This window comes from Mesorhizobium sp. GbtcB19 (assembly GCF_019091085.1).
Classification (GTDB): Bacteria; Pseudomonadota; Alphaproteobacteria; order Rhizobiales; family Rhizobiaceae; genus Mesorhizobium.
Window position 1 is genome coordinate 1 of sequence record NZ_JAGXJY010000026.1, and the last position, 55,458, is coordinate 55,458.

At 64.6% G+C, this 55,458-nt stretch carries 55 protein-coding genes (1 of these 55 only partly in view); 28 read left to right on the forward strand and 27 right to left on the reverse strand.

All coding sequences use genetic code 11. From position 1 onward, the window contains the following. Positions 1 to 184: 184 nt before the first annotated feature. The 5 genes from KVT37_RS28415 to KVT37_RS28435 form a co-directional block, all read right to left on the reverse strand. Positions 185 to 1,885: a phospholipase D-like domain-containing protein gene (locus tag KVT37_RS28415; protein ID WP_217578336.1), complete on the reverse strand. Its 1,701-nt coding sequence runs from the start codon at positions 1,883 to 1,885 to the stop codon at positions 185 to 187. Positions 1,886 to 2,174: 289 nt separating this feature from the next. Continuing rightward, positions 2,175 to 2,912: a peptide-methionine (S)-S-oxide reductase MsrA gene (msrA, locus tag KVT37_RS28420; protein WP_217578337.1), complete on the reverse strand. Its 738-nt coding sequence runs from the start codon at positions 2,910 to 2,912 to the stop codon at positions 2,175 to 2,177. Between the two features lie 338 nt (positions 2,913 to 3,250). Continuing rightward, a complete protein-coding gene (locus KVT37_RS28425) occupies positions 3,251 to 3,535 on the reverse strand; it encodes a hypothetical protein (protein ID WP_217578338.1) in 285 nt (94 codons plus the stop codon). Between the two features lie 89 nt (positions 3,536 to 3,624). After that, positions 3,625 to 4,311, reverse strand: a complete 687-nt coding sequence (locus KVT37_RS28430) for a thioredoxin family protein (RefSeq protein WP_217578339.1) — start codon at positions 4,309 to 4,311, stop codon at positions 3,625 to 3,627. Positions 4,312 to 4,706: 395 nt separating this feature from the next. Next, positions 4,707 to 5,804, reverse strand: a complete 1,098-nt coding sequence (locus tag KVT37_RS28435; protein WP_254634318.1) for a TadE/TadG family type IV pilus assembly protein — start codon at positions 5,802 to 5,804, stop codon at positions 4,707 to 4,709. A gap of 465 nt (positions 5,805 to 6,269) precedes the next feature. On the opposite strand from KVT37_RS28435, the gene lepA reads away from it, so the two are divergent. Together lepA and KVT37_RS28445 are read left to right on the forward strand one after the other, a co-directional pair. After that, on the forward strand, positions 6,270 to 8,075 hold the full coding sequence (gene lepA / locus KVT37_RS28440; RefSeq protein ID WP_217578340.1) for a translation elongation factor 4: 1,806 nt from the start codon (positions 6,270 to 6,272) through the stop codon (positions 8,073 to 8,075). Positions 8,076 to 8,146: 71 nt separating this feature from the next. After that, positions 8,147 to 8,392 carry a hypothetical protein gene (locus KVT37_RS28445; protein ID WP_217578341.1) on the forward strand — a complete coding sequence of 82 codons (246 nt, stop codon included), beginning with the start codon at positions 8,147 to 8,149 and terminating at the stop codon, positions 8,390 to 8,392. 244 nt (positions 8,393 to 8,636) lie between these two features. Here the strand turns inward: KVT37_RS28445 and KVT37_RS28450 are convergent, their stop codons facing one another. After that, the gene (locus tag KVT37_RS28450) at positions 8,637 to 9,647 is read right to left on the reverse strand and encodes a hypothetical protein (protein ID WP_217578342.1); all 1,011 of its coding nucleotides are present in this window, start codon (positions 9,645 to 9,647) and stop codon (positions 8,637 to 8,639) included. A gap of 404 nt (positions 9,648 to 10,051) precedes the next feature. On the opposite strand from KVT37_RS28450, the gene KVT37_RS28455 reads away from it, so the two are divergent. From KVT37_RS28455 to KVT37_RS28505, 11 genes are all read left to right on the forward strand, one after another. Then, positions 10,052 to 10,261: a hypothetical protein gene (locus KVT37_RS28455; protein ID WP_217578343.1), complete on the forward strand. Its 210-nt coding sequence runs from the start codon at positions 10,052 to 10,054 to the stop codon at positions 10,259 to 10,261. 112 nt (positions 10,262 to 10,373) lie between these two features. Next, positions 10,374 to 10,886: a hypothetical protein gene (locus KVT37_RS28460; RefSeq protein ID WP_217578344.1), complete on the forward strand. Its 513-nt coding sequence runs from the start codon at positions 10,374 to 10,376 to the stop codon at positions 10,884 to 10,886. A 35-nt stretch (positions 10,887 to 10,921) separates the two neighbouring features. Then, complete coding sequence (locus KVT37_RS28465) at positions 10,922 to 11,623, forward strand: hypothetical protein (RefSeq protein WP_217578345.1); 702 nt, start codon at positions 10,922 to 10,924, stop codon at positions 11,621 to 11,623. Between the two features lie 40 nt (positions 11,624 to 11,663). Then, entirely contained in the window at positions 11,664 to 12,173 is a 510-nt protein-coding gene (locus tag KVT37_RS28470; protein ID WP_217578346.1) for a hypothetical protein, read from the forward strand. A 404-nt stretch (positions 12,174 to 12,577) separates the two neighbouring features. Further along, positions 12,578 to 12,925, forward strand: coding sequence for a hypothetical protein (locus KVT37_RS28475; protein WP_217578347.1), 348 nt, complete (start codon positions 12,578 to 12,580; stop codon positions 12,923 to 12,925). Between the two features lie 117 nt (positions 12,926 to 13,042). Then, on the forward strand, positions 13,043 to 13,432 hold the full coding sequence (locus KVT37_RS28480) for an endonuclease domain-containing protein (protein WP_306797026.1): 390 nt from the start codon (positions 13,043 to 13,045) through the stop codon (positions 13,430 to 13,432). Positions 13,433 to 13,644: 212 nt separating this feature from the next. Beyond that, positions 13,645 to 14,016, forward strand: coding sequence for a hypothetical protein (locus tag KVT37_RS28485; protein WP_217578348.1), 372 nt, complete (start codon positions 13,645 to 13,647; stop codon positions 14,014 to 14,016). 129 nt (positions 14,017 to 14,145) lie between these two features. Beyond that, positions 14,146 to 14,517 (forward strand): endonuclease domain-containing protein, encoded by a 372-nt coding sequence (locus KVT37_RS28490; protein ID WP_217578349.1) that lies wholly within the window; start codon positions 14,146 to 14,148, stop codon positions 14,515 to 14,517. 161 nt (positions 14,518 to 14,678) lie between these two features. Beyond that, on the forward strand, positions 14,679 to 15,305 hold the full coding sequence (locus tag KVT37_RS28495; RefSeq protein WP_135890305.1) for a CDGSH iron-sulfur domain-containing protein: 627 nt from the start codon (positions 14,679 to 14,681) through the stop codon (positions 15,303 to 15,305). Positions 15,306 to 15,602: 297 nt separating this feature from the next. Beyond that, complete coding sequence (locus KVT37_RS28500) at positions 15,603 to 17,624, forward strand: hydantoinase/oxoprolinase family protein (RefSeq protein ID WP_217578350.1); 2,022 nt, start codon at positions 15,603 to 15,605, stop codon at positions 17,622 to 17,624. A gap of 243 nt (positions 17,625 to 17,867) precedes the next feature. Beyond that, positions 17,868 to 20,033, forward strand: a complete 2,166-nt coding sequence (locus KVT37_RS28505) for a malate synthase G (RefSeq protein WP_217578351.1) — start codon at positions 17,868 to 17,870, stop codon at positions 20,031 to 20,033. Positions 20,034 to 20,163: 130 nt separating this feature from the next. On the opposite strand, the gene KVT37_RS28510 is transcribed toward KVT37_RS28505, so the two are convergent. Then, on the reverse strand, positions 20,164 to 20,679 hold the full coding sequence (locus tag KVT37_RS28510; protein ID WP_217578352.1) for a GNAT family N-acetyltransferase: 516 nt from the start codon (positions 20,677 to 20,679) through the stop codon (positions 20,164 to 20,166). Between the two features lie 174 nt (positions 20,680 to 20,853). Between KVT37_RS28510 and KVT37_RS28515 the strand changes: the two genes are divergently transcribed. Continuing rightward, positions 20,854 to 21,444 (forward strand): DUF308 domain-containing protein, encoded by a 591-nt coding sequence (locus KVT37_RS28515; protein ID WP_217578353.1) that lies wholly within the window; start codon positions 20,854 to 20,856, stop codon positions 21,442 to 21,444. A 30-nt stretch (positions 21,445 to 21,474) separates the two neighbouring features. Continuing rightward, positions 21,475 to 22,062 (forward strand): TetR/AcrR family transcriptional regulator, encoded by a 588-nt coding sequence (locus KVT37_RS28520; protein ID WP_217578398.1) that lies wholly within the window; start codon positions 21,475 to 21,477, stop codon positions 22,060 to 22,062. A gap of 57 nt (positions 22,063 to 22,119) precedes the next feature. On the opposite strand, the gene KVT37_RS28525 is transcribed toward KVT37_RS28520, so the two are convergent. After that, entirely contained in the window at positions 22,120 to 23,649 is a 1,530-nt protein-coding gene (locus KVT37_RS28525) for a YifB family Mg chelatase-like AAA ATPase (RefSeq protein ID WP_217578354.1), read from the reverse strand. A gap of 270 nt (positions 23,650 to 23,919) precedes the next feature. On the opposite strand from KVT37_RS28525, the gene KVT37_RS28530 reads away from it, so the two are divergent. Then, positions 23,920 to 24,129: a hypothetical protein gene (locus KVT37_RS28530; protein ID WP_217578355.1), complete on the forward strand. Its 210-nt coding sequence runs from the start codon at positions 23,920 to 23,922 to the stop codon at positions 24,127 to 24,129. A 287-nt stretch (positions 24,130 to 24,416) separates the two neighbouring features. On the opposite strand, the gene KVT37_RS28535 is transcribed toward KVT37_RS28530, so the two are convergent. Continuing rightward, on the reverse strand, positions 24,417 to 26,066 hold the full coding sequence (locus KVT37_RS28535; RefSeq protein ID WP_217578356.1) for an ABC transporter substrate-binding protein: 1,650 nt from the start codon (positions 26,064 to 26,066) through the stop codon (positions 24,417 to 24,419). Continuing rightward, complete coding sequence (locus KVT37_RS28540) at positions 26,067 to 26,999, reverse strand: nucleoside hydrolase (protein ID WP_217578357.1); 933 nt, start codon at positions 26,997 to 26,999, stop codon at positions 26,067 to 26,069. It abuts the gene before it with no gap. A 228-nt stretch (positions 27,000 to 27,227) separates the two neighbouring features. Between KVT37_RS28540 and KVT37_RS28545 the strand changes: the two genes are divergently transcribed. The 4 genes from KVT37_RS28545 (at position 27,228) to KVT37_RS28560 (ending at position 30,232) form a co-directional block, all read left to right on the forward strand. Continuing rightward, entirely contained in the window at positions 27,228 to 28,235 is a 1,008-nt protein-coding gene (locus KVT37_RS28545; protein ID WP_217578358.1) for a LacI family DNA-binding transcriptional regulator, read from the forward strand. Between the two features lie 324 nt (positions 28,236 to 28,559). Beyond that, positions 28,560 to 29,120, forward strand: coding sequence for a hypothetical protein (locus KVT37_RS28550; RefSeq protein ID WP_217578359.1), 561 nt, complete (start codon positions 28,560 to 28,562; stop codon positions 29,118 to 29,120). 74 nt (positions 29,121 to 29,194) lie between these two features. Beyond that, the gene (locus KVT37_RS28555; protein ID WP_217578360.1) at positions 29,195 to 29,614 is read left to right on the forward strand and encodes an ester cyclase; all 420 of its coding nucleotides are present in this window, start codon (positions 29,195 to 29,197) and stop codon (positions 29,612 to 29,614) included. Positions 29,615 to 29,617: 3 nt separating this feature from the next. Further along, a complete protein-coding gene (locus KVT37_RS28560; RefSeq protein ID WP_217578361.1) occupies positions 29,618 to 30,232 on the forward strand; it encodes a TetR/AcrR family transcriptional regulator in 615 nt (204 codons plus the stop codon). A 177-nt stretch (positions 30,233 to 30,409) separates the two neighbouring features. Here KVT37_RS28560 and gshB read toward each other — a convergent pair whose 3' ends face one another. The 3 genes from gshB to KVT37_RS28575 all read right to left on the reverse strand — a co-directional run bounded on the left by gshB (position 30,410) and on the right by KVT37_RS28575 (position 32,859). Beyond that, positions 30,410 to 31,354, reverse strand: coding sequence for a glutathione synthase (gene gshB, locus KVT37_RS28565; RefSeq protein ID WP_217578362.1), 945 nt, complete (start codon positions 31,352 to 31,354; stop codon positions 30,410 to 30,412). 126 nt (positions 31,355 to 31,480) lie between these two features. After that, complete coding sequence (locus tag KVT37_RS28570) at positions 31,481 to 31,855, reverse strand: GtrA family protein (RefSeq protein ID WP_217578363.1); 375 nt, start codon at positions 31,853 to 31,855, stop codon at positions 31,481 to 31,483. Further along, positions 31,855 to 32,859, reverse strand: coding sequence for a glycosyltransferase (locus KVT37_RS28575; protein ID WP_217578364.1), 1,005 nt, complete (start codon positions 32,857 to 32,859; stop codon positions 31,855 to 31,857). The genes KVT37_RS28570 and KVT37_RS28575 overlap by 1 nt, the downstream gene beginning before the upstream one ends. A 123-nt stretch (positions 32,860 to 32,982) precedes the next feature. Between KVT37_RS28575 and KVT37_RS28580 the strand changes: the two genes are divergently transcribed. Continuing rightward, entirely contained in the window at positions 32,983 to 34,782 is a 1,800-nt protein-coding gene (locus tag KVT37_RS28580) for a GtrA family protein (RefSeq protein WP_217578365.1), read from the forward strand. A gap of 196 nt (positions 34,783 to 34,978) precedes the next feature. Here KVT37_RS28580 and KVT37_RS28585 read toward each other — a convergent pair whose 3' ends face one another. Continuing rightward, positions 34,979 to 35,233 (reverse strand): hypothetical protein, encoded by a 255-nt coding sequence (locus tag KVT37_RS28585; RefSeq protein WP_217578403.1) that lies wholly within the window; start codon positions 35,231 to 35,233, stop codon positions 34,979 to 34,981. Between KVT37_RS28585 and KVT37_RS28590 the strand changes: the two genes are divergently transcribed. From KVT37_RS28590 to KVT37_RS28615, 6 genes are all read left to right on the forward strand, one after another. Continuing rightward, a complete protein-coding gene (locus KVT37_RS28590) occupies positions 35,147 to 36,496 on the forward strand; it encodes a bifunctional diguanylate cyclase/phosphodiesterase (protein ID WP_217578399.1) in 1,350 nt (449 codons plus the stop codon). The genes KVT37_RS28585 and KVT37_RS28590 overlap by 87 nt on opposite strands. A gap of 274 nt (positions 36,497 to 36,770) precedes the next feature. Continuing rightward, positions 36,771 to 37,538, forward strand: coding sequence for an SDR family NAD(P)-dependent oxidoreductase (locus tag KVT37_RS28595; RefSeq protein WP_217578366.1), 768 nt, complete (start codon positions 36,771 to 36,773; stop codon positions 37,536 to 37,538). Then, positions 37,535 to 38,470 (forward strand): 2-dehydro-3-deoxygalactonokinase, encoded by a 936-nt coding sequence (locus KVT37_RS28600; protein WP_217578367.1) that lies wholly within the window; start codon positions 37,535 to 37,537, stop codon positions 38,468 to 38,470. The genes KVT37_RS28595 and KVT37_RS28600 overlap by 4 nt, the downstream gene beginning before the upstream one ends. After that, on the forward strand, positions 38,467 to 39,102 hold the full coding sequence (locus KVT37_RS28605) for a 2-dehydro-3-deoxy-6-phosphogalactonate aldolase (RefSeq protein WP_217578368.1): 636 nt from the start codon (positions 38,467 to 38,469) through the stop codon (positions 39,100 to 39,102). Before KVT37_RS28600 ends, KVT37_RS28605 begins: the two co-directional genes overlap by 4 nt. Next, positions 39,099 to 39,977, forward strand: coding sequence for an SMP-30/gluconolactonase/LRE family protein (locus KVT37_RS28610; protein WP_217578369.1), 879 nt, complete (start codon positions 39,099 to 39,101; stop codon positions 39,975 to 39,977). Before KVT37_RS28605 ends, KVT37_RS28610 begins: the two co-directional genes overlap by 4 nt. Before the next feature lie 93 nt (positions 39,978 to 40,070). Further along, positions 40,071 to 41,123, forward strand: a complete 1,053-nt coding sequence (locus KVT37_RS28615; protein ID WP_217578370.1) for a D-alanine:D-lactate ligase-like protein — start codon at positions 40,071 to 40,073, stop codon at positions 41,121 to 41,123. On the opposite strand, the gene KVT37_RS28620 is transcribed toward KVT37_RS28615, so the two are convergent. The 9 genes from KVT37_RS28620 to KVT37_RS28660 form a co-directional block, all read right to left on the reverse strand. Beyond that, on the reverse strand, positions 41,120 to 41,407 hold the full coding sequence (locus KVT37_RS28620; protein WP_217578371.1) for a DUF1330 domain-containing protein: 288 nt from the start codon (positions 41,405 to 41,407) through the stop codon (positions 41,120 to 41,122). The two genes, KVT37_RS28615 and KVT37_RS28620, sit on opposite strands and share 4 nt — an antisense overlap. Positions 41,408 to 41,447: 40 nt before the next feature. Continuing rightward, positions 41,448 to 42,155 (reverse strand): orotidine-5'-phosphate decarboxylase, encoded by a 708-nt coding sequence (gene pyrF, locus KVT37_RS28625; RefSeq protein ID WP_217578400.1) that lies wholly within the window; start codon positions 42,153 to 42,155, stop codon positions 41,448 to 41,450. Beyond that, positions 42,155 to 42,751: an NADPH-dependent FMN reductase gene (locus tag KVT37_RS28630; protein WP_217578372.1), complete on the reverse strand. Its 597-nt coding sequence runs from the start codon at positions 42,749 to 42,751 to the stop codon at positions 42,155 to 42,157. The genes pyrF and KVT37_RS28630 overlap by 1 nt, the downstream gene beginning before the upstream one ends. A 331-nt stretch (positions 42,752 to 43,082) precedes the next feature. Continuing rightward, positions 43,083 to 43,688, reverse strand: coding sequence for a phospholipid N-methyltransferase PmtA (gene pmtA / locus KVT37_RS28635; RefSeq protein ID WP_217578373.1), 606 nt, complete (start codon positions 43,686 to 43,688; stop codon positions 43,083 to 43,085). Between the two features lie 144 nt (positions 43,689 to 43,832). Next, on the reverse strand, positions 43,833 to 44,963 hold the full coding sequence (dnaJ, locus tag KVT37_RS28640) for a molecular chaperone DnaJ (protein WP_217578374.1): 1,131 nt from the start codon (positions 44,961 to 44,963) through the stop codon (positions 43,833 to 43,835). Positions 44,964 to 45,165: 202 nt separating this feature from the next. After that, on the reverse strand, positions 45,166 to 47,082 hold the full coding sequence (dnaK, locus tag KVT37_RS28645) for a molecular chaperone DnaK (protein WP_217578375.1): 1,917 nt from the start codon (positions 47,080 to 47,082) through the stop codon (positions 45,166 to 45,168). Between the two features lie 465 nt (positions 47,083 to 47,547). After that, positions 47,548 to 48,516 (reverse strand): substrate-binding domain-containing protein, encoded by a 969-nt coding sequence (locus KVT37_RS28650; protein ID WP_217578376.1) that lies wholly within the window; start codon positions 48,514 to 48,516, stop codon positions 47,548 to 47,550. 18 nt (positions 48,517 to 48,534) lie between these two features. Continuing rightward, positions 48,535 to 49,827 carry an ABC transporter permease gene (locus KVT37_RS28655; protein WP_217578377.1) on the reverse strand — a complete coding sequence of 431 codons (1,293 nt, stop codon included), beginning with the start codon at positions 49,825 to 49,827 and terminating at the stop codon, positions 48,535 to 48,537. After that, positions 49,824 to 51,404: a sugar ABC transporter ATP-binding protein gene (locus KVT37_RS28660; RefSeq protein WP_217578378.1), complete on the reverse strand. Its 1,581-nt coding sequence runs from the start codon at positions 51,402 to 51,404 to the stop codon at positions 49,824 to 49,826. Before KVT37_RS28660 ends, KVT37_RS28655 begins: the two co-directional genes overlap by 4 nt. Positions 51,405 to 51,623: 219 nt before the next feature. On the opposite strand from KVT37_RS28660, the gene KVT37_RS28665 reads away from it, so the two are divergent. Beyond that, positions 51,624 to 52,643 carry a LacI family DNA-binding transcriptional regulator gene (locus KVT37_RS28665; protein ID WP_217578379.1) on the forward strand — a complete coding sequence of 340 codons (1,020 nt, stop codon included), beginning with the start codon at positions 51,624 to 51,626 and terminating at the stop codon, positions 52,641 to 52,643. On the opposite strand, the gene KVT37_RS28670 is transcribed toward KVT37_RS28665, so the two are convergent. From KVT37_RS28670 to KVT37_RS28685, 4 genes are all read right to left on the reverse strand, one after another. Then, positions 52,633 to 53,433, reverse strand: coding sequence for an inositol monophosphatase family protein (locus tag KVT37_RS28670; protein WP_217578380.1), 801 nt, complete (start codon positions 53,431 to 53,433; stop codon positions 52,633 to 52,635). The genes KVT37_RS28665 and KVT37_RS28670 overlap by 11 nt on opposite strands. Positions 53,434 to 53,506: 73 nt before the next feature. Next, a complete protein-coding gene (locus tag KVT37_RS28675) occupies positions 53,507 to 54,505 on the reverse strand; it encodes an LLM class flavin-dependent oxidoreductase (RefSeq protein WP_217578381.1) in 999 nt (332 codons plus the stop codon). Positions 54,506 to 54,508: 3 nt separating this feature from the next. Continuing rightward, a complete protein-coding gene (locus tag KVT37_RS28680) occupies positions 54,509 to 55,390 on the reverse strand; it encodes an arylamine N-acetyltransferase (RefSeq protein ID WP_254634319.1) in 882 nt (293 codons plus the stop codon). A 43-nt stretch (positions 55,391 to 55,433) separates the two neighbouring features. Continuing rightward, positions 55,434 to 55,458 carry the final stretch of an AI-2E family transporter gene (locus KVT37_RS28685; RefSeq protein WP_217578382.1) on the reverse strand. 1,139 nt of this gene lie beyond the right edge of the window, so only the last 25 of its 1,164 coding nucleotides appear in the window; the start codon falls outside the window, past its right edge — the gene reads right to left on this strand; the stop codon is at positions 55,434 to 55,436.

Here is a 55,458-nt window from a genome sequence, read left to right on the forward strand (position 1 = left end):
CCTCGGAAAACTTGGGTTCCTCGCCCCCGCCAAAGGCGGGGGAGAGGTGGCTCGGCGAAGCCGAGACGGAGAGGGGGGGCGCCCTATGCGAATATCCATCCCCTAGGCGCGCCAACTCCAAACGCCGGCGCTGCCCCTCATCCGCCCTTCGGGCACCTTCTCCCCGTTCACGGGGAGAAGGGAACTAGGTCGCCGTCCAGAACGCGATCTCCTGCGCCTTGGTCCTGAGCTCCGTATTCAGCCATTGATCGTCGTCGTCGAGATAGCTCCACGGCGTCTTGCCCTGCGCCTGCATCTCGCGGATGTAGGAGCGGTAGCGGTAGTGGCTGTAGACCGACATCGCATAGGTGGCATAGGCGGCGGCGAGCTTCCTGTGACCGCGGATGATCACCAGGTTCTCGTCGTTCTGCTTGCTCGCCGGCGCCGAGAAATTATGGCTGCCGGTAACCACCACGCAGTCGTCTGAATGCGGATCGGTCACCAGGATCTTCGAGTGCACGATGGCGTGGCCGATCTGCGACAGGAACTCCCGCCGGTTGACCTCGGCGATCCACGGCCCGAGCGGCGCGTCGAGGCCTTGCGGCTGCGCCACCGCGTAGCGGTCCGGCGTGAATGTCCGGTCGCTGCTCACCAGGTCGATGTCGAGGAAATTCTGCTCGGTGCCGCCCTCGTCCGCGCTCAGCGTCGAGACCACGCCGCGCACATACATGCCCTTCTCCTTGGCGCGCTGGCCGGCCAGCGTATGCAGCCCCTGCTTGCCGGGCGTGAACATCAGGAACAGCACCGCCTGCCTGGCCGAGCTGATGACGTCGCGCAGCGCGTCCATGTCGGCCCCGTTCGAGGTACGGGTGAACCAGACGGTCGTGCTGGCGCCGCCGACCGTGAAGGTCTTGGGGGCATTGTTGTCGGCCATCAGCGCCGGCGTGAAATTGGCCGGGTCGGTGACCGGCGGCGAAGCGTCCTTCAACAGGTCCCAGTGCTTGCGGTAGTGCTCGGCGACCGCCGCGTCCTCGATCAGAAGACCGTTGTTGACCTGCGTGCATAGGCCCGTGGTGCTCCAGTTGGTGCTGCCGGTCCACACCATCTTCGGCTCGCCACCCTCCGACACGACGACGAACTTGTTGTGGCCGAGGCCCTTGGATTTCAGCATCCGGTCGATGGTCGCGATGCCGTGGTCGTTGAGGTTCTTGCGCGCCGCGGCGTTGCCGTCGCCGCTCTTGTCGGAGCCGTTGGCGAGGATGAGATGCAGCCGCGGCCCGAGCCCGATCAGCGCCGTCTCCAGCGTCGCGTCGGCGAGCTCGTAGAGCGCGGCATGCAATTCGTCGCCGGCAAGCTGTGTCAGCCCGACCATGCGCAGGCCGAGATCGCCTTCCAGGAAGGCGCGGAACTTTGCGTCGCCATTGGTCTCCAGGCTCTTCTTGAAGGCCGCAGGCGTGAGCTTGTTCTTCGCCATGTAGCGGGCGACGAATTGCGACAGCACCAGCCCGCGGTTGAAGTAGCAGGAAAAGCCGCCGCCGGCGTCGGTGGCAAGCGTCGCCCAGTCGGTCCAGTCGCTGGAAACGCCCTTGGTCAGCGGCTTGCCGGGGCCGGCGCTCATCATCGCGGTCACCCGGTAGCGCACGACATTGCCGACGTCCGCCGCATGGTCGGTCCAGTTGAAGCGCTGGAACGGCCAGACGTCGGACGGCCTGTGGTCGCCCGATTTCGGCTTGTCCTTGGTGAAGCCGACGCGGTTCTCCACCGGTTCGATCTTCTCGGTCGCGCCGACCTTGCGGCCGCGCTCCAGAAGGAAGCCCCGACATCCCGCGATGAAGTCGCTCGGTGCCCAGGCGACGAAGGCGTCGTCGCCGTTGGTGTAGACGGAAACCTTTATGCTGACGGCCATCTCTACCTCCTATGCGGCGCCGGCATGTCCGGCCCGCGAATGCAGCCAACAACAATGCAGCCAACAAAATCCGCGCCGGAAGCAAGCTCCCCGGATCAGCCCAAACAGAATTTGTCGAAAGGTGACGGCGATGATTATGTGGCGGCAGAAGATCGGATGTCAATGTTTTGCAGTGTCAAGTATAATTCTATGAACTGCTTCACATTGCAGTCTGTTTGCCAGCAAAACAAAGGGGCGGATGGCCTTACGAACCATCCGCCCCACCTTTGTCCGGCCCGACCGGCGCTCGTCAGCTCTTGCTGGAGGCGAGCACCAGCACCGGCTTCTCGCTGTAGAGCTGCGGGAACAGCGACTTCAAATTCTCGATCTTCGGCAGGTCGTTGTAGACGATATAGGGATAGGTCGGGTTCAGCGTCAGGAAGTCCTGATGATAATCCTCGGCCGGATAGAAGGTCTTGCCGGTTTCGAGCGTCGTGACGATCGGCTTCGAAAACACCTTGGCCTTGTCGAGCTGGGCGATGTAGCTCTCGGCCACCTTCTTCTGCTCGTCATTCTCGGCGAAGATCGTCGAGCGGTACTGCGTGCCGGAATCCGGCCCCTGGTAATTGAGCTGCGTCGGATTGTGCGCGACCGAGAAATAGACCTGCAGCAGCTGGCCGTAGGTCACTTTCGACGGGTCGTAGGTGATCTCGACGGATTCGGCATGGCCGGTGCGGCCGGTGCCGACCACTTCGTAGACGGCGTTCTCGGCGCTGCCGCCGGTATAGCCGGAAACCGCCTTGCTGACGCCCTTGACGTGCTGGAACACGCCCTGCACGCCCCAGAAGCAGCCGCCGGCGAAGATCGCCTTCTCGGTGCCGCTCGCCGCCTTTTCATCCATCGCCGGCGGTGGGATCACCACCGCGTCCTCGGCCGAGCGGGCCGGGCTCTGCCAGAACACGGCCGCGGCCGCGCTGAGCACCAGCGCCGCCAGCGCCCCTTTGGCAAGGAATGGCCGCCGCGCGGCTTTCTTTTCAATGCCGGTCATGTTGGGTCTCCTTGTTTTTGTTCCACTATATACGAACGAAGCCGCCACGGGGTTCTCACTTTGCCGTGCGGCGGTGTGTAACCGCCAACGGCGCTCCCCTCTCCGTCTCGGCTTCGCCGAGCCACCTCTCCCCGCCTCTGGCGGGGCGAGGAACCCAGGCTTGCAAAGGCCATGCCCTTGGCGATTGGCATTTCCTCGCGCCCGCCGGCTGGCATTTCCTCGCCCCCGCAAAGCGGGGGAGAGGTGGCTCGGCGCGCAGCGCCGAGACGGAGCGGGGGCTGCGCCGCCCTATGCGATTGCCTCGCCGGCCGGCGACGAGAGCGGATTGCAAGCTCACCTTACTGAGCGGTGGTGTCCGCCGGCTTCATGGCATCTGTGGCAGGCTTCATCGCATCCGCCGGCTTCATCGCATCCGTTGCAGGCTTCATCGCCTGGGTGCTCATCGCATCGGGCTTCATGGCGTCCGCCGGCTTCATCGCGTCCGTCGCGGGCTTCATGGCGTCCGTCGCCATCGCATTGGCCGGCTTCATGGCGTTGGTCGTGTCGTCGGCGCGGGCGCCGGCAACGAGGACCGAAGCCGAAAGCGCGAAGGCGAGCGCCGGCAGGGTGAGGTACTTGGTCATGGTAGTCTCCTTGGGTTTTGGCGCGCGCATGCGGGCCTTGGTGAAGCGTTGCCGCGTTCGTGCGGCCCCGCGCGAAGAGGGACAAAAAATCAGTTGGTGGCGGCGGCCAGGATCGGCCCGCCGTTTGGACCTTGCACCAGCACGGCGGTGCTCAAGCCGCCGCCGGCCGCCGGCAGCGGCAGCGTCGTCGCCTGGCCGTTCCAGCTGCCGAGTTTTGTCAGCGCATGCACGACATTGGCATGCGGCAGCGTGCGTCCGGTGTTTTCGCCGCGCGCCACCGGCACCTCGACGACACCCCGGTTGTAGCGCACCAGCCAGATGTCGGCGCCGCCGCCCGGCGCCTTGCCGGCGCCGATGCTGACCTTGCTTTGCCCGAGCGAAAGCTCCGGCCCCTGCGGGTGGCCGCCTTTGGCGATCAGGCCCTGGATCTCGCCCGCCGCGGCGCCGACGCCATCGGCGCGGCCATTCACCACCACCTGTGGCGTGAACGGCCCGTCACGGCCGAGCGACGGCTCGTAGGTCACCTGACGGTCGGTGAATTCCTTGCGCCCGAACGTGTCCTTCCAGCCGAGATAATCCCAGTAGGTGACGTTGAACGACAGCGCCAGCACGCCCGGCTGGTCCTTGACCTTGATCAGGTTGGCATTGGCCGGCGGGCAGGACGAGCAGCCCTGGCTGGTGAACAATTCGACCACGGTCAGCGGCTGCGCGGCTGCCGCGCCGACAGTGGCGGCGAGCATCGCGCCGGCGATCAGGCTTGTCTTCAATCCGGTCATGGGAAGCAGTCTCCGTAGCGGGGTCATGCTCTCATTTCGCCGGGCCGCAGCGCTTCGTTACAGGCTCACCGGTTTGTGATGTGGGAGATTGGCGAAGGCCGGCGCGACGTCCAATCTCCTCCCTTGCGGGGGAGATGTCCGGCAGGACAGACGGGGCAGTGAAGGATCGCGGCGCTGCAAGATAAAGGTTCCTCGCCCCACCAAGTGGGGAGAGGTGGCTCGGCGAAGCCGAGACGGAGAGGGGAGCGCCCTACGAAGGCCCCCGCTCCGTCCGCTTCGCGGACACCTCTCCCCCGCCTCTGGCGGGGGCGAGGAACCCAGGCCTTGAAACGCCGGCGGGACAGCGCCCCCCTCTGGCCTGCCGGCCATCTCCCCCACGAGGGAGAGATCAGCCATCACTGCGTCAGCACCGTTTCCGACGGGCGCTGGTTATAATCGCACTTTCCTATCACCGTGTAGAAGAAGTCGGCGTTGACAACCGTTTCGGGCACCGACGAGCCGCCGTCTTCCCAGGCCTGCGTGCTCGGCTGGCCGCAGGGCACCGCGGTGAAGATATCCACTGTCTGGCCGTTTGCGACTTCGGTCGCGTTGGTGTCGGAGGTGCCCATGAACAGCCGGTTCGACGTGGTCGGGTCGTTCGACTTGAGCACGCTCGGCGAGCCTGACGGCACGTCCATTTGCAGGTACAGCTGGTCCATCAGGCTGACGTCGATAACCGCGCCAGTGCCGTTCGAAGGCGAGGTCGTGCAAGTCGTCTGGTAATTCGTGCCGTTGCTGTCGGTCTGCAGGATCGCGCCGGTCGGGGCATTGTTGAAGTTCTTGACCTTGCTCGTGTTGCAGACCTGCTGCTGCACCTGGGTCAGCTTGTTGCCGCTGACCGTATAGACGGTGGTCGTGCCGTAGCCCTTGGGGTCGCCCGCGCTGTTGTAGGCATAGTTGATCTGCATCAGCTTCTGCGGTGTGGTCTGACCGAACTGGGTGCCGTAGAGCGTGACCGTCTTGTTCCACCAGCCGGACGCCTTGTCGATCTTGAACGTCGTCTGCGTCAGCGCCGGCGTCTTGCGCACCGAGGAGCCGACGCCGACCTGCACCGTATTGATGCGGGCGACCTGCATGAAGCTGGTCGGCATCGGATAGCTTGCCGTGGCGGTGAAGGTCGCCGTGCCGTCGGCGGCGACAGTGACGCCGGTCAGCGTCGCGGTGCCCTGGCCGGCATTGGCCGCATAGGCCTGCTGCAGCGCCGTCTGGCGATCGGCCAGCGCCGTCGTGGTCGGCAGCGTGGTGATTGAGATGACCGCGGCGTCGAGCGCGTTCTGCATGTCGCTTCGCGTCGTCACCGCCGAGGTGTAGTCGACCGAAAAGCCGACCGCCGCCACGATCGGGATCGTCAGCAGCACCATCATCGGCATCATCGAGCCGTCGCGGCACGCAAGGAGTTGCCTGGCCGCGCCGGCCAGCGCGGCCGGGCTGAATTTTCGGGCGAAACTGAACATTTTCGGGGCCTTCGTCGTCTCGGCAATGTGCCGGTCTATCATCGGAGGCGAAGCATCCGCCAAAGCGGTGCATGATTGTTTAAGCGGTTTTGAATATTTCGTGAGCGGGATGTGATGGGGGCTCTATCTCCCCCCTTGTGGGGAGAAAGCGATTTCAACATCTTAGCGAAGCTAAGTGTTAGAAATCGCAAGTGAGGGGAAAGGCGCCGCCCTACGAAATGTAGGCTCCGCGCCCTACGAAATCCCCTCTCTTGGATTTTCTACGACTTAGCCTCCGCGAAGTGCTCCGGCTAAGACCGTGAAAATCCATTCTCCCCCACAAGGGGGGAGATAGCGCCGCGCTCCGGCCAGCACCCCTCATCCGTCTCGGCGCTGCGCGCCGATCCACCTTCTCCCCGTGAACGGGGAGAAGGGAAAAATCCCCGCCGCTTGCCCGCTCCCCCCGCCCCTGCTAAAGCGCGCGCCATGACCACCCCCCTCGACCACATCCGCAATTTCTCCATCGTCGCCCATATCGACCATGGCAAATCCACGCTTGCCGACCGGCTGATCCAGCTCACCGGCGCGCTGGAGGAGCGCGACATGAAGGAGCAGGTGCTGGACTCGATGGATATCGAGCGCGAGCGCGGCATCACCATCAAGGCCCAGACCGTTCGGCTCAACTACCGCGCCAAAAACGGCGAAGACTATGTGCTGAACCTCATCGACACGCCTGGACATGTCGACTTCGCCTATGAGGTGTCGCGTTCGCTCGCCGCCTGCGAGGGCTCGCTCTTGGTGGTGGATGCCAGCCAGGGTGTCGAGGCGCAGACGCTGGCCAACGTCTACCAGGCCATCGACAACAACCACGAGATCGTCGTGGTGCTGAACAAGGTCGACCTGCCGGCGGCCGAGCCCGAGCGCATCCGCGAGCAGGTGGAGGAGGTGATCGGCCTTGACGCCTCCAACGCCGTGATGATCTCCGCCAAGACCGGCCTTGGCGTGCCGGATGTGCTGGAGGCGATCGTCCACCAGCTGCCGCCGCCGCGCGAGGGCGACATCAATGCCCCGCTCAAGGCCATGCTGGTCGATAGCTGGTACGACGCCTATCTCGGCGTCATCGTGCTGGTGCGCATCATCGACGGCGTGCTGAAGAAGGGCCAGACCATCCGCATGATGGGCACGGGCGCGAAATATCTCGTCGAGCGTACTGGCGTGTTCAAGCCGGCCCGCGTCAATGTCGACGAGCTCGGCCCCGGCGAGTTCGGCTTCTTCACCGGCTCGATCAAGGAAGTGGCCGACACCCGCGTCGGCGACACCATCACCGAGGATCGCCGCCAGACGGCCAAGGCCCTGCCCGGCTTCAAGCCGGCGCAGCCGGTGGTGTTCTGCGGCCTGTTCCCGGTCGACGCCGCCGATTTCGAGGATCTGCGCGCCGCCGTCGGCAAGCTGCGCCTCAACGACGCCAGCTTCTCTTATGAAATGGAAACCTCGGCCGCGCTCGGCTTCGGCTATCGCTGCGGCTTCCTCGGCCTCTTGCATCTGGAGATCATCCAGGAGCGGCTGGAGCGCGAGTTCAACCTCGACCTCATCGCCACCGCGCCTTCCGTCGTCTACCGGCTGCTCTTGAATGACGGCACGGTGAAGGAGCTGCACAACCCGGCCGACATGCCCGACGTGGTGAAGATCTCGGCGATCGAGGAGCCGTGGATCCGCGCCACGATCCTGACGCCCGACGACTATCTCGGCGGTATCCTGAAACTCTGCCAGGACAGGCGCGGCATCCAAGCTGATCTTTCTTACGTAGGAAAACGCGCCATGCTGACCTACGACCTGCCGCTCAACGAGGTGGTGTTCGATTTCTACGATCGCCTGAAGTCGATCTCCAAGGGCTACGCCTCCTTCGACTATCACCTGACCGACTATCGCGAGGGCGACCTGGTGAAGATGTCGATCCTGGTGAATGAAGAGCCTGTCGACGCGCTCTCCATGCTGGTGCACCGCACGGCGGCCGAAAAGCGCGGCCGCGCCATGTGCGAGAAGCTCAAGGAGCTGATCCCGCATCATCTGTTCAAGATCCCGATCCAGGCCGCGATCGGCGGCAAAGTCATCGCCCGCGAAACCATCTCGGCGCTGCGCAAGGACGTCACCGCCAAATGCTACGGCGGCGACGTGACCCGCAAGCGCAAGCTGCTCGACAAGCAGAAAGAGGGCAAGAAGCGGATGCGGCAGTTTGGGAAGGTGGACATTCCCCAGGAGGCGTTTATCCAGGCGCTGAAGATGGGGGATTGAGGGGCGATTTCTGCCGAGCCAGTCGAATGATCGGCCGACTGTGACTTTGCGATAATATCGGGGAGGGGCAAATGCGTATCTATCGGTTGACTTCTGATGGCCAAAAATGGCCGCCAGCCCAACAAGGCGGTCTCTTCGTTCTTGGCGATCCTGAGGCTCGGAACATCAAACATCACAAAAAGAACGAGGTCCTTGTTCGAACTGAGGAAGAGGCAATTCGCCTGATCCTCAAAGGCTTCTCCATTCGGATTGAGACGAAGACGCGGCCGTCACTTGTTCGACGCAATATCTTCGTCGACGGAACGCGAGTTAGTTGAGCTTAAGTACGAAAGCGTCTCTCGCTGCCTCAGCTCAGCGGGCGCCGGATCTCCACGCCGTGAGTTGGCGTAACGTTTTAGATGTAAAGATATCCAGAGGATCTATTCAAAAATACCAGTTTCTGAAACTTCGGTATGTCGTATCCTCTGTTTGGATAGCAACAGCCGATCTCTTTCAGTAACATCTCAGACCGAAGTCGAATCAAATATTGGTAGCGCCGGGAGAATTGATCCCGGCGCCGGTTCAAGGCGACGCCTTCTTCTGTTCTTTCTTCAGAAAGATATCGAGATACTGGCCAAGTTCGGCCAGCCCTTCAGCGCTCATGTTCTCGGGGAAAATTAGCGTTACGTCCCCTTCGTCTACGGGGAAAACGGCCTTTCGAGAACCCTTTTTCACTTCAACAGCCAGAGCGGGCAGACCGGGTCGATTGATCACAGCATCAAAAAGATGCTGCGGCATCGTCGGGGGCGTAGGAGGCGTTGGCGGTAGAGGAATAGGGGATGGTTCCATGACTTTGACCTCGCTTACCGGAACCCCCGACATCCCTTGGTCGGTAAAGACCCATTGGCTATCTGCCGAAAACCCTAGGACGGTCGCACCTTGTGGAAACTGGTCGACACCTTGACTGGTCCACTGAATCCTATTGCCGACCTTGATGTCGGGCGGTTGCTTCTCTACGCCGAGATTGTGATTCTGGTCGCCATTTTTGTCCACATTTCTATCAGGCTCATATAGCCCGATGTATTTGGCTGTCTCCTTAAATTGAGCCAGCAGTTCATTGGCTGCATCCTTGTTGAACTCAAGATCGAAGACCAAAAAATGCACGACGGAGCCATCAGAGGCCAACCCCGTGGGGTAGTGCTCATACAAAGATTTGTGAGCTGCTGGGCTCAGAGCGACCTTTCGTACGAGCAGCTTCTTTTCGGTGTCATCTTCGCGAGTATCGAGCAAAATGCGTCGCGCGATTTCAGAGACCCTGACCTTACGAGCGTCGCCGTCGCCTTGGACTTCGATCAGCCCGTAGTATTTAAGCGTGGCAAGGGTCTGACGCGCGCCGCTACTCTTGGCGCTATAGCCCCAAGCGGCTGTAGCCGATGACAGCGGCGCTGCATAGGCGCCCTCCCTGTCATAGAGAGCCCTAGTTTTCTCAATGGCCTTCTGGACACTGATGAAGGGGTAAGAGGGGCTCCGCCCAACCTTGCGCTTCTGCGTGCCTTTGGTCTCTGCATTAGTGGTCTCAGTCTGGTCAGACATTCTGTCCTCCATCCGCAGCTTCCTAGCCTCGATACAGGAAAAGGCTAGAAAAGTCAAAAAGTGAATATGACCAAACGCAAGGCTTGCATTATGACCCGATTGCCGACAGGATGCACCGTGTGGAGATTCGCTCCGCACGGCGCATCAAGTAAGGTTATCGGTATGGAACCCATATAGCTTGACCGCTTCCTGATCTGACGAGGTCTTGCACACCTGATCAGCTTCAGCAGCCGCCACTGGGCGGTGGGGTCGGGGCGGGAATGCCCCGTCTCCAAACTGACCCGGAAATGGTTCCGGGTCACAACTCGCGACCGATTTCGGTCACACTTACAGGACGACAATGATTCATCTGCGAATCGGCGTCAACCGGTATTCGGTCGTACCCTTTCACGAAAGGAAAGGAAATGAACGACCGTAAGGTTACGCCGGATATGGTCCCGGTCATTAAGTTGGCCCGTCATCTGAATATCCCGTATTCGTGGATTTCGGGCTACTACCCCGGCCTCAACTTTGGCCGGATTGCTGACGTGATGGCGGGGCGCTTGTTCCCCGAAATTCCGCCGGCGGCAGAACTTCCCCCTGATTTCCCTTTGCCGGGATCGGCGGCGGCTTAACTCGAAAACGGGATTGGGGCGGCCTACTGGTCGCCCCCTTTCAGTCGTCAGAGCCTCCCTTCACCAGCCCCCCACCTCGTTGTATCCTCTCCCCAGCTTGGGGAGACATCGCATGCGCTCCACCTCAGACACCGCCGCCGCGATCGGCCTCGCCATCGGCGGCGCGCTGGGCATGGCGGGCACATTCGTCGCCAGCGATGCGCTGCGCGAGACGCTGTGGACCATCGACGGCGTGGGCGTCGTCGTCGCCGCGGCGCTGCTGACGATGAAATACCAGCGGCGCGGCAACGACCTCGTCGCGGCCGGCTTCCTCACTTTCCTCGCCGGCGAAAGCCTGCTTCTCGCCGGCAATGCGGCGGGGTTGCAGGCCAGCGTGCCTTCCTATGCCGGCGGCATCGCGCTGTGGGCGGCGGGGCTGGTCATGGTCAGCGCGCCAGCCACTTTCGCGCTGTGGATGCGGCTCACGGCTTTCGTCGCCGCCGTGCTGTTCGCCGTCTCGGTCCTGATGATCCTGTGGGGCGCGCCGCTTTTGCCCACCTCGGCGCCACTGCCGGCGCTGGGCTATCCGTTCCTGGTTCTGACCTTCATCGGCTGGATCTGGACGCTGCTGAAGCCGGAGCGGTAAGGATAGGCGCGATCGTTCGCGGCTTGGGGGTCAGCTTGCGCAAATTGTTGTTCGTCAGTCTTTGCCTCGACTTCGTTTGGGTGAATGCAGCCGTCGTGCTCGTCGTCCGGCTGTTCCCGGGAATTGCCGAGACCGTGCTGGGACAGCCGACATCCTGGGCGGCGCGCCAGGTCCTTTCGCTGATCCTGCTCAGTCTCATGCGGGTGGCAAACGCCTCGATCGGCGAATGGCTGCTGGCTTATGCGCGGACCGAGCCACCCGGCCGGCGCCAGTGGGCCAACCTTTTGCTTGGCACGCTCGGCTTCGGGTCCGGCATCTGGTACCTGCTCCAGCTCACCGAGCCCGGCGATACCACGCCGTTCCTGTTCATGGTCGAGAACACGCCGTTGAAGCTCGCGGCGGTGGCGGTCTTCAGCGCCTGCTACAGCTGGTGCGGCGCAATGCTGCTGCGCTTCGAGCCGAGGGCGAAATTCTACAACGTCCTGCTGTTCGTCTCGATAATCCCGTTGACCGCCATCAACGTCATCTTTTCCCGTGACGCGATGATCGCCACCATGGTGGCGCGCGCCGCCAGCAAGGGTCGGTCCTTCCCGGTGGAAAAAGCCGAGGCCTATGTCCGCGTGTCGCTCTATTTCACCGTCCTGCTGATCGCGATCATGCTGACGCTGCTCTATTTCTGCCGCGAACGGCCCGCCGCCGAAAGACCGCTCGAAGGCGCGCAAGGCGGCGAGGTGTAGCCCTCTCGACTCGAACCGTTTCCGGGCTCAATCTCGTCCGATGGCCGCGCCGCTCGAAATCCGCAACAGCCCGTCGGGAAAGATTCTTCCCGCCCTCGGGCCGTTCCTGATCGGCGGCATTTTCGGCTTCGGCGCGCTGCAGGGCGTGGCTTCGGGCGCCGATGGCGGGCATGTGCTGTGGATCGCGCTGCTCTGCGCCGCCTGCCTCGGCCTCGGCGCCTTCATCGCGCGCGGCGCCTTCGACACCTCGGTCAAGGTGACCTTGGACCAGCGCGGTTTCCGCGATGTCCGCGCCGGTGACGTGCTGGTGCCGTGGAGCAAGGTGAAGAGCGTGCGCCTCGCCGCCGGCGGCAAGGGCGCGGCCATGCTCAATTTCGAACTCACCGAGGAGCCGCCCGACGAGATCAGATACTCATCCGCCAACGCCTTCGGCCTGATGCCCTTCGGCAAGACCACCGTGCACATGGAAATCTCGTCGCTCGACGTGCACGGCCAGGACCTGGTCGACGCGGTGCGGAAGTTTGCGCCGCATGTGGTGGTGAGGCGGTAGCAATCACTCCCGTTTCAGAACGGGGCGCCGGAACTGCTGATCTCCCCCTTTGTTGGGGGGAGATGTCCGGCAGGACAGAGGGGCGCGCGAAGGAACGCGGCGCTCGCACGTTCGAGATTCCTCGCCCCACGAAGTGGGGAGAGGTGGCTCGGCGAAGCCGAGACGGAGAGGGGAGCACCCTACGAAGGCCCCCGCTCCGTCCGCTTCGCGGCCACCTCTCCCCCGCCTTTGGCGGGGGCGAGGAACCCAAGCTTTGCAATGTCGGCGGGACAGCGCCCCCCTCTGGCCTGCCGGGCTTTCGTAGCTCGGAAAGCCAAGCAATTGGCTTCCCGTCCGCTCCTCAACCCCCACAAGGGGGGAGATTACTCACTCCACCCGTGCTCTACTCCCATGGGGACCTCGCCATGATTCGCGCTCTGCTCGCCTTCCTCCTCCTCACCTCGCCGGCCTTCGCCGCCGACATGTCGGTGTTCGTGCGCAACAAGCGCTCGGACGGTGTGGCGCTGGAACTGTTCAGCCGCGACAGCGGCAAAGTCTGGCCGGGCGACGACAAGGTCTACCTCATCCGCCCGAAGGCGCGGAAATCCGTGCCGATCTCCTGCGAGCCGGGCGAGCACATCTGCTGGGGCGCCTGGGTCGACGGCAACGACCAGGTCTCCGCCGGCGTCGGCCCCGACAACGACCAGCCCTGCGACACCTGCTGCTTCATCTGCACCGAGCATTCCACCGAGACGGTGGACCTGGCGGAGTAGCGCGGTGCGCCCTTGCCTTCCCCCCTTGTGGGGGAAGGTGGATCGGCGCGTCAGCGCCGAGACGGATGAGGGGTGTTCCAGCGGAGTGAGACGCTGGATATTGAGTGATCACCAAGATTGGCTAAGTCTTCCGCCATGCCCCATCAGCCTGTAACCCCGGCCAAACGCAAATTCGCCCGGTCGATGCGCCGCGAGCCGACAGAGGCGGAAGACCGCCTGTGGCACGAACTACGCGGCCGGCGTCTGGATAGCATCAAGTTCAAGCGGCAGGTGCCGGTAGGCAGGTTCGTCGCGGATTTCCTCTGCGCCGAGGCTCGGCTCATTGTCGAAATCGACGGCAGCCAGCACGCGGAATCGCGTCGCGACAAGGAGCGCGACGCCGAACTGAAGGCCAGGGGCTTTCGCGTGCTGCGGTTCTGGAATGACGACATTCTGAAAGAACTCGACGCGGTATGCGATACGATCATCGCCTATGTGCGGGACGAGAGTCTGCAGCCCTGGCGGTAGTGGTGCATCGGGCTCTTTGCCAAGCTGGAGCACCCCTCATCCGTCTCGGCGCTGCGCGCCGAGCCACCTTCTCCCACAAGGGGAGAAGGGAAAGTCGCGCCAAATCCCCCAAATTCGGTCAGCTATTTTCGCCCCCACCCCTTGGCATCGCCCCACGCCATGCCATCATCCCGTCATCGGCCGTGGGGGCCGATTCGACCTCGGGGGTTACCATGTCCATTCTCTTCGCGCGCCGCGTTGCCGCCGCGCTTTCGCTTGCCGTCCTCATCGCGCCCGCCGCCCATGCCGGCGACGTCACCTTCCAGATCAAGAACAGCCACCCCAACGCCATGCGGGTCGAGCTCTACAGCCAGGACCGCGACTATGTCTGGCCGGGCGACGGCAAGGATTTCTACCTCGACGACGGCGAGACCAAGCAATTGCCGATCTCCTGCAACGAGGGCGAAAAGATCTGCTACGGCGCCTGGGTCGACGGCGACGAGAGCACCTATTGGGGCGTCGGCCCCAACAACAAGGAAACCTGCGAGGACTGCTGCTACACCTGCAGCGGCGGCCAGACCGAGGAGATCGACCTGCAGGAGTGAGGGGGGCCCTTCCCCTTCTCCCCTTGTGGGAGAAGGTGGCTCGGCGCGCAGCGCCGAGACGGATGAGGGGTGTTCCAGCGGAGTGCGACGCCGGATGTTCAAGTCCACAACATTGGCTACTCTTCCGTCATGCCGCACCAGCCCGTAACCCCGGTCAAACGCAATTTCGCCCGGTCGATGCGCCGCGAGCCGACGGAGGCGGAAGATCGCCTGTGGCAGGAGCTGCGCGGCCGCCGTCTCGACAACATCAAGTTCCGGCGTCAGGTGCCGATGGGCCGGTACGTGGCCGACTTTGTCTGCGCCGAAGCCAGGCTCATCGTGGAAATCGACGGCAGCCAGCATGCGGAGTCGCGCCATGACCAGGAACGCGACGCCGAATTGAAGGCGAGGGGTTTCCGGGTGCTGCGTTTCTGGAATGAAGACGTTCTGAAAGAGCTCGATGCGGTGTGCGACACCATCATTGCCTATGTGCGCGATGAGAGTCTGCAGCCCTGGCGATGATGCCGGCCGGACGTATTGGCCAAGCTGGAGCACCCCTCATCCGTCTCGGCGCTGCGCGCCAAGCCACCTTCTCCCACAAGGGGAGAAGGGGAAACCCAGCTTGACGCCCCTCTCACCCGCGCCCTAGCCTCGTCTCCACCCCAACAGGAGACCCCACCCAAATGGCAGGCACGGTCGAAGGCGAGAAGATCGACGTTTCCTTCAGCGGCAAGCGCTGCATCCATTCGCGCAATTGCGTGCTCGGCAACCCGCATGTCTTCGTGCCCAACGCGCCGGGCGAATGGATCCACCCGGAGGCGGCGAGCGTCGAGCAGGTGGTGGCGCTGGCGGAGAATTGCCCGTCCGGCGCCATCACGTATCATCGCAAGGATGGCGGGCCGCAGGAGAAGCCGCCGGTGGTCAACACGGTGCGCCTGCGGGAAAACGGCCCGCTGGCGGTGCATGCCGAGATCGTGCTCGGCGACGAAACCTTCTTCCGCGCCACGCTCTGCCGCTGCGGCCTGTCGCAGAACAAGCCGTTCTGCGACAACAGCCATATCAAGGCCGGTTTCACCGCCACCGGCGAGCCGCCGCTCAAGGAAGCGCAGGTGCTGGAAGCGCGGGACGGCCCGCTAAAGGTGACGCCCACGGTCAACGGCCCGCTCAAAGTGGAAGGCAATGCCGAGATCGTCACGGGTACGGGGCATACGATCGCCCGCACCACGAAGGTGTTCCTGTGCCGCTGCGGGCATTCGGCCAACAAGCCGTTTTGCGACGGGAGCCACAAGCGGGTGGGGTTCGTGGGGTAGTTTCCTTCTCCCCGTTTCACGGGGAGAAGGTGCCCGAAGGGCGGATGAGGGGCAGCGCCAGCGTCTCAAAACTTGGGTTCCTCGCCCCCGCCAAAGGCGGGGGAGAGGTGGCCGCGAAGCGGACGGAGCGGGGGCCTTCGTAGGGCGCTCCCCTCTCCGACTCGGCTTCGCCGAGCCACCTCTCCCCACTTCGTGGGGCGAGGAACCTACTTCCACCTCTGGCCCATCCCTCCCGTCTTTATCCATCCGTTGGTATCGGCTAAGGGCTTCGCGACAAAGCCACGCCCGGACCTTTCCATGACCGCCAGACCAAAACCCCTCTTCCTCGGCATCGACACCGGCGGCACCTACACCGATGCGGTGCTGTGGTCGGAGGAAGGCGGCCCGAAAGGCAAGGTGCTGGCCAAGGCGAAGTCGCTGACCACCCGCCACGACCTCGCCGTCGGTATTTCCGGCGCGGTCGATGCGGTGCTGGAAAAATCGGGCACCAACCCTGCCGCGATCAAGCTGGTCTCGATGTCGACGACCTTGGCCACCAACGCGCTGGTCGAGGGCCAGGGCGGGCGCGTGGCGCTCATCATGATCGGCTTTTCCGAGGCCGACCTTGCCCGCGACGGGCTGAAGACGGCGCTGGGCACCGATCCTGTGGTGTTCTGCCCGGGGGGCCATGACGTGCACGGCAATGCCGCCAAGCTCGACCTCTCCGGCCTGGAGGCAGCGCTGCCCGAACTCGGCGCCTCGGTGTCGGGCTTTGCGGTCTGCGCCTATTTCGCCACCCGCAACCCGGCGCATGAGCTGGCCGCGCGGAACCTCATACGCGACAAGACGGGCCTGCCGGTCACCGCCAGCCATGAGCTTTCGGCCAAGCTCGGCGGCCCGCGCCGCGCGCTCACCACGCTGCTCAACGCAAGGCTGATCTCGATGATCGACCGGCTGGTGGCGGCAACCGAGGGCTTTCTCGCCAAGCGCGGCATTGCGGCACCCCTGATGGTGGTGCGCGGCGACGGCGCGCTGGTGTCGGCGGCCTTTGCCCGCCAGCGGCCGATCGAGACCATCCTGTCCGGCCCGGCCGCCTCGCTTGTAGGCGCCCGCCATATGACCGGGCTCGACGACGCCATGGTGTCGGACATCGGCGGCACCACGACCGACGTCGCCGTGCTCGACAGCGGTCGGCCGCGTCTCGATCCGGAAGGCGCCACCGTCGGCGGCTTCCGCACCATGGTCGAGGCGGTGGCCATGCGCACCTTCGGCCTCGGCGGCGATTCCGAAGTGGCGCTGGAGGACGGCGCGCTCGATCCGAAGATCCTGCTTGGACCGCGCCGCCTGGTGCCGCTGGCGCTGGCCGGCATGGTGCATGGCGAGGCCGTCGCATCGGAGCTGGAGCGCCAGCTGCGCGCGCCGAACCCTGGCCGCATGGATGGGCGCTTCGCCGTGCGCACCGGCGTGCCGGACCGGCTCGCCGCCGGCCTCACCGCGCCGGAAGCGAAACTCTACGAGACGATCGGCGCCACCCCGCTTGCCCTCGACCGGCTGCTCAGCTCCAACGCGCAGAACGCCACGCTCAATCGCCTCGTCGCGCGCGGCCTGGTGCATATCTGCGGCTTCACCCCGTCCGACGCCGCCCATGTCGTAGGCAAACAGTCGAACTGGGACGCCGCTACCGCCCGCCTCGGCGCCGAGCTGTTTTCCCGCCGCCGCGACGGACGCGGCCAGGCGATCGCGGCGACGCCGGAAATCCTTGCCGAGCGCGTGCTGGTGACACTGACCCGCTGGTCGGCCGAATACATCCTCGAAACCGCCTTCGCCGAGGACGGGCTGGACGGTGCGGCGACCGTCGCGCATGCGCTGGTGCAGCGCGCCGTCGATGCCCATCCCGGCATCGCCCGCTTCACCGTCGCGCTCGACCGGCCGGTCATCGGCCTCGGCGCCTCGGCGCCGCTGCATTATGCCGGCCTGCCGCCGCTGGTCGGCAATGGCTGCATCGTGCCGGAAGACACCGACGTCGCCAACGCGCTCGGCGCCGTGGTCGGCCAGGTGCGCGTCTCGGCCGAAGCCCGCGTCAGCCAGCCCAAGGAAGGCCTGTTCCGCCTGGCGTCCGGCCAGACGGTGCGCGACTTCACCGACGAGGCGAAAGCGATCGAGGCGGCTGAGACCGACGTGCGCGCGCTCGCCGCCCAGCGCGCGAAAGACGCCGGCACCGACAGCGCCGAGATCGACGTCGCCACCGAGTTCAAGGTCTCGACCATCGAAGGCCAGCGCATGTTCATCGAGGCGCATGTGGTGGCGGTGGCGTCGGGACGGCCGCGGATCGCGGTGTGAGCGCCTTTTTTCCTTCTCCCCGTTTCACGGGGAGAAGGTGCCCGAAGGGCGGATGAGGGGCAGCGCCGACCGATGCGGTTTCACTGTATCGCCACTTTCTGGGACGCCGCGCCGCCCCTCATCCGGCTGCCGCCACCTTCTCCCCGTGAACGGGGAGAAGGCATGCTACACCCTAAGCCGAATTGACCCTCGCCCCCCAAACATGCCAAAGGCCCGGCAAGTTACCTATCTGGAGACGTGCAGATGACCGACCGCATCGAGATCGCCGGGTTGCGCATTGCCCGGGAGCTCCATGACTTCGTGGCCGAGGAAGCCACGCCCGGCACCGGCATCGATCCGGAAAAATTCTGGACCGGCTTTTCGGCAATCGTCCACGACCTCGCGCCGAAGAACCGCGCACTGCTCGCCAAACGCGACGCCCTGCAGGAAAAGCTCGACGGCTGGTACCGCGCCAATGGCGCGCCGATCGACATGGAAGGCTACAAGAGCTTCCTGAAGGCGATCGGCTATCTGGTGCCGGAAGGCTCGGCCTTCTCGGTCAGCACGGAACATGTCGATCCCGAGATCGCCGTCGTCGCCGGACCGCAGCTGGTCGTGCCGGTGATGAACGCGCGCTACGCGCTCAATGCCGCCAACGCCCGCTGGGGCTCGCTCTATGACGCGCTCTACGGCACCGACGCCATCCCCGAGACGGGAGGCGCCGAGAAGGGCAAGGGTTTTAACCCCACGCGCGGCGCGAAAGTGATCGCCTGGGCGAAGGATTTCCTCGACCAGTCCGTGCCGCTGACATCAGGCAAATGGGCAGGCGTCAACGGGCTCTCGGTCGCCAATGGCGCGCTGAAGCTCGGCGAGGGCGCCGGCGCCACGACGCTTGCCGACCCAAAGCAGTTCGCCGGCTATCGCGGCGATGCCGAGAATCCCGAAGCCGTGCTCTTGGTCAAGAACGGCCTGCATATCGAGATCGTGGTCGACCGCGCCAACCAGATCGGCAGGACCGATCCCGCGGGCATCGCCGACGTCATCCTGGAATCGGCTTTGACCACCATCCAGGACTGCGAGGATTCGGTCGCCGCCGTGGATGCCGAGGACAAGGTCGTCGTCTACCGCAACTGGCTCGGTCTGATGAAGGGCGATCTCGCCGAAGAGATCACCAAGGGCGGCAAGAGCTTTGTCCGCACGCTCAATCCGGACCGGCGCTATACGGCGCCCAATCGCGGCCAGTTGCTGCTGCCGGGACGCTCGCTGATGCTGGTGCGCAATGTCGGCCACCTGATGACCAATCCGGCGATCACTGATCGCGACGGCCACGAGGTGCCGGAAGGCATCATGGATGCCGCGATCACCGCGCTGATCGCGCTGCACGATGTCGGCGAAGGCGGCCGCCGCGCCAATTCCCGCGCCGGCTCGATGTATGTGGTGAAGCCGAAGATGCACGGGCCGGAAGAGGTTGCCTTCGCGGTGGAAATCTTCGACCGCGTCGAGGCCCTGCTCGGCATGGCCAAAAACACCATCAAGATGGGCATCATGGACGAGGAGCGGCGCACCACCGTCAACCTCAAGGAAGCGATCCGCGCGGCGCGCGAACGCGTGGTGTTCATCAACACCGGCTTCCTCGACAGGACAGGCGACGAGATCCACACCTCGATGGAAGCCGGCCCGATGATCCGCAAGGGCGACATGAAGCAGGCCGCCTGGATTTCCGCCTATGAGGCCTGGAACGTCGATACCGGTCTGGAATGCGGGCTCGCCGGCCATGCCCAGATCGGCAAGGGCATGTGGGCGATGCCCGATTTGATGGCGGCGATGCTGGAACAGAAGATCGCCCATCCGAAGGCCGGCGCCAACACCGCCTGGGTGCCGTCGCCGACCGCCGCGACGCTGCACGCCACGCATTACCACAAGGTCGACGTGCATGCCGTGCAGAAGGCGCTGAAGAGCCGGCCAAAGGCGAAGCTCGAAGACATATTGTCGGTGCCCGTCGCGGTGCGGCCGAACTGGACGCCGGACGAGATCCAGCGCGAGCTAGACAACAATGCGCAGGGCATTCTGGGCTATGTCGTGCGGTGGATCGACCAGGGCGTCGGCTGTTCGAAAGTGCCCGATATCAACGATGTCGGCCTGATGGAGGACCGCGCCACGCTGCGCATCTCCTCGCAGCACATCGCCAACTGGCTGCGCCACAAGGTGTGCTCGGAGATCCAGGTTCGGGATTCGCTGCAGCGCATGGCGGCGATCGTCGACCGTCAGAATGTCGGCGACCCACTCTACCGCCCGATGGCGCCGGACTTCGATAACTCCATCGCCTTCCAGGCGGCGTGCGACCTGGTGTTCAAAGGAACGAGCCAGCCGAATGGCTATACGGAGCCGGTGCTGCATGCGCGGCGGCTGGAGCTGAAGGCGCGGGACTGAACGGAACAGTGCAAGAAGGGTCGCGTTAAACCGCCGCGATCATTCTCATACGTCGGCCCCTGCCTAATTGGCAAACAGCACCGGACGCCACGATCTTCCGAGCGCCGTCGAGCGCGCCGCCTTTATCGTCTCAAGCCCGCTGGCTCGTCCGCGACAGGAAGACGTCCGTGTGCCTGACATGCGCCGGCGTCTCGCGAAACGGCGCGCAGGGCCTGAAGCCGAACGCCTCGTACACGGCAATGGCGTGTTCCATGTAGTAAGTGGTGTGGATCAGCACCGTGCAGTCGGGGCCTTTGGCGATCTCGGCCAGGACCGCGCCCATCAGCGCGCGGCCTATGCCTTGCCCCCGAAAGGCAGTGTCGACGAAGAACCTGTGAAGTTCCACCGTGCCTTCGCCGAACGGATCGAAGGCGAGGCAACCCGCCGGCAGGCCTCCGGAGCGCGCGATGAACGCCATTGCATCCGGCGCTCCGAATTGCGCGGCTAGCTGAGGGCCGCTTGTTTCGGGATGAAAGAGGGCCCGCACATCCGCCGCCGAGACGCCATGCGGCGCGGACGCGTCGACATCCCACTGCGCGAGCTTGCGGCAGAGCCCTGCCAGGGTCTCGAAATCCTCGGCGCTCAGCGCCGGCAAAACTGAAATCATCCCCTCGCCCCCGCGCGGATATGCGCCACCATATCATGCGCGCGCTCTGGCGCGAATGCGCATCTGCAGTGCGCGTTTGCCGAGCGGGCGTACATGGCCAACTCTGAAATGGCTTGACGGATCGAAAACTACCTACTAGTAGGTAGGTAGCGAAACCAAAAGAAAGATATCGACATGTCTGCGCAAATCAGCGGTCAAAACCGTGCCCAGTCTTCGAATGGCTGGCTCAAAACCTACTATTATCTGCGGTTTGCCGTATCGGCTGCCTGGGTCGTGGCGGCGTTCACCGTCGCCAAGGACGCTCCGCCGCTTGCGGCCGTCATGCTGGTGGCCTACCCCTTATGGGACGCGCTCGCGAACTATCTCGACGCGCGGCGCAGCGGCGGGCTCGGCCGCAACAGGTCGCAACTCCTCAATTTCCTCGCCAGCGTCATCACCGCGATTGCGGTCGCCATCGCCCTTGGCCACAGCATGAACGCGGTGCTCGCGGTCTATGGCGTCTGGGCCGCTGTTTCCGGCGCGTTTCAGCTTCTGACGGCGCTGCGTCGCTGGAAGACCAACGGCGCCCAGTGGGCAATGATCCTGAGCGGCGCCCAATCGGCGCTGGCCGGCCTGTTCTTCGTCAAGATGGCCGGCGGCGCGGAGGCCATTGGCATCGCCAACGTCGCGCCTTACGCCGCTTTTGGCGCCTTCTATTTCCTCGTGTCCGCCGTGTGGCTGTCGGTCAGCGATATCCTTCGCAAGTCGCCGCAGGCCGCGCGTTGAGATTTCCTCCGCCGGACGTTAGGCATGTCTATGGATAAGCCCTCGAACACTGCCGATGACATCCTGGCCGCCGCGCGAACCTTCATCGTCGCCGGCGGCTACAACGGCTTCAGCTATGCGGATATCGCCGAGGTGATCGGCATCCGCAAAGCCAGCATCCACCACCATTTCCCCAGCAAGGTCGACCTGGTGCAGACCCTGGTCAGGCGCTACCTCGAGGATGCCGTAGCGGGCATGACGGAGCTGGAGCGCAACGTGCCCGAGCCGCCCGAGCTGCTTCGGACCTATGCCGGCTTCTGGGCCCAGTGCATCGAAGATGCGAGCCGGCCGTTCTGCGTCTGCGCACTGCTCGCCAGCGAGCTTCCCGCCCTTCCGCCCGAAATTGCCGCCGGGGTCCGGGCCTATTTCCAGTTTCTGTCGGGCTGGCTGACCGGCGTCATCGAACGCGGCGCCGCGCAGGGCACGTTGACCATCTCCGCCGCGCCGCGCGTCGAGGCGGAGGCCTTTATGGCGACCGTGCACGGCGCGATGCTTTCCGCGCGCGCCTATGGCGATGTCCTGACCTTCGGCATGATCCTGGCGCCGACGCTGCAGAAGTTGATCCCCACGACCGATTGACGTCAATCAGGTTCGGCCCGGAGAGCCGAATCCGGCGTGGCCGCGAGCGCCCTTCGACTACGCCGCCTGCGCCATCCGCTCCGCGCTCATGCGGTAGGAAATCGCCTCGGCGAGATGGATGCGGCCGACCGTCTCGCTGGCGTCGAGGTCGGCCAGCGTGCGCGCCACTTTCAGCACCCGGTGATAGGCTCGCGCCGAGAAGCCGAGCTTTTCGCTGGCGTCCTTGAGCAATGTCAGGCCGGCCGTATCGGGCCTGGCGATCTCCTCGATGATCGAAGGCGGGCAATGCGCGTTGGTGGTGGCGCCGGCACCCAGTCTTTCCAGCCGCTCGCGCTGCATGGCGCGCGCACGCGCCACGCGCTGCGCCACCGCAGCGCTCGTCTCGGCCTTGTCCGGCCGGATCAGGTCGCTTGCCGAGACCGCCGGCACCTCGATCCTGAGGTCGATGCGGTCGAGCAGCGGGCCGGAAATCCGCGCCTGGTATTCGGTGCGGCAGCGGTCGCCGCGCAGGCAGCGATAGCCGGGCTCTCCTGACATGCCGCAACGGCACGGATTCATCGCCGCCACCAGCTGGATGCGCGCCGGATAGGTGACGCGATGGTTGGCGCGGGCGATCATGCAGTCGCCCGTCTCCAGCGGCTGGCGCAACGCATCCAGCGTCTGCGGCGTGAACTCCGGCAACTCGTCGAGGAACAGCACGCCATGATGGGCGAGCGAGACCTCGCCCGGCCGCGCGCGCAGCCCGCCGCCGACCATCGCCGCCATCGAGGCGGAATGATGCGGGGCGCGGAACGGCCGCCGGTCGGTCAGCTTGCCCTCGCCGAGCTCGCCCGCCACCGACGCGATCATCGAGACTTCGAGCAGCTCCTTCGGCGCCAGCGGCGGCAGGATCGAGGGCAGCCGCTGCGCCAGCATCGACTTGCCCGAGCCCGGCGGCCCGACCATGAGCAGATTGTGCCCGCCGGCGGCCGCCACTTCGACCGCCCGCTTGGCGCTTTCCTGGCCCTTGATGTCGGCCAGATCCGGCAGGTCGCGCGCCGCAAGCTGGATGCCGGCTTCGGGCCGCGACAGCACCTGCGTGCCGCGAAAATGGTTGGCGATGGCGATCAGGCTGCGCGGCGCCAATATGTCGAAATCCTTGCCCGCCCAGGCCGCTTCCGGCCCGCAGGCGAAGGGGCAGATCAGGCCCTTGCCTTCGGCATTGGCGCCGATCGCCGCCGGCAGCGCGCCGGCGACGCCCGCGATGGTGCCGTCGAGCGACAATTCGCCGAGCACAACATAGCCGGTGAGCATATCGCCGGGGATGGCGCCGAGCGCCGCCATCAGGCCGAGCGCGATCGGCAGGTCGTAGTGGCTGCCTTCCTTGGGAAGGTCGGCCGGCGCGAGGTTCACCGTCACCTTCTTCGACGGCATCGACAGGCCCGATGCATGCAGCGCGGCCTGCACGCGCTCGCGGCTCTCGGCCACCGCCTTGTCCGGCAGGCCGACGATCTGCATGCCGACCTTGCCCGGCCCGACCATCACCTGGACATCGACCGGCAAAGCCTCGATGCCCTGGAAAGCCACCGTGCGAACCCGCGCCACCATTTGTCCAAAGCCCCCGGCGTCAGCGCGCTCGTCATCCACCATCAAGCCGCGAGCGCGTACAATCCAGACAACCATAGATTTTCGAAGCGCGCAAGAACATTACAGGAACATCTATCCGCAAAGGTGATGGATTTCGGCTAATGCTCATTCTGGAGGCCCATCTGTCGACCTCGGCGCCGAGTTCTCGAATGCCGTTTTCCGGTTGGAGCCATTAGGCTAGGATGCGACGGACGCAAGATCGGACCTGGAGAGGCCACGGGGGAATTCGATATGCGGACTGGCTGCGCGATCTTGATCGGGCTTGCACTTGTCACGCCTGCCGCCGCCGAGGATGCGCGATGCCCGAACGGACCCGCGCCCATACAGGTGGAGGACATCGAGGCCGCGCCCGGCTGCCTGGCGGCTCACAAGCTGCATCAGGCCTGCGCCTGGGGATCGAGCGGCGACGAATTGATGTCCGAGGCCGTCATCGACAAATGAAAGGCGGGATTCTTCGATCGACTGACCCGCAAGCAACAGCGCCTGTACGATAAGCGCCTCGAAGCATGCGGCGAGCGCTATCCCATCACGCAGCTGGGCGGGTCGATCCAGATATACCTGTCGTCGATGTGCGACGAGGATCTCGCTGCAACCTATTTCAAGGCGGCAAGGCATGGGCGAGTGACGGGAACGCCGCGCTGGAAGGTGCCCGATATACCAGAGTGAGCGGATGATCCGGTCGCGGGATCTGGCGCATCCGGGAACCGGTGCGCCGTCGGCTCTCCTGCCTACCGGTCCAGCCACACCTTCTCGAAATGCTGCTCGAGATTGGGATGAGCCGGATTGTCCTTCACCGCCGCCACCGAATGGGTGAACAGCGAGCGCCAGTAAGGCTGGATGAGGATGCCTGAATCCTGGAGGATCCGTTCGACATCCTTCATGATCTCCTTGCGCTTTTCGGTGTCCGGCACGGCAAGCGCCTCGTCGAGCTTCTTGTCGAACGCGGGGTTGGCATAGCCGGATTCGTTCCAGGCTTCGCCGCTGCGATAGGCGAGCGCAAGGTTCTGGACGCCAAGCGGCCGCATGCCCCAGGACGTCATCGAGAAGGGATACTTCGTCCAGTTGTTCCAGAAGGTCGAGCCCGGCAGCACGGTGCGCTTCACCTTGAAGCCGGCCTCGCGCAGCTGGGCGGCTATGGCGTCGCCGGTGCTGCGGTGCCAGTCCTCGTCGCCGGTGATCAGCTCATGCTCGAAATCGAGCTGCCCCGCTTCCGCCATCAGCTTTTTGGCGCCTTCGAGGTCGCGCGTCCTCTTCGGCAGCGCGTAATATTCCGGGTGCAGCGGGCTGACATGGTGGTTCTCGGCGACGGTGCCCTTGCCGCCATAGCCGAGCGTCAGCACGGCCTGATTGTCTGTCGCCATCTGCAGGGCGCGGCGCACGCGCTCGTCGTCATAAGGCTTGTTGGCCACATTGGTGCGAGCGAGGATGGTGGCCGCCGTCACCACTTCCGACTTCACCAGTCCGAGCCCGTCCATGATTGCGACATAGTCGGCGGTGGTCTCGAAATTGGTGTCGATCTCGCCGGCTTCGAAGGCGCTCACCCAGGCGGCGGGGTCGGTGCCGTAATCGATGAACTCGGTGCCGTCGAGATAGGCCTCGCCGCCCCACCACTTGCCGTTTGTGCGCCGCTTGACGACGGCCTTGGTGCCGACATCGTAGGAGACGAGCTCGAACGCCCCGGTCCCGACAGGGTGCGCGACGAGATTGGCGCCGGCCTTCTCATAATCGCGATGCACGATCAGCGCCGAATATTCCGTCATCGACGGGATGATCGAGATGTCGGACGAGGACAGTTTCAGCACCACCGTGTGGCCGTCGGCCTTGGTGATGGCGCCGTCGCGCGCCTTGCCGGTCTTGGCATCGATCAGCGCGGTCATGCGGCCGGCCATGGAATTGCCCTCGGCCGCCTTGTCGCACCAGCGCTCGAGGTTGAAGATCACGTCCTCGGCGGTGAAATCGTCGCCATTGTTCCAGGTCACGCCGCGCCGCAGGCTCAGCGTATATTCGGTGGCATCGTCATTGACGTTCCAGCTTTCCAAGAGCGACGGCTTGAACGTGTAGTCGGTGTCGTAGCGCACCAGCGTGTCGAGGAACTGGCGCGCGATATTGGCCATTTCCGGCCAGTCATAGGCGCGCGGGTCCTTCTGTTCCTTGACGAAGGTGGAAACGCGCAGCACCCCGCCCTTCTTCGGCGCGGCCGCTTGCGCCTGCACCGGCGCGGTGAGCCCGACCAGGCCATAGGCGGCCGCCGCCGATGCGCCGAAAATGCTCGCCATCGCCAGGAACTCGCGCCGGTCGAGATGGCCTCCCCGGGCCTCCGTGGCCAGCGCCTTGACCAGCGCATGATGGCGGTCGGAATGTACGCAATCCTGTCCCATTTATCTCTCAGCTCCGAAAAGATCGACGAACCAGTTCCAGAATCCGTCGGCGTCGATATCGACGGCCACAAGCGCGTTTGGCGGCCTCTTGGACACGTTGTTGAAGTCGGCGATGGTCATGCCACGGGTGATCTCGCCGCCCGTTTCCAGATGCACGTAATAGCTTTCGAATGTGAACAGCGACGGTTTTACGATCGCGGCGAGCGCGATCACGTCGTGAAGATTGGGGTCGTCGGCGCCGAACTCGTCCTTGCGCCGCATCATGAAGTCCAGCACGCGCGCCACCACATCCGCCTGCGGCCCGGATGCGGCTCCTATCCGGTCGAAGACATGGCGCGGCAACTCAGGCTTCAGCGTCACGTCGAGCCCGACCATCGTCAGCGCGCAGCCGGATTCGAAGACGATGCGGGCCGCTTCCGGATCGCAATGGAGATTGAACTCGGAAGCCAGGGTCATGTTGCCGCCGCGGAGGGCGCCGCCCATGAAGGTGATCCGTTTGATCACCGACGGCAACTCGGGACGTTCGGTCAGCGCGGTGGCGATGTTGGTCAGCGGCCCGACGGCAAGGATTTCGAGCGTGCCGGCATGCCGCCTGGCCGCCTTGTGGATCAGCTCGGTCACGCCGCCCTCGGCAAAGCCGCGCCGCGCCGCGGGCAGCATCACGTCGCCAAGCCCGCTCGTGCCGTGGCTGACGGCGGTCGCCAGCGGCCTGGCCAGCGGTTTTGCGGCGCCGACATGCACGGGCGCGTCGCAGCCGAGAAAATCGACCAGGTCGAGCGTGTTCCTGGCGGTCTTCTCGATTTCGACATTGCCGCACACCGCGCCGATCCCGATCAGCTCGATCGTCTCGCCGCAGAGCGTCGCCGCCGCGATGCAGACGGCGTCGTCGGTGCCGGTGTCGACATCCATCACCAGCGGGATCCTGGAGGGCATCGTCACATCTCGGCCTCTTCCGTTGCCGGGCTTTCAAGGCATGATGGCGTTACGGGCATCATCGGGTTGATGGTTTCCGATATCGGCATAGTTAAACGTTTACCTAAACGCATATCGATCGAGTGTCAACAACCAGAACTTGCGGAAATGACGCATGCCTGCCCGGGCCTTGTCGACTTTGCCGACGCGAGAGGCTACGGAATCAGGAGCGGCGGTGCTTGGCGAACAATGCGAGGACGTGTGGCGGCGACCATCAAGGATATTGCGAGAGGTGCCGGCGTATCGATCGCCACCGTCTCGAAAGTCCTCAACCGCAAGGATGCCTTCATCAGCGAGGAGACGCGCAGCCGCATCTGGTCGCTGGCGCGCGAGCTCAACTATACGCCCAACTCCATTGCCCGCTCGTTGGTCACCCGCCGCACGCAAGTCCTCGGCATCATCGTTCCGGATATTCTCAATCCCTATTTCACCGAGCTGGTCCGCGCCTGCGACGACGCCGCCCGCCTGCGCGGCTACACGACCATCCTGTGCAACTCGGATGGCGTTGCGGAAAAGGAGGAGGCGCATCTCGCCTTCCTTGCCGGTCATGGCGTCGACGGCATCGTGCTCGCGGCCAGCGGCGTGATCCCGAATGCCGGCCTTCTGCAAAAACTGAACATCCCGTTCGTATCGATGGATCGCGAGGTCGCCGAGCTCGACTGCCTGGCGGCGACCGTCGATACCGACTACCGCAACGGCGCCTTTCTGTCGGCCAGCTACCTGATCGCCAGGGGCCACACCCGCATCGCCTTCCTCAGCGGCTCGGCGGAAAGCTTAAACACCAGGATCAGGCTGGGCGGCTTCGAGGATGCGCACCGGCAGGCCGGCATTGCCGTCGATCGCGACCTGATCCGCTGCGGCCAATTCCAGCACAGTTTTGGGCATCGGGCGACGCTGGAGCTGCTGGAAACCACCCGCTTTTCCGCCATCTGCTGCATGAGCGATATGCTTGCCATCGGCGCCACGCTCGCGCTCCGCGAAAAAGGCCTGAGGGTGCCCGACGACTGCGCCGTAATGGGCTTCGACAACATCTATCTGGCGCCCCTGCTGGAGCGGCCGCTGTCGACGGTCGACCGCCGCATCTTCGAATCCGGCAAGATCGCCATCGACGCGCTGATCGACTTCCTGGAAGGCCCCGACCGCCGCCGCGCGGCGATCGTGATGGAACCCAGCGTGGTTGAGCGCAAGACGGCTTAGATTATCGAGCGCGACAATGCGCCGAGCCCGGCATGGCCGTTAAAGCGACCGTGCGAACCCGCGCCACCATTTTTCCCGAGCCCTCGGCTGCATCTCGCCCGCGGCTCTGCGATCAAGCCGCGAGCCAGAGCTAGACAACCGCAGATTTTCGCTTTGGGCAAGAACATTACGGGAACATCATGCATTCGGCGCGCCGCGCAAGGTGCGCCGAGGGTCAACGAGGACAGCCATCGTCACCGACTTGGTTCCGACGGCATCCCCGGCGTGCCTAATAAAATTTATCTCGTAATAAGATTTTTATTGCAATGAGACTTTTGTCTCATTATGAAGATCGTGTCCAAAAGCCTTCTCAAGGATCACATCATGCTTCCGACCCGGATACACCGTTGCCCTGCCCCTGAACGTCATCGGCGGGCGCTCTCACGACGAGCTGCGCGCAAACTTCTCGCTACCGCACTGCCGGTTGCGCTTGCCATGGGCGCCACAAGCGTCGCGTCTGCCGCTTCCTTGAAGGCGGAGCTCAGCCAACTGCCCAGAACCGAGGCCCTTCCGGCGGGCGTGGTGAAGGTGTCCCCCTATGTGCCCGGCATGGGCGAGCATTGGGCAAACCCCGCCAATCTGCCTTTCGGACCGATCTACTGCGTGGTCGACGGCCACATCGCTTGCATGGAATACATGATCTCGCAGAAGGACTTCGCCGAGGGTGTGTCGCACAACAACCTCGTGCCCTGGTTCGACGGCAAGCGGCAGCCCGCCATCAATCACATCGATATCGGGTTCGAGGCCAACGGCCACCCTGGCTATGAAATCCCTCACTACGACATTCACATGTACTTCCTGTCGCCGGAGGCCCGTCAGGCCGCTGACAAGCTCGCGATGAAGTAGACGCCATTCCGCCGCCGCGGTGCTGGGTCGCGGCATCCCTCATATTTCCAACTCAAACAACGAGTACCAAGACAATGCTTACCCCCCACGACATGGATCGGAAGATTGACGAGCATTTCGGCTTCGAAGCCAGCGACGACATTGAGGGTGTGTTGCAGACCCTGGCCGAGGATGTTGAGCACGACGTCGTCGGCTGGCCCCTCGGACCTTCGCATGGACGTCACGCGGCCCGCACCTTCTACGAGGCCACATTCTCGGATCTCGCGGAAAGCTCGGTCAAATGCGTCCGCAGGCTTTACGGCGACGACTTCCTTGTAGACGAGTCATTGTGGCGCGGGCGGGCGCCGGGCCGACCCTTCGGCCTTGAAGGCCACGATCGGCCTTTGGAGTTCCGGCTGCTCCATGTCATAGAGTTCAACGACCAAGGCAACATCAAGCGGGAAAACGTCTGGCTCGACCTTGCAGCAATCATTCAGCAACTGCCACAGGACTGACCGATGACCGGAGTGGGTAAGGCCGGACGGTCGAACCAGCGGCAGCGAACCCGCAAGGACCTGCTCGAGGCCGCGACGCGGTTGATGAAGCAGGGCCGCCAGCCGGCGCTGGAAGATGTCGCGGCGGAGGCGCTTGTCTCACGGGCGACCGCCTACCGCTACTTCCCGAGCATCGACGCACTGCTTCTGGAAGCCTCCATCGACATCGCCGTGCCCGGTCCGGAAGAGCTGTTCGGCGACGAGTCTTCGACCGATCCGGTGGCGCGCGTCGAGCGCGCCGACCAGGCGCTACACGACATGATCCTCGCCAATGAGGCTCCGCTGCGGGCAATGCTGGCGCAGTCCATCGAGCGGCGAGCCAAAGCTGTCGAGGATGGTGATCTCCCCGCCCGCCAGAACCGTCGTACACCGCTGATCGAAGCGGCACTCGAGCCCGCGCGCGATCGATACGACCCGGAAGACTTCGACAGGCTGGCGAAGTCGCTGGCGATCATCCTAGGACCCGAGGCCATGGTGGTGTGCAAGGATGTCTTGCAACTCGACGATGCGGAAGCGCGTGAAGTGAAGCGCTGGGCCATCAGGACACTGGTCACGGCGGCACGCAAACAGCAGGTTTGATCGGCTGCGTTGGCCGGATCACGCCGTTGATCGTGGCTTTGGACTTGTGCCGTGAGCGGCTAAAGCGTTTCACCGTTTCACGGAAACGGCGAACCGCTCTATCTCTTTGTTTTGACGCAATTCCGGACGGAAAACCGCTCACACTTTTCCTGGAATTGCCCTAGGTTAGAGTGCGGCCTATGTCCGCCTCTTCCCCTCCACGCAATCCCAGAACAGGCTCGCGATATCCGCGCCGCCGAAACGCTGCACTTCGCGCACGCCGGTCGGCGAGGTCACGTTGATCTCGGTCATGTAGTCGCCGATCACGTCGATGCCGACGAGGATGAAGCCGCGTTCTCTGAGCGCCGGTCCGATGCGGGCGCAGATCTCGCGCTCGCGCTCGGTCAGCTCGGTCTTTTCGGCGCGGCCGCCGACATGCATGTTGGAGCGGGAATCGTGGTCGGCCGGCACCCGGTTGATGGCGCCCACCGGCTCGCCGTCGATCAGGATGATGCGCTTGTCGCCCTTGCGCACATCCTTGAGATAGCGCTGCACGATATAGGGCTCGCGCGACAGCTGGCCGAACATTTCCAGCAGCGAGGCGAGATTGCGGTCGTCCTCCTTGAGATGGAAGATGCCGGCGCCGCCATTGCCGTAGAGCGGCTTGACGATGATGTCGCCGAACGCCTTGCGGAAGGCGGCGACCTCCTGCGGGTCCTTGGTGATCAACGTCTCCGGCATCAGGTCCGGAAACTCGGTGACGAAGATCTTTTCCGGGCTGTTTCGCACCCAGGCCGGGTCGTTGACCACCAGCGTCTTCGGATGGATGCGCTCGAGGATGTGCGTCGTGGTGATGTAGTTCATGTCGAAAGGCGGATCCTGCCTGAGCAGTATCACGTCCATCTCGGAGAGCTCGGTGCGCACCTTCTCGCCCAGCGAGTAATGGTTGCCCTTCTCGTCGCGCACCTGCATCTCCTCGACACGTGCGAACACCTTGTCGCCCAGCATCGACAGCCGGTCGGGCGTGTAGTGGAACAGCTTGTGGCCGCGCCGCTGCGCCTCCAGCGACAGCGCGAAGCTGGTGTCGCCGGCAATCGACACGGTGGAGACATGGTCCATCTGGACGGCGATTTTCAGCGGCATTTTCCTCTCCGGCGCGGTCGAGCAATTCCAGGAAGCGCCGGTATACGGAACTCGGCGCTTTCTGCCAATCGGCCAGAGCTTACATCCAGGCGGCGCTTCGCTTGGTGCAAGCGCCCAGCGACGGTCTCAGCGGTCGAAGACCAGGCGCGAATAGCCCAGGAAGGAGAGTGCCATGGCAACGACCGAGGCGGCGGCAAGGGCGACCAGCGGCGGCAGGGCCGGCAGCGCGAATAGCAGCGCGCAATAAACCAGGTAGTTGACAATGCTGGTGGCGATGCCGACGCCGCCATAGCGCGCGCCTTCCTGCGCCATGCCCCGGCTCGACGGCGCGAAGGTCATATTGCGGTTGATCTGCCAGGTGACGCAGAGCGCGAAGCCGATCGACAGCACGCGCGCCGAGAGCGCGCCGAGCGGCGTGGTGGAAAGCAGCAGCCACAGCGCCGCCGCGTCGGCGAGAAAGCCGATGCCGCCGGTAAGGGCGAAGCGGACGAGCCGGCTCACTATGCGGCCCGCGGGGCCTTGCCCGGCTCGCTCTTCGGCTGAGCCTGCCCGGATACGACGCGCTCAGCCCGGCCGGACGAGATCGACAGGTAGAAGATGCGCTTCTGCTCAGCGCGGCCGCGCGAAACCGAATCGAGGATCAACCCGGTCATCATGGCGAGCATCGACAGAAGCAGCATGCCGATCGACAGCACCCAGGTCGGCATGCGCGGCACCAGTCCCGTCTCGGCGAATTCGACCAGCACGGGGATCATCAGGCCGATGCTTGCCGCCAGGAAGAACAGCGCGAACGTGCCGAAGAAGCGCAGCGGTTGCGTCTCCTTCACCAGCATGGCGAACATCCACAGGATCCTGGCGCCGTCGCGGAAGGTCGACAGCTTCGACGAAGAGCCTTCCGGGCGGCGGCCGTAATCGAGCGCTATCTCGCTCACCGGCAGCTTGAGCTGCGAGGCATGCACCGACATCTCGGTCTCGATCTCGAAGCCGCCGGACACGGCCGGGAAGCTCTTGACGAAGCGGCGGGAGAAGACCCGGTAGCCGGAGAAGATATCGGTGAAGTCGGTTCCGAACAGGCCCTTGTAGAGCCGGTTGAAGACGCGGTTGCCGAAGGCATGGCCGTTGCGGCCGGCATCGTCGGTCACGCCGCGCCTTGTGCCCACCACCATGTCCGAGCGCTCGGTCTGCAAGATGTTGATCAGTAGCGGCGCATCCTCCGGCGCATAGGTGCCGTCGCCATCGGCCATCACATAGATGTCGGCGTCGATGTCGGCGAACATGCGCCGCACCACATTGCCTTTGCCCTGGCGCGGCTCGCGCACGACGATGGCGCCTGCGGCGCGGGCTTTCAGTGCGGTGAGGTCCTTGGAATTGTTGTCGTAAACATAGATCGCTGCCGACGGCAGGGTCTCGCGGAAGCGGCGCACGACCTCGCCGATCGTCAGCTCTTCATTGTAGCAAGGCAGGAGCACGGCGATGACCGGCTCGTGGCGGACTGCATGCGGCATGTCTGTCTCCGGGCGCCCGACCAGCCTCCGGCCGTCATGCCGGCCCCGTCGAGCCGTTTTACTATTTATTGAAGCCGTTAAGGCTAGGTTTAAGCCGATCCTCTCCCTTCAAAGGCCACGACAATGGGCACAGCTGAGAACGGCGTCGCCACCTGGAAGTCCGATCTTATGCTGGCGCTGCTTGCCGCTTTGCTCGCGCTCGCCTTCGACGCCTGGACCGGTTTTGGCCAGCTGACCGACCCCGGCGGCGACAACGACAATATGCTGCGCCTCGTCGAGGTCCGCGACCTGCTTGCCGGCCAGGGTTGGTTCGACCTGCATCAGTATCGCATGGGGCTGGAAGGCGGCTTCGTCATGCACTGGTCGAGGCTGGTCGACGCGCCGATCGCCGCGATCGTGCTTGCCGCCTCGGCGCTCACCGGCAGCAGGCCGCTTGGCGAGGACGTGGCGCAGGTGCTGTGGCCGGCGCTGCTGCTTTGGTCGACCTTGTTCTTCACCGCCCGCGCCGCGCGCAGCTTCGGCGGCGGCAGCGCGGTGCTGCCCGCCATTCTGATCGGTGCCGCCGGCTATTATTTCATCGGCATCTACGACCCCGGCGCGCTCGATCACCACAATGTCCAGCTGATGCTCACCATGGCCAGCCTCGCTTTGCTGCTCGAGGCGCCCGCCCGGCGCTGGGCCGCGCTGTTTTCCGGCCTATGCGCCGCGCTGACGCTCGCCGTCGGCATGGAAACCGTTCCTTATGTCGCCACCATCGGTGTTTGCGTGGCGCTGCTGTTCATCGCCGATGCGAACGGCGAGCGGGCGATCGCCCGCGATTTCGGCCTCGGCTTCGCCGGCGTCGCAGCACTTGTCTTCCTCGCCACCATCCCCCCTTCCGCATGGGGCGTGGCGCAATGCGATGCCTTCTCGGTCGCGCAGTTCGCCGTCGCTGCCATTGCCGGCATCGGGCTGGCGGCGATCGCCTCGACAGAGAAAGCCGCCGGCAGCTGGCAGCGCAGGCTGGCCTCGCTGGCCGCGCTGGGCGTCGGCCTCGGCGTGGTCGTGGTGGCGCTGTTCCCGCAATGCCTCGCCGCGCCCTACGCCAATCTCGACCCGCGTCTCAAAGAGTTGTGGCTCGACCATATCGACGAGGCCCAGTCGCTGTTCACGCTGCTTGTGCGTGATCCAGCGCGCGTGGCGGCGCGTTACGCGACGCCGCTAGTGGCGATCATCCTGATGGCGCTGCGCTTCCGCCGCGGCGGCTGGCGCCGGCAGGACAGCCTCGTTGCGGTGCTGCTTGCCGTCGCTTTCGTGGTCGGCGCCTGGCAGGTACGCGGCACCACCTTCTCGATCGCCTTCGCCGTCATCCCGCTTGCGGCCTGGATCGCCAAATGGCGCGCCCGCGCCGAGGCCAGTTCGTCGCTCGGCGTGGCGCTGCGCCTGGCGGCCGTCTGGCTGGTCTCGATCAACCCGGTTTGGACCGGCGTTGCCGCGGCCGCATCGGTGGCGTTCGAAAAAGGCAAGGCAGTCGCCGACGGCGGCAAAGCGGACAGGACTTGCGAAAAAGCGGCCACCTTCGCGCCGCTCGGCGCCATGGCCGGCACCACCGTGCTGACGATCTCCAATCTTGGAGCGCCGGTCCTCGTCTATAGCGGCCATCGCGTCTTCGCCGGCCCCTATCACCGCAACGTCGACGGCAATCTGCTGGCGCTCGATGCCTTTCTCGGCTCGGCCGACGACGCCCATGCAATCGTCGAGGCGCATGGTGTCGGCCTGGTCGCCATCTGCCCCGGCAATGTCGAGAGCCAGATCCTGACCCGGAAGGCGCCGCAAGGTTTTCTTGCCGGCCTGCTGCGGGGCAGCGTGCCGGACTGGCTGGAGCCGGTCAGCGCGACCAGGGGCAGCCCGATCGAACTCTACCGCGTCGGGCAAGCCGGCTAGCAATTCCAGGAAAAGTGTGATCGGTTTTCCGTCCGGAATTGCTTTAAATCAAAGAGATAGAGCGGTTCGCCGTTTCCGTGAAACGGTGAAACGCTCTAGGAGCAAATCCGAAGAACAGTGTGAGCGACCTTTTGCGCGCATTTGCGCAAACAGAAACCAAGCTTCAGGAAAAGCCGTTCGATATTTCCATTAGAAGTTACGCATAAACGAATATTTTGGGTAGATCAGCGATCCTCTCGAAAGCTGAACCGGCACCAGCGACGCGAGCAACCTTCAGGCCGAAGGAAAATCGTTTTTCCGATACTTTTCCTAAACGCTTTGCTGCCAGTCTGGCCGAAAATACCGACATAAGAACAGAGGCATGATGCAAACGACGTTTGGCACCGGTCAGCCAGGCAAGGAAAACACGGATCTGGCTTTCACGGATTCGTTGACCGGGCTCGGCAACCATCGTCGCTTCTTCGACAAGGTCGATCGCCTGATCAGCGACCGCGCCGACGATCCCGCGCCCTTCACCGTCGGCATCCTCGACCTCGACGGCTTCAAGCCGATCAACGACCTGTTCGGCCACAAGGCCGGCGACGACATCCTCATCCAGGTGGCGATGCGGCTGCGCGCCTCGATGGACGGCTATTCCACGGTTTGCCGCATCGGCGCCGACGAGTTTGCCTACCTCTACCCGATGGTCTTCTCGGAGGAGCAGGCGGCCGAGAAGTCGCGCATGCTGATCGAGATCCTGTCGGCCCCCTATGATGTCGGCGAGCGCACCGCCAGGCTTTCGGCCTCGGTCGGCTGCTCGCTGTTCTATTCCGGCGACGAGACCACCGAGATCCTCGTCAACAAGGCCGAGACCGCGCTCTACCATGCCAAGCGCTCGGGCCGCGGCCGCGTCGTCGTCTACACCCGCGAGATGGAAGAGGCGGCCAAGCGCGTCACCCGCATCGAGCAGGCGCTGCGCCGCGCCGTTTCGGCCGGCGAGGTCGAGCCGCATTTCCAGCCCATCGTCGACCTGAACAGCCGCCGCACCATCGGTTTCGAGACGCTGGCGCGCTGGACCGACCGCGACCTCGGCGTCGTGCCGCCATCCGTCTTCATCCCGATCGCCGAGGAGCGCGGCATCATCGGCCCGCTGTCGCAGCTGGTGCTGCGCAAGGCGACCGAAGCGGCGCGCAGCTGGCCGAAGGAGCTGTTCCTGTCCTTCAACCTGTCGCCGTCGCAGCTCGTCGACCAGAACACCGGCTTGCACATCCTGGCCATTCTCGACCGCACCGGCTTCGACCCGCGTCGGCTGGAGATCGAGATCACCGAGACCGGCCTGATGAACGATCCGGCCTCGGCCGAGAAGATTGTCGAGGACCTGCGCCGCGTCGGCATCCGCGTCTCGCTCGACGATTTCGGCACCGGCCAGTCGTCGCTCGGCCGCCTGCGCGAATTCCATTTCGACAAGCTCAAGATCGACCGCGCCTTCGTCTCCTCCATCCTCGACGACCGCCCATCGGAGCACATCATCCGCGCCATCCTCGCCATGTGCGAGGGGCTCGGCATGGATGTCGTCGCCGAAGGCATCGAGGACGAGGCGCAGGCCGACCGCCTCGTCCAGTTCGGCTGTGCCGGCGGGCAGGGCTATCTGTTCGGCAAGCCGGCCGATGCCGACGCCACGCTCGGCTATCTGCGCGATTCTTATCGCGGCGCGCTGCATGCCAAGGCGATCTGACAAGGTCTGTTGATATTCAGGTGAGGCCGGTCTGCAAATGGCGGCCTCCTGCGCTTCCGGTGCTCACGTACTTTAAGTACGCTCCGCTCCGGTTCTCGGAACCCACCATTTTCGACTCGCCCTGACCTGAATCTCAACAAACCTTGAGCTGCTTCCGGGGAGACGGAGGTGCAGACCTCATTTGTCGGACATAAGCTACCAAATCCGCCTTTTCGCCCTTGCCCCGCGGCCCGGCGTGGCTAGGATGCGCGCCGGCCAAAGGGAGAAAGAAATCATGATGCCATCGGCGCGTTTCGCCGACCTCGACGGCGCCTCGGTGCTGATCACCGGCGGCGGCTCCGGCATCGGCGCGGCGCTGACCGAAGGCTTTATGCGCCAGGGCGCCAGGGTCGCTTTCATCGACATAGCCGAGAGGCCAAGCACCGTCCTTGCCGACCGGCTGGAAAAGGAACTCGGCCACCGCCCGCTCTACCTCAAGGCCGACCTGCGCGACATCGAGGCGCTGCGCGCCACCGTGGCGAAGGCAGCCGAAGCGCATGGCGATGTCACGACGCTGGTCAACAATGCCGCGCTCGACGACCGCCACGCGGTCGAAGAGGTCACGGTCGAGTTCTGGGACAACAATCTCGCCATCAATCTGCGGCCGCATTTCTTCACCGCCCAGGCCGTGGCGCCCGGCATGAAGCGCGCCGGCGGCGGCTCGATCATCAACTTCACCTCGACCTCCTACCTGATCAACCATCCCGACATGCCGGCCTACACCGCGGCCAAGGCGGGAATACTCGGCCTGACCAAGGGCCTCGCAGGCAAGCTTGGGCAGGACCGCATCCGCGTCAACGCCGTGGCGCCAGGCTGGGTCATCACCGAACGGCAGCGCGAGCTCTGGGTCACCGATCAAGGGCTTGCCGCCCATGTCGCCAAGCAGTGCATCAAGGACGTCATGCAGCCCGACGACATGGTCGGCACGGTGCTGTTCCTGGCATCGGATGCCTCGCGCATGCTGACCGCCCAGATGCTGATCGTCGATGGAGGTTTCCTGTGAGCCCGGCACCCGCGGTTGCCGCGCTCGACTGGGGCACGACCAGGCTCAGAGCCTGGCTGCTCGATGGCTCGGGCAAGGTGCTGGCCGAACGGCGCGGCGACGACGGGCTGATCACCGCCCGCGAAAAAGGTTTTTCAAACGTGCTGGAAGGCCATCTTGCGGCCATGGGCGCGCCGGAGACGCTGCCGGTCATCATCTGCGGCATGGCTGGTTCCCGCCAGGGTTGGATCGAGGCGCCTTACGTCACCGTGCCGGCGCCGATCGGCGCCATTTTGCGCGGCGCCGCCCGCATCGAGGGCGAGGGCCGCGACATCCGCATCGTGCCCGGCCTCGCGCAGCGCCTGGTCGACGCGCCTGACGTCATGCGCGGCGAGGAAACCCAGCTCGCCGGCGCCGGTTTGCCGGCAAAGGGCCGGCATCTGGTCTGTATGCCCGGCACCCACTCGAAATGGGTATCAGTCGAGGACGGCGCTGTCGCCGGCTTCGGCACCTGGCCGACCGGCGAACTCTACTCCGTGCTCGCCGCGCACTCGATCCTGAAACATTCGCTCGGCGAGCATCCTGCGCCGGTTGCCGCCGACAGCCCGTTCTTCCGGCAATGGTGCCAGCGGGCATTGGGCGAGGGTGGCGACGTCACCTCGAAACTGTTCGCCATCCGCGCCGCCGGGCTGTTGCAGGATTTGAAGCCGGACGAAGCGGCAGCCTGCCTTTCCGGACTTTTGCTCGGCGGCGAGATCGCTTCGGCAAGGCGCCGCTATGGGGTAAGCGAAGCGCCGGTCGTGCTGGTCGCCTCCGGCGCGCTCGCGACACTTTATGGCGCGGCGCTCGACCTTGCCGGCCTCGCCTTCCGCACCGCAGACGCCGATGAAGCGGTGCGCGCCGGCCTTGTCGAGGCCGCGCGCGAGAATGGCATGATTGGAGATGCTCAATGAGCCAGACGGCACCCTTTCCGAAACTCAGGCGCGGCCTTGTCGCCATCCTGCGCGGTTTGAAACCCTCCGAGGCGGTGGCGATCGGCCAAGCGATCCATGACGCCGGCATCGAAGCGATCGAGGTGCCGCTCAATTCGCCGGAGCCGTTCGTCTCGATTGCCGATCTGGTCAAGGCGCTTCCGCAAACGGCGCTCATCGGCGCCGGTACGGTGCTGACCGCAGCCGATGTCGATGCCTTGCACAAGGCCGGCGGGCGCCTGCTGGTCAGCCCCAACATCGATGCCGACGTCATGGGCCGCGCCATGCAGCACGGCATGGTGACGATGCCCGGCGTGTTCACGCCCACCGAGGCCTTCCAGGCGATCCGCCTCGGCGCCTCGGCGCTCAAGTTCTTTCCGGCAAGCGTGCTTGGTGCCGGCGGCATTGCGGCGATCCGCGCGGTGCTGCCGGTAACGACGCCGATCGGCGCGGTCGGCGGCGTCTCCGACAAGGACTTTGCCGGCTACAAGGCCGTCGGCGTCAGCGTCTTCGGCCTTGGGTCGAGCCTCTATAAGCCAGGCGCCAGCGTCGAGGACGTGGCGCAGCGCGCCCGCGCCGCGGTCGCCGCCTGGGACGAAGCCTTCGGAGGATGAGCATGGACGGTGTTTCGGTTTTTTCCGACCATATCTGCGAGCTCGGCGAAGGCCCGAGCTACGATCCCGCCACCGACACGCTGTTCTGGTTCGACATCGTCAACGGCAAGCTCCTGGAAAAGCCGCTCGCCGGGGCGCTGAAGGTGCACGATCTCGGCGTCATGGCCAGCGCCATCGCCGTCATCGACGACGACCGCCAACTCATCGCCACCGAGATCGGCCTGCAGGTCAGGGACGTGAAAACCGGCAGGCTGACGCTGCACACGCCGATCGAAACCGACAATCCGCTCACCCGCTCCAACGATTCCCGGGTCCATCCCTGCGGCGCCTTCTGGACCGGCACGATGGGCAAGGGCGAGGAGAAGGGCGCGGGCTCGATCTACTGGTTCTTCAGGGGCGAACTGCGCCGGCTGTTTGCCGACATCACCGTGTCCAACTCGATCTGTTTTTCCGAGGACGGGACGGTCGCCTACTACACCGACACAGCAACCGGATTGCTGATGCGCGTCGCCTGCGATCCGGCGACCGGCCTGCCCACAGGCGAACCGAAAGTGTTCGTCGATCATCGCTCTTCGAAAGGCTATGTCGACGGCTCGGTCGTCGATAGCGACGGTGTGCTGTGGAACGCCGTCTGGGGCGGCAAGGCGGTGAAGGCCTATGCGCCGGATGGCAAGCTGCTGCGCGAGATTGCGATGCCAGTGACGCAAGCGTCCTGTCCCGCCTTCATCGGCCGGAAGGGTGACCGGCTGGCGCTGACCTCGGCCTGGAAGGGTAAGGACGAAAAACAGCGAGCGCTCGACCCGCAGGCCGGCATGACCTTCCTGCTCGACATTCCGGTCAAAGGCCGCTTCGAGCCGCGCGTGCTGATCGCCTGATCTATCACGCAACCGCCCTGGCCCAGTCGGTTTCCCGCAAGCCGATTGTTCCGACCGTGCGATGGTAGCGGCTGATTTCGCCCGGAGCATTCGATGCCGCAGCCGACGCTGATCCTCGTCTACGAGCCGGAAAAGGCCTGTCTCGACCGCTTGTCCGCCGACGGCTATCCGGCAGACCGCGCCCTGGAAATCTCGTCCTATCTGGCGCAGTCGACCGATCTCAAGCCGGAGTTCGACCTGCTCGCACGGGCTTGCGAAAAGCGCGGCCTCGCTTTCCAGGCTGTCGAGCTCGACGATGCCTCGGCAGTGCTGGCAAAGGCCGACCCCGCAATGACGCTGGTCTGGACGCTGACCGACGGCGTTGCTTACTTCCGGGGCGGCGCGGCACCGGCAATGGCGCGGCTGAATGGGTTGCGCACCGTCGGCGCCGACGATTCGTTGTTCGCGCTCTGCCAGGACAAGCTTCGTTCCGGCGCCGTGCTCGGCGCGCTCGGTCTGCCGGCGCCGCAGGCCGGCTTGGCGCGCAACGGCGAATGGCTGGTCGAGCCGCCGGCCTCGCCCAAAGGCTGGTTCGTCAAGCCCAACCGTCTCGGCGCCAAGATCGGCATCTGGCCGGATTCGCGCATCGCCGATCTCGGCCACGCGCTGGAGCTTAGCCGGCGCGTCTTTGCCCATTATCGCGACGACGTCGTCGTGCAGCCCTATGTCGCCGGCCGCAACGTGCGCGCCAGCTTCCTGGGGCTGAAGAAAGAAACCGGCGTGGAGGCGCTCGGCATCTTCTTCGTCGATTCCGGCGGCGATTTTCAGACCATGGCCGATAGCATGGCGCTCTATGGCGATACCGGCCAGGCCGCCAAGGATGCCGGAACCTATGCCGAGCCTGAGCTGGAGCCGGTCGGCGCCAGCCAGCCGGAGGCCGACCGGAAAATCCGGGCCATCGCGCAAAAGCTGATTGTCGGCCTTGGCTTGCGGGACGTGTTTTCCGTCGATTTCCGTGTCGAGGCCGACGATACGGTCCACCTCATCGAGTTCGAGGTCTGCCCAGGCCTGCCCTGCTTCGATTTTCGCGACTATTGCCGCAAGCAGTGGGGCCTGAGCCTTGCTGACGCGATGGCGGAAACGGCGGCCAATAGGCTCTTTCGCTAAACGCCCTCCACCAGCACGATCTCGCCGTCGGCGACCTTCTGGCGGATGGCGACGGCGCGCTGATATTCCGGCGAGTGATAGCAATCATGCGCCGCCGCCAGCGATTCGAACTCGATGATCACGTTGCGGGCGCGGCCTGGCCCTTCGGCCTTCTCATGCTCGCCGCCGCGCGCCAGGAATTTCACGCCGAAGCGGTCGAAGGCGAGCTTCGCGGCGGCGACATAGTCCTTGTAGCCCTCCGGATCATGCACATCGACGCGAGCGACCCAATATCCCTTTGGCATTCTTCTTCTCCTGTTTGTCCTGTCCGAACGGCGGCCTGCGCTACGCGGATTGCATTTCGGCGATTATCGCCTCGGCCGCCGCGCGCCGGTCCGGCGCCGCCACGACGGGGCGTGCGACGACGAGATGGCTGGCGCCGCTGCGGATCGCCTGCGCCGGCGTTACCACGCGTTTCTGGTCGCCATGGTCGCTGCCTGACGGCCGGATGCCCGGCGTCACCACCGCCATGCCGGGGCCGACGATCCGGCGCACCGCTTCCGCCTCTTCCGCCGAGCAGACGATGCCGCCCATGCCGGCATGCAGCGCCTGTTCGGAGCGCCTCAGCACCAGTGTGTGCGGGTCGTATTCATAGCCGGCGTCGATCATGTCCTGCTCGTCCATCGAGGTCAGCACCGTAACGGCAAGCAGGCATAGCTCGCTGCCCTTGGCTGCCTCGACGGCGGCTTTCATGGCTTTGGGATAGGCATGCAGCGTCAGCATCGTCACACCCATCTTGACGATGTTCTCGACGCCCTTGGCCACCGTGTTGTCGATGTCCAGCAGCTTCATGTCGAGGAACACTTTCGTGCCGCCGCTCGCCAATTCCCGCGCGAAATCGAGGCCGCCGGCGAAGGCGAGCTGGTAGCCGATCTTGTAGAAGGAGACAGTGCCTTCGAGCTCGCGCACGGCTCTCTCGGCTTCCTTCAGCGTCGGCAGGTCCAGGCCGACAATCAGCCTGTCACGCATGCTGTCTGCTTCCGCGAAATTCATCACGCCTCGATCCGGGTCGACAGCATGCGCGAGGTTTCGATCAGTGTACGGCATAGGCGCTCCATCGATTGGTGTAGTCTGTCGTCCTTGAATTGTCCGTCCTCGGCGAACGCCTGGCCGGCCTCGGAGACCGAGCACTCCGGCGTGATCACCTCCATCTGGCAGCGCACCAGCACCGCGCGCAGATGGTTGATGCAGCGTATGCCGGCGAACTTGCCTTCCGAGGACGAGCACAGCCCGACCGGCTTGCCGGCAAGCGGCCGGAACGTACGGCTGCCCTCGCGGCGGATACGGCTCACCCAGTCGATCGTGTTCTTCAGCAGCGGCGGGATCGAGCCGTTATATTCGGGCGTCGCGATCAGCAGCCCGTCATGCGCCGCGATCTGACGGCCGAGCTTGACGGCGTTCTCAGGGATGCCTTTTTCCTTTTCCAGGTCTTCGTCCATGATCGGCAGCGGATAGTCGCCGAGCGAGATGCGCGTCACCTCCGCGCCCTGCATGGCGAGCTCCTTCTGCGCGACATCGGCGGTCCGGCCGCTGAATGCGCCGGTCCGGACCGAGCCGGCAAAGACGAGGATTCTTGGGATTACTGCCATCGGCCACCCTTGTTCGGGGACAGGTACAGGCAAGGGGCGTTCAAATCAACGAGCGGGAGGCAGAAAACGTCGAAGGATTGGTTGCGACCTACGAACTTCGTCATCCACGGGCGGAGCAGCCGCGAAGCGGCGTCGCGAAGACCCGAGGATCCATTCCGTTACCCCGATCGTATAGCGCGGCGGAGCAGAATTCTGGATCGTCGCGACGCTTCGAAATCACGGAATGGATCCTCGGGTCTGCGCCGCGTCGCTTCGCGGCTGCTCCGCCCGTGGATGACGATGTGACAGGCATTTACGCTAATCGCCGAGGATGGACGCGGCAACGGAGAAACTAATGCGCCGCGCGCCGGTAGATCCAAAGCTGCGTCGGCGGGATGTTGCGGAAGATGAAATCGAAATGCTCGACCGTGTAGTCGCCGCGCCCGGCCGGGATCGGCGACAGCGGGCCGTAGGTCAGCTGCACGATCGGCCGGCCATGCGGAATGCGGTCGAGCAGGCTTTCGATATAGGCGATGCGCTGGGCGACCGGGAAATTGAGCAGCGGCACGCCGGAGACGACCGAATCGAACACCATGTCGCGCTTGTCGCCGAGCGTGGCGTTGAGATTGAAGGCATCGCCCTCGATGACGTTGACGCCCGGATAGAGCCCGCGCAGATGGCGCACGAAATCGGTCGAATACTCGACCGCGTAGAGGTTTTCGGGCTTCACGCCCAGGGCGAGGATGGCGCGGGTGATGACGCCGGTGCCGGGCCCGACTTCCAGCACTGGCAGGCCCGATCTCGGATTGACGATCGAAGCCATCTTGCGGGCGGTGATGGAACTGGTGGGGACGATCGAGCCCACCGTTTTCGGCTTGTCGATCCAGCCTTTGAAGAACTTCAGCTCGTCGTCGAACTTTTCGGCCAGCGCTTTGCGCAACCCGGGACTACGTGCCATCAGAGCTCTCCTCAATGCTCAGCCCCCGAACCGCTACTTAGCAGGTGGGTGGGACAAGGCAAGGCGTCAAGCTGGCATAAGGTGTTGATGACGCTTGGGAAGCGCCCGCACCTCTCACTGCCGACTCGAATGCGGGCATGGCCGTCAGCCTTCGCCGAACGACTCGAAAAAATCCTTCATGCGGGCGAAAAAGCCGCTCGACTGGGGCGAGTTGTCTTTCGAGGACAGCTGCTCGAACTCTTCCAGCAGCTCACGCTGGCGGCGCGAAAGATTCTGCGGCGTCTCGACCGCCGTCTGGATATAGAGGTCGCCGACATTGGGCTGGCGCAGCACCGGCATGCCCTTGCCCTTGAGGCGGAACTGGCGGCCGTTCTGCGTGCCTTCGGTGACCTTCACCTTGGTCTGCGTGCCGTCGAGCGTGGTGACTTCGAAGGAGCCGCCAAGGGCGGCCGTCGTCATCGAGATCGGCACCTTGCAATAGAGATCGGCGCCGTCGCGCTGGAAGAATTCATGCGGCTTCACCGCCAGGAAGATGTAGAGGTCGCCGGACGGTCCGCCACGCAGGCCGGCCTCGCCCTCATTGGCCAGCCGGATGCGGGTGCCGTCCTCGATGCCGGCCGGAATGTTGACCGACAGCGAGCGCTCCTCGGTGACGCGGCCCTGTCCGGCGCATTTCGGGCAGGGGTCCTTGATCGTCTGGCCGCGGCCCTGGCATTGCGGGCAGGTGCGTTCGATTGAGAAGAAGCCTTGCGTGGCGCGCACCTTGCCATGGCCATGGCACATCGAGCAGGTCACCGGCTGCGTGCCGGGCTTGGCGCCGCTGCCGGAGCACTCCGAACAGGAGATCGAGGCCGGCACGCGGATCTGCGCCGTCTTGCCGGAGAAGGCTTCTTCCAGCGTGATTTCCATGTTGTAGCGCAGGTCGGCGCCGCGTTCGCGGCCGCCCGAGGAGCGGCGCTGCCGGCCGCCCATCATGTCGCCGAAAATATCCTCGAAGATGTCGGCGAAGCCGCCGGCGCCGAAGCCGTGTGCCGCGCCGTTCATGCCGCCCTGCTCGAAGGCGGCGTGGCCGAAGCGGTCATAGGCGGCGCGCTTCTGCGGGTCCTTCAGCGTCTCGTAGGCTTCGTTGATTTCCTTGAACTTGTGCTCACAGGCATGGTCGCCGGGATTGCGGTCGGGATGGAACTGCATGGCGAGCTTACGGAAAGCGCTCTTGAGTTCCTTGTCGTCGGCGCCTTTTTGCACGCCCAGCGTTTCGTAGAAATCAGCTTTCATTTTTTCCCGCTGTCCGGATGCTCAATGTCTTCAAGCATTGTTGGCGACGTTTGCCGGCATGGTCTTGGATTTAGGAGTGATGTTTCCCGGATGCTAGTGCCAAGCCGGGCCCGCTCCGGGTTTTTCCGTCATTTTTTCGTCTGGGGTTGCAAAAAAGCCCGGCTTTGCGCCGGGCTTTTCGCATATTTTACCGTCAGCCGGCTCAGGCCGACTTCTTCTTGTCGTCGTCTTCGTCGATTTCTTCGAAGTCGGCGTCGACCACGTCCGAATCCTTGGCGGCATCCGCCTTGGCGTCGGCTTCGGCCGCTTCCTTCTGCGAGGCCTCGTACATGGCCTGGCCGAGCTTCATCGAAGCTTCGGCGAGCGACTGCGACTTGGCCTCGATATCGGCCGCGTCGTCGCCTTCCGCGGCGCTCTTCAGCGCGGCGATGGCGTCGGCGATCGCGGCGCGGTCGGCCTCAGAGACCTTGTCGCCATACTCCTTGAGCGACTTCTCGGACGAATGCACCAGCGCTTCGGCCTGGTTGCGGGCCTCGACGAGACCGCGGCGCTTCTTGTCAGCCTCGGCATTGGCCTCGGCGTCCTTCACCATCTTCTCGATGTCGGTGTCGGACAGGCCGCCCGAAGCCTGGATGCGGATCTGGTGCTCCTTGCCGGTGCCCTTGTCCTTGGCCGAGACGTTGACGATGCCGTTGGCGTCGATGTCGAAGGTGACCTCGATCTGCGGCACGCCGCGCGGCGCCGGCGGAATGCCGACCAGGTCGAACTGGCCGAGCAGCTTGTTGTCGGCCGCCATTTCACGCTCGCCCTGGAAGACGCGGATCGTCACCGCCGACTGCGAATCCTCGGCGGTCGAGAAGGTCTGGCTCTTCTTGGTCGGGATCGTCGTGTTGCGCTCGATCAGCCGGGTGAACACGCCCCCCAGCGTCTCGATGCCCAGCGACAGGGGCGTCACGTCGAGCAGGAGCACGTCCTTGACGTCGCCCTGCAGCACGCCGGCCTGGATGGCGGCGCCGAGCGCGACGACCTCATCCGGGTTGACGCCCTTGTGCGGCTCCTTGCCGAAGAACTGCTTCACGATCTCCTGGATCTTGGGCATGCGGGTCATGCCGCCGACCAGGACCACTTCGTCGATCTCGGCAGCCTTCAGGCCGGCATCCTTGAGCGCCGCCTTGCAGGGCTCGATGGTGCGCTGGACGAGGTCGTCGACCAGCTGCTCGAACTTCGCCCGGGTCAGCTTCATCGTCAGGTGCTTCGGGCCGCTGGCGTCGGCGGTGATGAAGGGCAGGTTGATCTCGGTCTGCGTCGTCGACGACAGCTCGATCTTGGCCTTTTCCGCGGCCTCCTTGAGGCGCTGCAGGGCAAGCTTGTCGTTCTTCAGGTCGATACCCTGTTCCTTCTTGAACTCCGCCGCCAGGTACTCGACCAGGCGCATGTCGAAGTCCTCGCCGCCGAGGAAGGTGTCGCCGTTGGTCGACTTCACCTCGAACACGCCGTCGCCGATTTCGAGCACCGAAATATCGAAGGTGCCGCCGCCAAGGTCATAGACGGCGATGGTCTTGCCGTCCTTCTTCTCCAGGCCATAGGCAAGCGCTGCGGCCGTCGGCTCGTTGATGATGCGCAGCACTTCGAGGCCGGCGATCCTGCCGGCGTCCTTGGTCGCCTGGCGCTGGGCGTCGTTGAAATAGGCCGGAACGGTAATGACCGCCTTCTCGACCTTCTCGCCGAGATAGGCCTCCGCCGTTTCCTTCATCTTCTGCAGGATCATGGCCGAGATCTGGCTGGGCGACTGCTTCTTGCCGCCGGCCTCGACCCAGGCGTCGCCATTGTCGCCCTTGACGATCTTGTAGGGGACAAGCTTCTTGTCCTTCTCCGTCACCGGGTCGTCATAGCGGCGGCCGATCAGGCGCTTGACCGCGAAGATGGTGTTTTCCGGATTGGTGACCGCCTGGCGCTTGGCCGGCTGGCCAACGAGACGTTCGCCGTCATTCGAGATGGCGACGATGGAAGGCGTGGTGCGCGCGCCTTCAGCGTTCTCGATCACCTTGGGGTCCTTGCCATCCATGATGGCGATACAGGAATTGGTGGTGCCGAGATCGATACCGATAACTTTTGCCATTGTTCTAAGTCTCTCCTCTAAGCAGGCTCTCAGGACCCTTCAAAAGGCGTTCCGACGAAAGCCCCTGTTCACAAGAAATCCCGTCCCGGTCCCCGCTTTTCGGGGCCGGACGGCTTGGCGCGTATATAAGAACAGGCGACACAAGGCGCAAGCATTCAGCGCAAGCTGTCCATTGTCTCGATAGCGGCAGGGAGGCGACCCGCCGCGCTTTACGGCAGGATCGGCGGGAGATCGCCCTATCGCGTTGTTCCGGCTTGTTTTTTCAGAATCGATGCCGCTGGCGACGTGCAGGTCCGCCGTCGGACCGGGGCAGAGCATGCCCCGGCGGGCGTGACTTTCGGTCGCGAAAGGGCGGAAAATCGGCGCTGCCGCCACGGCTCCGGCGCCTGACGGCGAACCGCGGAGAGCATTCAACGCCTCGGCCAAAGCCCTGCCGGGCGTCTCGCCCGGCAGGGGATTCCAGGCTTAGAGCCCGTTGTCCTTGAGGATCTTGGCGGCGTTGTCCTTGGTGATCTTTTCCGTCGGCAGCGTGATGGTCTTTTCGACCTTCTCGCCGTTCAGGAACTTGATCGCCTGGCGCAGGCCCTCGGCGCCCGGCGTGACATAGGTGAAGGTCGCCGTCAGCTCGCCCTTGTTCACCATCTGCACGCCTTCGTTGGGCAGGCCGTCGATGCCGATGAACTTGATGTCCTTTTCGCGCCCAACGTCCTTGGCCGCGAGATAGGCGCCATAGGCCATCGGATCGTTGTGGCCGTAGACGAGATCGATCTTCTCGTTGGTCTTCAGCGCGTTGGCCATGATGTTGTAGGCCTGGTCCTGCTTCCAGTCGCCCGACTGCTGGTCGAGCAGATATTTGATGCCCGGCTCCTTGTCGGTGAATTCATGGAAGCCGTCATGGCGGTCATGCGCCGGCTGCGTGCCCATGCCGCCCCAGATCTCGACGACATTGCCGGCGGCCTTGCCCTTGCCGCCGAGAAGCTCGACGGCATATTCGCCCGCCGCCCGGCCGATCAGCGCGTTGTCGCCGCCGACGAACTGCGTGTAGTCCTTGGTGTCGACATTGCGGTCGAGCACGAAGACCGGAATCTTGGCGTCGATCGCCTGTTGCACGACCCCCGTGAGGCCCGCCGATTCCTTCGGCGACACCAGAAGCGCATCGACCTCCTGGCGGATCAGGTTCTCGACATCGGCGACCTGCTTTTCGGTCTTATCCTCGCCGTCGGTGATGATCAGCTCGACTTCCGGATGCTTGGCGGCTTCGGCGATGATGTCCTTGTTGAACTGGGCGCGCCACGGTTCGATGGTCGTCACCTGCGAGAAGCCGATCTTCCACTTCTTGTCCTGGGCAAAGGCATGGTTGCCGGAAAAGAGCGCGGTGGTCGTCAGAAGTGCCGCCGCGAAAGTGGCGAGCTTCAGCATATCACGTCGTGTCATGGTCCTGTTTCCTCCGGATTATAGAGACGAGGTCTCCTGTGACGGCCGCTTGGCTGCGGCCGTTTCCTTTTGCGCTGCACGTCCAGGCAGGCGCAGATAGCTTAGGATGTCGCCGGCATTGCGCTCCTGCACGAGCACGGTGCCGATGATGATCGCCCCCTTCAGCACCAGCTGAAGGTTCGAATTGATGTTGTGCAGCTGCAGGATGTTGGACAGCAGCCCGAAGATCAGCACGCCGCAGAAGGTGCCGATCAGGCTGCCGCGCCCGCCCATCAGGCTGGTGCCGCCGATGACCACTGCGGCGATGGCATCGAGCTCCAGCCCGGCGCCGGCATCCGGCTTGCCTTGCCGGTACTGCGCCACATAGAGCACCGCCGCGATGCCGGCGAGCAGGCCAGATACCGCATAGGTGGCGATCTTGACGCGCCCGGCGGCGATGCCGGAAAGCCGCGCCGCCTCCTCATTGCCGCCGATGGCGTAGACATAGCGGCCGAAGGGCGTGAAGCGCAGCACCGCACCGTAGATCACGATCGCGCCGAGGAAGAACAGGCCGGGCATCGGCACGACGCCGAACACCAGCGAGCGCAGGATCTCGAAGTCCTCGGTGGCGTTGGAACCTGTATAGACCGGCAGCACGGCATTGTTCTGGCCGGCGGTCAGCCGCGCGATGCCGAGCGCCGTCACCATCATCGCCAGCGTGACGATGAAGGGCTGCAGGCGGCCGGCGACGATGATGAAGCCGTTAATGGTGCCGAACAGAAGGCCGACGCAAGGCGCCACCAGCAGCACGCCGAGCACCCCGAACTTGGTCTCGACCTGCGGCAGCAGGTACCATAGCGAGAGGCAGCACAGGACCACGCCGACGACGCCCGGAATGACCAGCCCGCGCGTCTTGTCCAGCCGCGCCTCGCGGCCGGCATCCGCGCCGGCGCGGGATTTCTCGATGTTGAGCAGGATAAAGCGCGTGGCCAGCGCGCCGAGGCACAGAGCCACCAGCGCGACCGTCGGCACGCCGAGCGCCGCCGACGTCGTAACGCCCGGCACGGTCAGGAGCATGGCGCAGACGACCGAGCAGATCGCCATCAGCGAGCCGACGGAAAGATCGATGCCGCCGGTCAGGATCACCGCGGTCATGCCGGTTGCGATCAACCCGGTGGTCGACACCTGGCGCAGCACGTCGAGCAGGTTGCCGTAGGACAAGAAGATGTTGTTGCCCTTGGAGCTGATCGGCGAGCCGAACACGCCGATCAGGAAGATGGCGATCAGCCCCCAGTAAAGCTTGGTGCGGGAGACAAGGCTGATGAGGCTCATGCGGCAGGTCTCGCAGTGCGTCTTGGCGCGGCAAGCCGCATGATCACCTCTTCGCTGGCCTCTTCGCGGGACAGGATTCCGCGCTGGCGGCCTTCCGCCATGACCAGGATGCGGTCGGCCAGATGCAGAAGCTCGGGCAGTTCGGAGCTGATCACGGCGATCGCCAGCCCGTCGCCGGCCAGCTTGAAGATGAGGTCGTAGATTTCGCGCTTGGCGCCGACATCGATGCCGCGCGTCGGCTCGTCGAGCAAAAGCACGCGCGGCCGCGTCGCCAGCCACTTGCCGATCACCACCTTCTGCTGGTTGCCGCCCGACAGCGTGCCGGCGGCCTGCTCGATGCTTTCGCAGCGTATGCCGAGCGCGCTCACCGCGTCGCGTGCCAGGCCCTGCTCGCCCGAGCGCGAGCGCAAGCCGAAGCGCGCCAGCGCACCGACCAGCGGCAAGGCGACGTTGTCGGTGATCGAGGCCGTGAGATGCAGCCCTTGAGTCTTGCGGTCCTCGGTCACCAAAGCGATGCCCAGCCGCCGCGCCTCGCGCGGCGAGCCGATCTCGACCGGCGCGCCGTCGAGCCGGATCTCGCCCCCGGTGCGGCCGTCGCTGGAGCCGAAGATCGCTTCCAGGATTTCGGTGCGGCCGGAACCCAGCAGCCCGCCTATGCCGAGGATTTCGCCGGCCGAAAGGTCGAAGCTGACGCCCTCGATCGCCGCGCGCCAGCCATGCCGGTCGGGCTTCGACAGCGACAGGTCCCGAACCGAGAGTGCCACTTTGCCGCCCGGGTCGCGCTCGTGGTCGGACGAGGCCAGAAGGTCGCGCCCGACCATGGCCGAGATGATGGCGTCTTCGCTGAGCTCCGCCATGTCTTGCGTCAACACATGGCGTCCGTCGCGCAGCACCGTCACCCGGCTTGCCAGATGCATGACCTCGTCGATGCGATGCGAGATGTAGACGATCGCGACGCCGCTCGTCGCGAGTTGGCGGATGATGCGGAACAGCCTCTCGCATTCGGCCGGCGACAGCGCCGAGGTCGGCTCGTCCATGATCAGGATGCGCGCCGATTTCGACAGCGCCTTGGCGATCTCCACCAGCTGCTGCTCGCCGACCCTGAGCCGGCCGACGCGCGCTTCCGGATCGAGCTCGATGCCGAGCCGCTCAAGCAGCGCGCTGGCCGCACGGCTGCTCGCCTTGCGGTCGACGACCAGCCCGGCGATCAGCTTTTCTCGGCCGAGGAAGATGTTGTCGGCGACGCTGAGCTCGGGGACGACGTTGAGCTCCTGGTGGATGATGGCGATGCCGGCATCCTCGGCGCCGCGAACGCCGGCGAAATGGACCGATCGGCCGTCGACGGCCACGCTGCCTTCGTAATCCGTGTAGACGCCCGAGAGGATTTTCATCAGCGTCGATTTGCCGGCGCCGTTCTCGCCCATCAGCGCATGCACTTCGCCGGACCTCAGGTCCAGGCTCACGTCGGACAGGGCGGTGATGCCGCCAAATCGCTTGGAAATGCCGGTCGCGCTCAGAACGACGGTTGGACCGTCGGCCGCCACGTCTTCCGTCGTGATGGGGCCAGCGCGCTGCATGACAAAGGACGGCCTCCCTCCGTCGTCTTCGGCGGGTTGAACGCTAATCTAAACGTTTCGAACGTGTCAAGCGCCTATCTGTTCTTCTGAGGATTGACGCATTTCAATTCTTGCGAAAAATGCCGGGTTTTCGTAGGTTTAGCCAGATAAGGGCGACGAAACGTTTCGAAAATGACGGGCTCAGGACGGAAAAAACAGCGGAAATCCACGGCGCCGACCATGCTGCATGTCGCGGAGGCGGCGCGGGTGTCGGTGGCCACCGTTTCGGCATTGCTCAACGGCACCGCCACCGTCAGTCCCGAGCTCAGCCAGCGCATCGAGCAGGCGATCCGCGACATCGGCTACAAGCGCAACGCGATCGCTCGCAGCCTGAAGATGGGCACGACGCGGACCATCGGGCTCACCGTGCCGCACATCACCAACCCGTTCTTCACCGATGTCGTCTCGGTCATCCAGCAGGCATTCGACCGCGCCGGCTATGCCGTCATGCTGTGCTGCACGGACGAGGACCTGAACACGCAGGATGAGCAGATCCGCCTGCTGCTCGACCGCATGGTCGACGGGCTGATCGTGGCGCGCGTCGGCGACGGCGGCATTCTGAAGCGCATCGTTGAGGACGCCAATGTGCCGGTGGTGCTGCTCGACCGTTTGTGCGAAGGCGTCGACACCGACGCGGTGGTGCTGGACAACCGGCGCGCCGTGTTCGACGCCGTCACCTATCTGATCCATCTCGGCCACCGGCGCATCGGCTATATCACCGGCACCTCCGACATTTCCCCGATGCATGACCGCATGATCGGTTACCGCGAAGCGCTGCAGGCGGCCGGCCTGCCGGTGGCGGAGGAACTGGTGCGTTCCGGCAATTTCCATGAGATCGACGGCTACAACGCCACCATGCAGCTCTTGTCGCTGCACGACCGGCCAAGCGCGATCTTCTCGGCCAACAACCCGATGGTGATCGGCACTATGAAGGCGATCCGCGATATCGGCCTCTCCTGCCCCGAGGACATTTCGGTCGCCTGCTTCGACGATTTTCCATGGTCGGACGTGTTCGTGCCGCAGCTGACCACGGTGGCGCAGCCGGTGCAGGCGATCGGCGAACAGGCGGCGAACCTTCTGCTCGACCGGCTGGCCGGCAACCGCGACGCGCCGCCGCGCAAGCTGGTGCTGAAGGGCCGTCTGATGATCCGCAATTCCTGCCGGCCGCTGGGCGCGGTCGCGCAGAGCGTCAGCGCGTAGGTCCGAAGGCGCTCTTGCAAAGAAGCTGCAGCCTGGGGAGAATATGCCTGCCGCCGGTGATCACCCGCGTGCCCTGGCCGAGGACGGTCTTCGGATCCGCCTTGAGCACCGTGCCGCCGGCCTCCTCGACCAGCAGCATGCCGGCCATGCAATCCCAGGCGTTCATGTGCTCCTCGACATAGCCGAGCAGCCGGCCGGACGCCGCATAGGCAAGCATCAGCGCTCCGGAAGCATTGCGGTAGAAGACGCCGCCTTCGGCCATTATCAGGCTGATGAGCACGACGACATGTTCGGTCGCCGCCCGGTTGGAAAGCCCGGTGCCGACAGAGCCCTCGGAAAGCGACGCGGCATTGCTGGCCTTGATCGGCTTACCGTTGACGAAGGCACCGCCGCCGAGGCGGCCGTAGAACGTCTCGTCGGTCGAAGGTTCGTGGATGACGCCGACAACCGTTTCGCCATCCCTGGCGCAGGCGATCACCACGCACCAGGCGGGAATGCCGCGCACGAAATTGGCGGTGCCGTCGATCGGGTCGATCACCCAGACATGGCCGGTTGTTCCGGCCACCGCCGCATGCTCCTCGCCGACGATGCCGTCGTCCGGATAAGCCTCGGCGATCGCCGCGCGGATGAACAGCTCGACCTCGCGGTCAGCTTCGGAAACCAGGTCCTGATGGCCCTTGCTCTCGACGGTCAGATTGTCGAGGTCGCGAAAATACTTCAGCCCCAGCTCGCCGGCGCGCCGCGCCAGGTCGATGGCAAAATGCAGGCGGTCGTCGAGGTCATGGGTCACGGGAAACTCTTGGCTGAGAACGGGAGCCCGTGCCCTTAGCAGACCATTATGTCAGGCAAAAGCCGTGGTGCGATCACGCCGCCTTCGACATCGATTTGTGCACGTCGGCGAGAATGTCGTAGGAGCGGACGCGCGCCGCGTGGTCGAAGATCTGCGCCGTCACCATCAATTCGTCGGCGCCGGTGCGGCGTATGAAAGCGTCGATACCCTGGCGCACGGTCTCCGGTGATCCGACGACGGCGCAGGACAGCGCCTGGGCAAGCATGCTCTTCGCCATCGGGTCGAGATCGCGGTCGTAATTCTCGACCGGCGGCGGCAATTGTCCGGGCCGGCCGCTGCGCAGATTGACGAAAGCCTGCTGCAGCGAGCTGAACAGCAGCTTCGCCTCGGCATCCGTCGGCGCGGCAGAGACGTTGAGGCCGAGCATGACATAGGGCTTGTCGAGCTCAGCCGACGGCTGGAACCGCGTGCGATAAACCTCCAACGCATGGTCGAGATCGGCCGGCGCGAAATGCGAGGCGAAAGCATAGGGCAGGCCAAGCAATGCGGCGAGCTGCGCGCCATAGAGGCTGGAACCGAGGATCCAGACCGGCACCGTCTGGCCTTCGCCGGGCACGGCACGGATGCGCTGGCCTTCCTCGGCCGGCTGGAAATAGCCCATCAGCTCGACCACGTCCTGCGGGAAGTTGTCGGCGGACTCCATATTGCGGCGCAGCGCCCTGGCGGTGAGCATATCGGTGCCCGGCGCGCGACCGAGGCCGAGGTCGATGCGGCCGGGAAAGAGCGCCGCCAGCGTGCCGAACTGCTCGGCGATCACCAGCGGCGCGTGGTTGGGCAGCATGATGCCGCCGGCGCCGACGCGGATCGTCTTGGTGCCGCCGGCGACATGCGCGATCACGACGGATGTCGCGGCGCTGGCGATGCCCGGCATGTTGTGATGCTCAGCCAGCCAGTAGCGCCTGTAGCCCAGCCGCTCGGCCTGGCGGGCAAGGTCGAGCGAATTGGCAAGCGACTGCGAGGCGGTGCTGCCTTGCGTGATCGGCGACAGGTCGAGAACCGAAAGGTCCGTCATTGTTCAGGTCTCCACGATGCGTTTTTCCCGCAGTCTCGCCTCGAAGGCGGCGCGGTCGGGAATGACGATGGCGAGCTGGTTCTCCAGCACGTCGGCGAGCTCGGTAGCCGTCGCGATCTCGCGCTGCTCGCTGCGGCCGCCGGCATGATGCGTCGACAGCCGGTTGTTGCGCAGCGCGTAGCGCCGGTCGGGCAAAGCGAGCGCGGTCACCAGCGTCGACAGGAAATGCGAGCTCGGATGCGTCGAGAGGAAATGGCTGGCGACGCGGTAGTCGACCTCATAGGCCTGGCTCATGTCGAAGCGGTAGAGCGTGCGCCAGTCACCGCCGACAGTGGCATCGCCGATATTGGCCTGCAGGCGGAAATGGTCGCCGGACTCGACGACACGGAAGGTCTCATGCGGCGTCTGTTGCTCCAGGTCTGGCTCGAGCAGCAGCGGTGCCGTCAGCGTCAGGCCGCCGAAGCCGACATCGGCGACGTAGGTGCGGCCGCCAAGCTCGATGCGCAGCAGCATATGGCTGCGCGCGGTAATAGTGTCCTCCGGCTGGCCCCAGAGCACGCGCGCCGCCAGCCCGCTGACCGTGAAGCCCAGCGCGTCAAGCGCATGCATGAAGATCAGATTGTGCTCGAAGCAATAGCCGCCGCGGCCCTGGCCAAAAATCTTATCCTGCAGCGAGGCGACGTCCAGCCCGACCGAAACGCCCATCAAGGGGTCGATGTTCTCGAACGGGATCGCCTGCGGGTGGGCGGCGTGCAGCGCCTGCAGCGTGGCCAACGAAGCGTCGGTCGGACCGCCGTAGCCGATGCGGGCGAAATAGCCATCGAGATCGAAGTCGCTCATTAAGGGCAGGTCCGGCTTGACCGGTCCGATATAGGCACTGGTCATCGGTGTCGCAAACAATGGGCGAGGTTTGAGATTGGGCCAGCGTTCAGGATTTGTGATTGTTTTCGGCG

Excerpts from the sequence above, each read along its gene's own strand:
- KVT37_RS28535 (WP_217578356.1), bottom strand. The coding sequence starts at position 26,066 with ATGGGACAGGATTGCGTACATTCCGACCGCCATCATGCGCTGGTCAAG.
- KVT37_RS28590 (WP_217578399.1), top strand. The coding sequence starts at position 35,147 with ATGCAAACGACGTTTGGCACCGGTCAGCCAGGCAAGGAAAACACGGAT.
- KVT37_RS28500 (WP_217578350.1), top strand. The coding sequence starts at position 15,603 with ATGACCGCCAGACCAAAACCCCTCTTCCTCGGCATCGACACCGGCGGC.
- KVT37_RS28650 (WP_217578376.1), bottom strand. The coding sequence starts at position 48,516 with ATGACACGACGTGATATGCTGAAGCTCGCCACTTTCGCGGCGGCACTT.
- KVT37_RS28430 (WP_217578339.1), bottom strand. The coding sequence starts at position 4,311 with ATGACCGGATTGAAGACAAGCCTGATCGCCGGCGCGATGCTCGCCGCC.
- KVT37_RS28415 (WP_217578336.1), bottom strand. The coding sequence starts at position 1,885 with ATGGCCGTCAGCATAAAGGTTTCCGTCTACACCAACGGCGACGACGCC.
- KVT37_RS28510 (WP_217578352.1), bottom strand. The coding sequence starts at position 20,679 with ATGATTTCAGTTTTGCCGGCGCTGAGCGCCGAGGATTTCGAGACCCTG.
- KVT37_RS28630 (WP_217578372.1), bottom strand. The coding sequence starts at position 42,751 with ATGGCAGTAATCCCAAGAATCCTCGTCTTTGCCGGCTCGGTCCGGACC.
- KVT37_RS28550 (WP_217578359.1), top strand. The coding sequence starts at position 28,560 with ATGAAGATCGTGTCCAAAAGCCTTCTCAAGGATCACATCATGCTTCCG.
- KVT37_RS28665 (WP_217578379.1), top strand. The coding sequence starts at position 51,624 with ATGCTGCATGTCGCGGAGGCGGCGCGGGTGTCGGTGGCCACCGTTTCG.
- KVT37_RS28545 (WP_217578358.1), top strand. The coding sequence starts at position 27,228 with ATGCGAGGACGTGTGGCGGCGACCATCAAGGATATTGCGAGAGGTGCC.
- gshB (WP_217578362.1), bottom strand. The coding sequence starts at position 31,354 with ATGCCGCTGAAAATCGCCGTCCAGATGGACCATGTCTCCACCGTGTCG.
- lepA (WP_217578340.1), top strand. The coding sequence starts at position 6,270 with ATGACCACCCCCCTCGACCACATCCGCAATTTCTCCATCGTCGCCCAT.
- KVT37_RS28660 (WP_217578378.1), bottom strand. The coding sequence starts at position 51,404 with ATGCAGCGCGCTGGCCCCATCACGACGGAAGACGTGGCGGCCGACGGT.
- KVT37_RS28490 (WP_217578349.1), top strand. The coding sequence starts at position 14,146 with ATGCCGCACCAGCCCGTAACCCCGGTCAAACGCAATTTCGCCCGGTCG.
- KVT37_RS28460 (WP_217578344.1), top strand. The coding sequence starts at position 10,374 with ATGCGCTCCACCTCAGACACCGCCGCCGCGATCGGCCTCGCCATCGGC.
- KVT37_RS28580 (WP_217578365.1), top strand. The coding sequence starts at position 32,983 with ATGGGCACAGCTGAGAACGGCGTCGCCACCTGGAAGTCCGATCTTATG.
- KVT37_RS28520 (WP_217578398.1), top strand. The coding sequence starts at position 21,475 with ATGGATAAGCCCTCGAACACTGCCGATGACATCCTGGCCGCCGCGCGA.
- KVT37_RS28425 (WP_217578338.1), bottom strand. The coding sequence starts at position 3,535 with ATGACCAAGTACCTCACCCTGCCGGCGCTCGCCTTCGCGCTTTCGGCT.
- KVT37_RS28485 (WP_217578348.1), top strand. The coding sequence starts at position 13,645 with ATGTCCATTCTCTTCGCGCGCCGCGTTGCCGCCGCGCTTTCGCTTGCC.
- KVT37_RS28605 (WP_217578368.1), top strand. The coding sequence starts at position 38,467 with ATGAGCCAGACGGCACCCTTTCCGAAACTCAGGCGCGGCCTTGTCGCC.
- KVT37_RS28560 (WP_217578361.1), top strand. The coding sequence starts at position 29,618 with ATGACCGGAGTGGGTAAGGCCGGACGGTCGAACCAGCGGCAGCGAACC.
- KVT37_RS28505 (WP_217578351.1), top strand. The coding sequence starts at position 17,868 with ATGACCGACCGCATCGAGATCGCCGGGTTGCGCATTGCCCGGGAGCTC.
- KVT37_RS28455 (WP_217578343.1), top strand. The coding sequence starts at position 10,052 with ATGAACGACCGTAAGGTTACGCCGGATATGGTCCCGGTCATTAAGTTG.
- KVT37_RS28620 (WP_217578371.1), bottom strand. The coding sequence starts at position 41,407 with ATGCCAAAGGGATATTGGGTCGCTCGCGTCGATGTGCATGATCCGGAG.
- pmtA (WP_217578373.1), bottom strand. The coding sequence starts at position 43,688 with ATGGCACGTAGTCCCGGGTTGCGCAAAGCGCTGGCCGAAAAGTTCGAC.
- KVT37_RS28675 (WP_217578381.1), bottom strand. The coding sequence starts at position 54,505 with ATGACGGACCTTTCGGTTCTCGACCTGTCGCCGATCACGCAAGGCAGC.
- KVT37_RS28445 (WP_217578341.1), top strand. The coding sequence starts at position 8,147 with ATGCGTATCTATCGGTTGACTTCTGATGGCCAAAAATGGCCGCCAGCC.
- KVT37_RS28610 (WP_217578369.1), top strand. The coding sequence starts at position 39,099 with ATGAGCATGGACGGTGTTTCGGTTTTTTCCGACCATATCTGCGAGCTC.
- KVT37_RS28680 (WP_254634319.1), bottom strand. The coding sequence starts at position 55,390 with ATGACCAGTGCCTATATCGGACCGGTCAAGCCGGACCTGCCCTTAATG.
- KVT37_RS28615 (WP_217578370.1), top strand. The coding sequence starts at position 40,071 with ATGCCGCAGCCGACGCTGATCCTCGTCTACGAGCCGGAAAAGGCCTGT.
- dnaK (WP_217578375.1), bottom strand. The coding sequence starts at position 47,082 with ATGGCAAAAGTTATCGGTATCGATCTCGGCACCACCAATTCCTGTATC.
- KVT37_RS28435 (WP_254634318.1), bottom strand. The coding sequence starts at position 5,804 with ATGTTCAGTTTCGCCCGAAAATTCAGCCCGGCCGCGCTGGCCGGCGCG.
- pyrF (WP_217578400.1), bottom strand. The coding sequence starts at position 42,155 with ATGAATTTCGCGGAAGCAGACAGCATGCGTGACAGGCTGATTGTCGGC.
- KVT37_RS28475 (WP_217578347.1), top strand. The coding sequence starts at position 12,578 with ATGATTCGCGCTCTGCTCGCCTTCCTCCTCCTCACCTCGCCGGCCTTC.
- KVT37_RS28450 (WP_217578342.1), bottom strand. The coding sequence starts at position 9,647 with ATGTCTGACCAGACTGAGACCACTAATGCAGAGACCAAAGGCACGCAG.
- msrA (WP_217578337.1), bottom strand. The coding sequence starts at position 2,912 with ATGACCGGCATTGAAAAGAAAGCCGCGCGGCGGCCATTCCTTGCCAAA.
- KVT37_RS28515 (WP_217578353.1), top strand. The coding sequence starts at position 20,854 with ATGTCTGCGCAAATCAGCGGTCAAAACCGTGCCCAGTCTTCGAATGGC.
- KVT37_RS28595 (WP_217578366.1), top strand. The coding sequence starts at position 36,771 with ATGATGCCATCGGCGCGTTTCGCCGACCTCGACGGCGCCTCGGTGCTG.
- KVT37_RS28495 (WP_135890305.1), top strand. The coding sequence starts at position 14,679 with ATGGCAGGCACGGTCGAAGGCGAGAAGATCGACGTTTCCTTCAGCGGC.
- KVT37_RS28470 (WP_217578346.1), top strand. The coding sequence starts at position 11,664 with ATGGCCGCGCCGCTCGAAATCCGCAACAGCCCGTCGGGAAAGATTCTT.
- dnaJ (WP_217578374.1), bottom strand. The coding sequence starts at position 44,963 with ATGAAAGCTGATTTCTACGAAACGCTGGGCGTGCAAAAAGGCGCCGAC.
- KVT37_RS28540 (WP_217578357.1), bottom strand. The coding sequence starts at position 26,999 with ATGCCCTCCAGGATCCCGCTGGTGATGGATGTCGACACCGGCACCGAC.
- KVT37_RS28575 (WP_217578364.1), bottom strand. The coding sequence starts at position 32,859 with ATGCCGCATGCAGTCCGCCACGAGCCGGTCATCGCCGTGCTCCTGCCT.
- KVT37_RS28530 (WP_217578355.1), top strand. The coding sequence starts at position 23,920 with ATGCGGACTGGCTGCGCGATCTTGATCGGGCTTGCACTTGTCACGCCT.
- KVT37_RS28585 (WP_217578403.1), bottom strand. The coding sequence starts at position 35,233 with ATGGTTGCCGAGCCCGGTCAACGAATCCGTGAAAGCCAGATCCGTGTT.
- KVT37_RS28555 (WP_217578360.1), top strand. The coding sequence starts at position 29,195 with ATGCTTACCCCCCACGACATGGATCGGAAGATTGACGAGCATTTCGGC.
- KVT37_RS28525 (WP_217578354.1), bottom strand. The coding sequence starts at position 23,649 with ATGGTGGCGCGGGTTCGCACGGTGGCTTTCCAGGGCATCGAGGCTTTG.
- KVT37_RS28655 (WP_217578377.1), bottom strand. The coding sequence starts at position 49,827 with ATGAGCCTCATCAGCCTTGTCTCCCGCACCAAGCTTTACTGGGGGCTG.